Below are 54,489 nucleotides of genomic sequence, written 5' to 3'. Positions count from 1 at the left end.
TACGAGGAGGGCGCCCGATGAGTGCGCAGGCCACCGACGCCACCCCACGAGCGGGCGGCCTCCGGCACAAGCTGCCCGGATCCCTCGCCTGGCACATCGGGTCGCTGCTGGTCCTCGCGGTGATCCTCTATCCGGTGATCTGGGTCATCGGCGGTTCGCTCAAGAGGAGCGAGGACATCGTCGGCAGCCTGGACCTCCTGCCGGGCGACCCGGTCCTCGACAACTACAAGAGCCTCGCCGACGGCATCGCCGACATCTCGATCTCCACCTTCTTCTTCAACTCGCTCTTCCTCGCGGTCGGTTCGGTGATCGGGATCGTGGTGTCCTGCTCGCTGACGGCGTACGCCTTCGCGAGGATCAGGTTCGCGGGCCGCAATCTGCTGTTCACCCTGATGATCGGCACCCTCCTGTTGCCGTACCACGTGCTGCTGATCCCGCAGTACGTGCTGTTCCGCAACATGGAGATGATCAACACCTACACCCCGTTGCTGCTGGGGAAGTACCTGGCCACGGAGGCGTTCTTCGTCTTCCTGATGGTGCAGTTCATGCGCAACCTGCCCAAGGAACTCGACGAGGCGGCCCGTCTCGACGGCTGCGGGCACTTGCGCATCTACTGGTCGATCATGCTGCCGCTGTGCCGCCCGGCCCTGATCACCAGCGCCATCTTCACGTTCATCAACTCCTGGAACGACTTCATGGGCCCGCTGATCTACCTCAACGAGCCCGACAAGTACACCGTTTCCCTCGGCCTGAAGATGTTCGTGGACCAGGAGGGTGTGGCCAACTACGGCGGCATGATCGCCATGTCGCTGGTCGCGCTGCTGCCGGTGCTCGCCTTCTTCCTGGCCTTCCAGCGGTATCTGATCGACGGCATGGCCACATCCGGTCTGAAGGGCTGAGGTGAGCATGGCTGGGACCCGAGTGAAGGCACGGGGGGAGTCGGCCTTCGCCGAGCGGTTCGGTGTGTTCGCCGAGTGCCTGCTGACCGGTGTGTGGATCGCGGTGGCCTCGCTGGGTGTGGTGACGTACCCGGCGGCCTTCGCCGCCGGGGCGCGGCACCTGCGGCGCCGTACCGCGCACGAGGGCGGTGGCTGGCGGGAGTTCGTCGCCGACTTCCGTACGGCCGTGCGCGGCGGGTGGCTCGCCGGGCTCGCCGGGTGGGCGGCGGTGGCCGCGGTCTGGGTGGACGTCCAGGCGGTCCGGGCGGGGATTCCCGGCGGGCCGCTGGTCGGGGCCGTCGGGGTGTGCGCGCTGATCGGCCTGGCCGTGGCCGGGCTGCGCGCGGCGGCGGTCTGGGAGCCGGACGCACGCTGGCGGGCCCTGCTCGCGGCCGCCTGGCGCCGGACGGTCCTCGACCCGGTCGGGTCCTTCCTGATCATCGCCGGGCTGGCCGTGGTGGCCGTGTCCGGCTGGTTCACCGCGCCGCTGGCGGTCCCCGTCCTCGGGGCCGTCGCGGCGGCGGCCGTCGCCGTGGAGGAGCGGTACCGGCACCGCTGACCGCCGGTGCCCTCGTCCCGGGCCGGCGCACCGGGCGCCGCGCCTCTCTCTGTCATGCCCCTGACCAGCGCACGGATGTGCTTCCCGCACGGACAAGGAAAGGCAGCATCTCTATGTCTCCCATCCCCCGCAGGAACCTCCTCAAGGCGGCCGCCGTCGCCGGAGCCGCCGCCCAGTTCAGCTGGGCACTGGGAACGCAGGACGCGCAGGCCGTCCCCAGAGCCGAGCCCGCCGACGCCGACCCGGTGATCCTCGACTGGCTGGAGGACGGCGGCCTCGGCGCGGCCCCCGGCTCCACCGTAGGCGTCCCCTGGCCGAAGGGCGCCTACCAGAAGGACCAGACGTTCGCGCTGACGGACGCGGACGGCAAGGCCGTACCCGTGCAGTCGTGGCCGATCGCCTACTGGCCCGACGGCTCCCTCAAGTGGACCGCGCACGCGGTCGGTTCGGGCGACGGCAAACTCACCCTCACCGCCGGGACGCCCGCCGCACCGCAGAAGAAGGTCACCGTCGACAAGCGCGGCGGCACCATCGACATCTCCACCGGCGTCATCACCGCGAAGATCGGCAAGTCCGGCTCCACGATCGTCAAGTCGGTCACCCGGGGCTCGACGGAGATCGCCAGGAACGGCCGGCTCGTGCTGATCCGCCAGCCCGAGATCGAGGACGAGGACCAGGGCGCGGTCAAGACCGAGCGCTTCGACGGCGCCGTCGACAAGGTCACCGTCGAACAGGAGGGCCCGGTCCGCGCGGTCGTCCGCATCGACGGCAAGCACCGCAAGGGCGGCCGCAGCTGGCTGCCCTTCTCCATCAGGCTCTACTTCTACGCGGGCGCCGAGTCGTTCCGCATGGTCCACACCCTGACCTTCGACGGCAAGCAGGAGCCCGGGAAGGCCAGTGGCGACTTCATCCGCGGGCTCGGCGTGCGCTTCCAGGTGCCGATGCGGGACGCCGCGTACGACCGGCACATCCGCATCGGCGGCGACGGCACCGGCCTGCTCCGTGAGGCCGTCAAGGGCATCACCGGCCTGCGCCGCGACCCGGGAGCGGCCGTACGCACGGCCCAGTTCGAGGGCAAGAAGCTGCCCGATCCGGCCACCTGGGACCAGCGGGTCACCACCCGCCTGCAGTACATCCCCGAGTGGGGCGACTACACCCTCTCCCAGCTGTCCGCCGACGGCTTCACGGTCCGCAAGCGGACCAAGAAGGGCCACGGCTGGATCGGCGCGGGCGGCGGCAAGCGCGCCAGCGGCTTCGGGTACGTGGGCGGCGCGAGCGGCGGCTTCGCCTTCGGCCTGAGGGACTTCTGGGAGAAGTTCCCCGCCCAGCTCGACATCCGCGACGCCCAGACCGACACGGCCGAGGTCACCCTCTGGCTCTGGTCGCCCGAGGCGCAGCCCATGGACCTGCGCTTCTACCACGACGGCATGGGCCAGGACACCTACCCCGAACAGATCGAAGGCCTCAACATCACCTACGAGGACTACGAGCCCGGCTTCGGCACCCCGTACGGCATCGCCCGCACCAGCGAACTCCTCTTCTGGGCCCACGAGTCCACGCCCGGCGCCGGGGCCATGGCCCAGCAGGTCGAGGCCGTCAGGACGCCCCCGCAGCTCGCCGCCCCGCCCAAGCAGCTCATCAAGGCGGGCGTCTTCGGCAAGCTGTTCTCCCAGCCCGACCGTTCCACCAGCGCCAAGGAGAAGATCGAGGACCACCTCGACTTCCTCTTCACCTACTACAAGGACCAGGTGGAGATGCGCCGTTGGTACGGCTTCTGGGACTACGGCGACATCATGCACAGCTACGACCCGAGCCGGCACCAGTGGTGCTACGACGTCGGCGGCTACGCCTGGGACAACTCCGAGCTCTCGCCCGACCTGTGGCTCTGGTTCGCGTACATGCGCTCCGGCCGCGCCGACATCTTCCGCTTCGCCGAGGCCATGACCCGGCACACCGGCGAGGTCGACGTCTACCACCTCGGCAAGTGGGCGGGCCTCGGCACCCGGCACGGTGTCCAGCACTACGCGGACAGCGCCAAGCAGCAGCGCATCGCCAACACCACGTACCGGCGCTACTACTACTTCCTCACGGCGGACGAACGCGTCGGCGACCTCATGCACGCCAACGTCGACTCCGACGAGACGTTCCTCGCCCTCGACCCTCTCCGCAAGATCCGCACCGAGCCGTACACGCCCGACCGCAACGCCCTGTCCATCGGTTTCGGCACCGACTGGAGCGGTCTGGTCTCGGCCTGGCTCACCGAGTGGGAGCGGCGCGGCCCCAAGTGGGAGAAGGCCAGGGCGAGGGTCCTGTCCACCATGGAGACCATCGCCGCCCAGCCCAACGGCTTCGTCCAGGGCGACGCGCTGTACGACCTGGACACCGGGAAGTTCGCCGTGGCCAAGGACCCGAAGGTCAGCGTCTCGCACCTGTCGGCGATGTTCGGCCTGGTCGAGCTGTGCGCCGAGCTGATCGACCAGGTCGACATGCCGAAGTTCAAGGAGGCGTGGCTCGACTACTGCCGCTACTTCAACGCCACCAAGGCCGAGCAGAAGGCCCGTTACGGCTCCGACTTCGGCTCCCTGCTGCTGTTCCAGGGCCACTCGCGGCAGGACGCGTACGCCGCCGTCCAGACGGGCGACGACAAGCTGGCCGCACGCGCGTGGCAGCAGTTCTACAACAGCCGGGACACCTGGGACTACAAGGAGTCCACCGACTGGTCCACGAAGAAGATCGAGGGCCCGACGGCCCTGGTCCCCGGCAGCGAGGCGGCCTGGGTGTCCACCAACGCCACGGCTCTGTACGGCCTGGCGGCCATCCAGAACCTGGCGCTGGTCGGTGACAAGATGCCGTAGCCGTTCCACGACAGGCGGCTAGTTCATCCTCCCCAGGACCTCCCGCACCCGCCGGACGTCCCGGATCCGCTGCTCGTACGTCGCCCCGAGTGCGAGCAGCAGGAGTCCGGCGAGGGCGGGAGGAGCCCAGCGGGGGAGGGCCCCGGTCACCTGCACGACGTACGGGGCTAGTTCGTGCAGCGCGACCAGGGCCAGGACCGAGCCGCCGAGCACCAGCGGTGCCTGGAGGCGGTGCCGCGCACCCAGCAGGGTGACCAGCAGTGCCGCCGTGCCCAGCAGCAACGGCCGCGTCCAGTGCGGGTCGCCCCAGGCCGTGAGGAGACTGGGCACGAGTGTGGCGGCGAGTCCGGGGCCGTACGCCGTCCAGGACGAGACCTGTGGGTCGCGGTGCCGGCGCAGGGCGCCGACGAGCAGCGCCGGAACGGTCACCGGGAGCGTGTACGCCTCGGGCGTGCCGACTTCCCACGCGGCCAGGCGCACCCAGGCGGAAAGCAAGAACAGAGCCGTGGCCGCGTAGCCGACGGGACGGCGGTCCGGACGCAGTGCCGTGCCCGCGGTGATCACGCCGCACAACGCCAGCACCAGGGCGAGCAGCGGTGGATCGGTGACCGCGAGGCCCACGGCGAGCAGGCCGGCGGCGGCTCCCACGGCCTCGACCGGCACCGTCGCCCGGGACGCACCGAGGCGCGGCGCGAGCAGGGCGGCGGCCACGGGAACGGCCAGGACCAGCAGGGCGGTCCGGGCCGGCGGCCAGTCCGCGGCGGCACCCGTCGCCGAGGCCAGGGCAGCGGCGTACACGAGGGCGGCCGGAGCCGTCACGGAGGCGAGGCTCACCCGCCACGAGGCCGAGGCGAACAGGGCTGTGAGCACCGACAGCACCACGAGCGTCGCGGTCTGGGAGGCGAGGGAGGCCAGGGACAGGCTGACGGAGGTGGTGAGGGAGAGCAGGAGGGCGGTGAGCCGCGCGGCGGACACCGCGGCGCGGCCCGCGTGCGCGGCAGCCGCTGTCATGACCCCCAGGACCACCATCCCGGCGACGTACGGAATCCCGAAGACCGCCGGAAGTGTCAGTGCCGTGGCCCATACCAGGCCCAGCGCGCCGATACGGGCCCGCGAACGCCACTGCTCCGCACGGCTCACCAGGGCGAGAACGGCCGCGACGGCAAGCAGCACGACGGGAGCCGCCGCCGCGTCGGGCGGCCAGGGCGCCTCGACGGCCACGGCGGCCCGGGCGTCCGACGGCGCGCCGCTCCAGACCCGGCCGATCCAGCCGGCCGGCCCCAGCACCACCACGGCGACGACGGGCAGCGCCCACAGCACGGCCAGCGCCTGTACGGCCCCGGAGGCCCAGGCGAACCCAAGCCGCACCGCGTCCGGCAGCCGCCCGGCCCGCACCGCCGCCAGCAGGACGATCCCGCAGACCAGACAGGCCGGAACCGTCCAGATCTCCGGCAGCCAGGAGCGGGCCGTCCCGCCGAACGCACCGACGGCCAGGAGGCCCGAGACGACCGCGAGCCCGAGGGCGTGCTTCACGCCCGGGCCTTGCCAGGGCGCGTCCGTGCTTGAGGCCGAGCCGGGGCCCGTGCCCGAGCCGGAGCCAGTACCCGAGCTGGGGCCCGTGCCCGAGCCGGAGCCAGTACCCGAGCCGGAGCCGGAGCCCGAGCCCGAAAGTGAACCCGCCCCCCACCAAGCCGCACCCACCGCGATCGTCGCCGCGAGAAGGAGAAGTGCCCCGGCGCGGGCCGCGGCGCTCGGGGTGTCAGCCGTCAGGGACAGCCAGCCGGCGGTCAGGGTGCCCAAGGCGCCCGTGGAGTACGCCCCGGCCATGGCGGTGATCCGTACGGAACCGCTCCTCACCCGCAGCGCGGCCACCGCGTCCAGCCCGGCCGTCACCAATAGCGCGGCGCTGATCACGTACGGCCCCGCGTCGGCGGACAGGGCCCACAGCAGCAGCGGGAACTGGGCCGCCGTCAGTCCGCAGGGCAGGGGCAGTCGCAGCGCGGCCGTGACCGGCAGCAGACCGTACGCCGACCAGATCCCCGCCAGCACCGCCGTCGCGGCCGCCGCGTACCCCGTCCCGTCCGTCCCGGGGAGAGCGGCCTCGTGCAGGGCGTAGGCGTCCAGGACGGTCAGCGCGAGGCCCAGCCCCGCCACGGACTCGGCCGTCGAACGCAGCCCTCGCTTCAGCAGGAGCGCCGGCCCGGTGAGCGCGGCCAGCGTGACCGCGCCGAGCACCAGAGCCCGCCCGGTGATCCCCATGTGTCCCCAGCTGACCAGCGTGAACACCGCCGCCGCGAGCGTGAGCAGCACACCGCCGAGCACCAGCAGCACGTTCTGCACACTGGGCGCCGCGGTTTCCGGGCGGGGCGGTGCGGCGGGCGGCGGCTGCGTCCGCGCCTGAGCCCGCGCCTGCTGCTGTGTCTGTTGCAGGGTCGCGACCAGCCAGGCGCGACGGGCCAGCAACTGGGTGCGGCGGGAGTCCAGTTGCCAGAGTTCGGCATCGAGGAGCCGCAACTCCTCGGCCGGGGGCGGAAGGTGCGTCATGACCGGCAGTGTGGTCCGCGTCACCCCGCACGGCATGAGTGCGGATACTCAGGCGCGTACTCAGACTGCCCGCACCGCAAGTGGGCAGACTGCCGTCATGGACTGGAACCACTACCGTTTCCGCAGTCTGTGGACCCTGCCCGCGCCGCCCGCCCCCGTGTACGAGGCGCTGGAACGCGCCGAGGACTACCCTCGGTGGTGGCGCCAGGTCCGGGAGGTGACCCGGCTCGACGACACGACGAGGGTGGTCCGGATCCGCTCCGTCCTGCCGTACGACATGACCTTCACGGCGCGGGACGCGCGACGTGATCCCGGGGCCGGCGTGCTGGAGATCGCCCTGTCCGGTGACATGGAGGGCTGGGCACGCTGGACGGTCACCCCGGACGGGGCGGGGACTCTCGCGCGGTACGACCAGGTCGTCGACGTCCGCAAACCGCTGCTGCGGCGGCTCGCCGTGCCGTGCCGGCCCGCCTTCCGGGTCAATCACCGGCTGATGATGCGCATGGGAGCGCGCGGACTGGCCAGGCACCTCCGAACGGTTTGAAGGAAACGTGCCGGGACCTGTATTGTTCAGTGCGTTCCCGGGCGATTAGCTCAGTGGGAGAGCGCTTCGTTCACACCGAAGAGGTCACTGGTTCGAACCCAGTATCGCCCACCGGAAACAGCCGGTCCGTCGCAGACGGACCGGTTTTTTCATGCCCTGCGCAGGCGTCCTGCCCAAGTGCTCAGGCCGCCGCCGGCAGATCCGGACGCAGCGGCCAGGCCGGGTCGACCGCCTCCTCCACGCCGCTGCGCGCGAACCACGCCTGGAGCCCCCGGGCCTGCGCCGCGTGCCACACCGCCTGAAGCGTGTGCAGCTCACCGGGGGCGAGACGCTCCAGCCGCGACGCGAAACGGCGGCCCACCGCCCGGGTGACCTCCAGCGCCGCCACGGCGTCGGCCGCCGCGTCGTGCGCGCCCTCCAGGGCGACGCCGTAGTGCGCGCACAGATCGGTCAGCGTGCGGCGGCCCTTGCGATAGCGGTCCAGGTGCTTGTCCAGGACCCTCGGGTCCAGCACGTACAGCGGCGCCGACTCGAACCAGCGGCTCAGGGCCGAGGCGCGATGGCGGCGCAACTCCCGGTCGAACAGGGTCAGATCGAACGGCGCGTTCATCACCACGACCGGGCGGCCGACGTGCGCCTGCTCGGCGAGCGCCTCCGCTATCTCGAACATCACTGGCGCCGGCCACCGGCCGTTGCGCTGGAGGTGTTCCTCCGTCAGCCCGTGCACAGCCGTCGCCTCGGCGGGCACCGGCACGCCCGGGTTCACCAGCCAGCGGCTGACCCGCGGCCGGACGCCCGGGGCGTCCTGGACGACGACGGCGGCCGACACGATGCGGTCGGTCTCGACGTCCACGCCCGTCGTCTCCGTGTCGAAGGCGGCCAGCGGCCCTTCGTACCAGCACGTCGTCATAGCCACACAACCCCTCGTTCCCTTCGGCAGTTGACGCACCGTCCGCTGCCCGATTCGGTGATACCCGGGCTGTTTGCGCCGTACGCCGGAAGGAGACAACAGGAGTACGGGTCCGCGCAGTTCAGCGGCCCGCAGCGGGGACTCACTTGTTCTGGAAGGCTGTTGGCCATGGCCATAGCGCAGCCCGAACGGGGCGGGCTGCTGCCCGAGCGCACGGCTCCCTCTCGCGGCACTCTCGCCACCACCGCCTGCATGGAGACACTCCAGGTCGGCTATCTGCACGCCGTCGCGGCGGCCGCCGGCTGCTCGCTCTCCCAGCCGTTCCCCGACAACGGCATCGACTGGCACGTCAGCCACAGCGCCCCCGGGCACACGGTCGACGACGAGGTCACCATCAAGGTGCAGCTCAAAGCCACGTACCAGGTGCCGCCCAACCCACCGGGCCGCACCTTCGCCTTCACGCTCGACAACGACCACCTGGCGAAGCTCGCCCGCACCCCCGTGTCGGTGCACAAGATCCTGGTGGTGATGCTGGTGCCGCGCGCCCAGGACGACTGGCTGCGCGCCGGCCACGACCGGCTCGACCTCAGGCACTGCTGCTACTGGACCAACCTCGCCGGCCAGCCGATCACCGGCCGCCGCCGCACCACCGTGCGGATACCGACCTCACGCATCTTCGACGACCGGGCGCTGTGCGAGATCATGACGCGGGTCGGGACGGGAGGGAAACCGTGACGCACCGCCCGACCGAGGAGCCCGTCAGGCAGGTGCGGCCCCACCCCGTCGACACGACGGGCTGGAACGGCCGCCCGCCCGAGCTCGTGGACGTCGACCCGGCCGTGCTCGGCGCCCTGCTCCGGCGGCACGGCTGGCAGCGCCGCGGCGGCGCCCCGGGCCGCTACGGCCGCTGGACCCCGCCCGGCCCCGGCGGCAGCGGCACCAGTCTCCTCGTGCCCGAGAGCCGCGCCTTCCCTGACAGCGACGACCTGCTCGCCGAGGCCCTGCTCGCCCTGTCCCGCAGCGGCTCGCCCTCCGCCCGCGAGGTCCTCGTCTCCCTCACCGTCCCCAGCGACGAGATCCGCTGGTGGCACGACGTCCCCGCCGGGCCCGCCGGAACGGCGCCCTGGACCGTCGAGGACCGGCTGCGCACCGCCGCCCGCCGGATGCTGCTCGCGGCGGCCCTCGCCACCCGCGCCCGGGCCGGCTACCACGGCGCCCGCCACCGGCGCTCCGCCGCCGCGTCCCTGGACAACGTCCTCGTCGGCTCCGCGACGGACGGCCGGCTCACCGCCTTCGTGCCCGTCGCCGGCGGACGCCCCCTGGCCGTCCGCCTCCACCAGGCCCTGTACGCCACCCGTGAGGCCGTCGACTACCAGCGGGCCGCCGGTGGCATGGACGCCTTCGACGCCGCGGTCGAGGCGGGGGTGTGCCACGAGCTCACCGAGGCCCTCGTCGCCCTGGTCCGGGGCACGGAGGGCGCCCGGATCGCCGTCGAGTGGGCCCCGGCCGCCGGTGTGCCCGAGGGCTGTGCGTCCTCCGCCGAGCCCGTCGAGTTCTCACCCGGCGACCTGCCCGTGCTGCGCGAGGCCGGCGCCCGCTACCTGCGCGAGGAACCCTCCGTACCGGTCCGGATCACGGGAGCGGTGGTACGGATGCGCAGGTCGGGGCCGCGCGGCGACGGCACCGTACGGCTGCGGGTGCTGGCCGGGGCCGACGTACCCAATGTCCGGATCACCCTCGACGAGGAGGCCTACCGGATCGCCGGGCACGCCCACCTCGTCGGACTGCCGGTGCGGGTCCAGGGGCGGCTGGAGAGCCGGGGCGGCTTCCGGCGCCTCACCGGCGCCCACGGCGTCGTACCGGTGCAGGTCGACGACGCCGAGCGGGACCGCCTCATGAAGGCGCTCCAGGAGAACGCCGGGATGGCGGCCTTCCTCGAGGAGGCCTGCGGAGGGGACTGCGGGGACTGATTTCGCTCAGGGCGGTCCTGGGTCGGTACGATCCATACTCGTGCGCGCGCTCCGGTATGGCGCCGCGACCCCACCTTCAGTCAGGAGAGACCGGTGTCAGACGTCCGTGTGATCATCCAGCGCGATTCCGAGCGGGAAGAACGCGTGGTGACGACGGGCGCTACGGCCGCCGAGCTCTTCGCCGGCGAGCGCTCGATCATCGCCGCGCGCGTGGGCGGCGAGCTCAGGGACCTGTCGTACGCCCTGTCCGACGGCGACGAGGTCGAGGGCGTCGAGATCTCCTCCGAGGACGGCCTCAACATCCTGCGCCACTCCACGGCGCACGTCATGGCGCAGGCCGTGCAGGAGCTGTTCCCCGAGGCCAAGCTCGGCATCGGCCCGCCCGTCAAGGACGGTTTCTACTACGACTTCGACGTCGAGAAGCCGTTCACGCCCGAGGATCTCAAGGCCATCGAGAAGAAGATGCAGGAGATCCAGAAGCGGGGGCAGAAGTTCGCCCGCCGCGTGGTCACCGACGAGGCCGCCCGCGAGGAGCTGGCGAACGAGCCGTACAAGCTGGAGCTGATCGGGCTCAAGGGCTCCGCCTCCTCCGACGACGGCGCGGACGTCGAGGTCGGCGCCGGTGAGCTGACGATCTACGACAACCTGGACGCCAAGACCGGCGAGCTGTGCTGGAAGGACCTCTGCCGCGGTCCCCACCTGCCGTCGACCCGTGCGATCCCGGCGTTCAAGCTGATGCGCAACGCGGCCGCCTACTGGCGCGGCAGCGAGAAGAACCCCATGCTCCAGCGCATCTACGGCACCGCCTGGCCCACCAAGGACGAGCTGAAGGCGCACCTGGAGTTCCTCGCCGAGGCCGAGAAGCGCGACCACCGCAAGCTCGGCAGCGAGCTCGACCTGTTCTCCATCCCGGAGCAGATCGGCTCCGGCCTCGCCGTCTTCCACCCCAAGGGCGGCGTCATCCGCCGGGTCATGGAGGACTACTCGCGGCGCCGCCACGAGGAGGAGGGCTACGAGTTCGTCTACACCCCGCACGCGACGAAGGGGAAGCTCTTCGAGACCTCGGGCCACCTGGACTGGTACGCCGACGGCATGTACCCGCCCATGCAGCTCGACGAGGGCGTGGACTACTACCTCAAGCCCATGAACTGCCCGATGCACAACCTGGTCTTCGACGCGCGCGGGCGCTCCTACCGTGAGCTGCCGCTGCGCCTGTTCGAGTTCGGGACGGTGTACCGGTACGAGAAGTCCGGTGTCGTGCACGGCCTGACCCGCGCCCGCGGCTTCACCCAGGACGACGCGCACATCTACTGCACTCGCGAGCAGATGTCGGAGGAGCTCGACAAGACGCTCACCTTCGTCCTCGGCCTGCTGCGCGACTACGGCCTGACCGACTTCTACCTGGAGCTGTCCACCAAGGACCCGGAGAAGTTCGTCGGCTCGGACGAGGCCTGGGAGGAGGCCACGGAGACCCTGCGCCAGGTGGCGGAGAAGCAGGGCCTGCCCCTCGTTCCCGACCCGGGCGGCGCCGCCTTCTACGGCCCGAAGATCTCCGTCCAGACCAAGGACGCCATCGGCCGCACCTGGCAGATGTCGACCATCCAGCTCGACTTCAACCTGCCGGAGCGCTTCGACCTGGAGTACACCGGCCCGGACGGCGCCAAGCAGCGCCCGGTCATGATCCACCGCGCGCTGTTCGGCTCGATCGAACGCTTCTTCGCGGTGCTCCTGGAGCATTACGCGGGTGCCTTCCCGGCGTGGCTGGCCCCGGTCCAGGCGGTCGGCATCCCGATCGGCGACGCACACGTCGAGTACCTGGAGAAGTTCGCGGCGGCGGCCAGGAAGAAGGGCCTGCGCGTCGAGGTCGACTCCTCCTCGGACCGGATGCAGAAGAAGATCCGCAACGCCCAGAAGCAGAAGGTGCCCTTCATGGTCATCGCGGGCGACGAGGACATGTCCCACGGGTCCGTGTCCTTCCGCTACCGCGACGGCTCCCAGGAGAACGGCATCCCGTTCGACGAGGCCATCGCGAAGATCATGAAGGTCGTCGAGGAGCGGGCGCAGGTCTGACCGCACCGCGTGACCGCGGCCTGACCGGACCGCGTACGGGCCCCCGGGAGATCCCGGGGGCCTTTGCCGTACCCCCAGCTCCACGCCATATGCTGCACTGCATGACGAGTGAGCCGGAGCAGCAGCTGGGAGTGGGGACGCAGGACGCGTTCCAGCGTCTGTGGACGCCCCATCGGATGGCCTACATCCAGGGTGAGAACAAGCCGAGCGGCCCGGGCGCCGGCGACGGCTGCCCCTTCTGCTCCATCCCGGCCAAGTCCGACGAGGACGGGCTGGTCGTCAGGCGCGGCGAGCAGGTCTACGCGGTGCTCAATCTGTACCCGTACAACGGCGGGCACCTGATGACCGTGCCCTACCGGCATGTCGCCGACTACACCGACCTCACGGCGGGGGAGACCGCCGAGCTCGGCGAGCTGACCAAGCAGGCGATGACGGCCCTGCGCACGGCCTCCGGCGCCCACGGCTTCAACATCGGCATGAACCAGGGCTCTGTCGCCGGTGCGGGCATCGCGGCGCATCTGCACCAGCACATCGTGCCGAGGTGGGGTGGCGACACGAACTTCATGCCGGTGGTGGGGCATACGCGGGTGCTGCCGCAGCTTCTCGCCGACACCAGGAAGATGCTGGCGGAGGCCTGGCCGACGGCCTAGCCTGCGGGCAGTCGTGCCGCTGGGGCGGCCCGGGTGGGCGGGCGGCACCCCGCAGCGCCGTGTTGCGCTCCCACCCCGCCCCAGCCGCAACTCACGGCACCTCGACACCTAGGCGTCGTACACATCCGCCTTCTTGGGCGAAGCCTCCTGCACCGCCCCACTGAGCGCCGCCGACCTGGACCCGAACTTCTCCACGTCGACCCCGTTCTCCCTCAGCACCTTCAACGCCGCCGCGTGCACCACACGCAGCACAGGTGTAGCCGCCCGCAGCGCATCGTCCGCCATGAACCGATGCCGCCAAGGCTGGTCCGCCCACGCGTGCCGCAGACCGAACGGCTCCGGAAGCGTCAGACTGCCGCCGAGCCAGTTCAACAGCGGCGGATACCAGGTCAGCGGGGCGCGCGCGGCCAGCCGCACCACCTCGTCGGCGTCGATCAGGGGCATCTTCACGGTGCGGGTCTCCCAGAAGCGGAAGGCCTTCTGGACCGTCTTCTCCTTGGCCGCGGGCTTCTCGTTGAACAGGGAGTTGACCGGCCCCAGGGCGTGCCCGGTGACCTCGATGCGCAGGGTGTTGTGCAGCACCGTCACCGTGATCAGCATCGTGATGACCAGATGGCCGTCCCAGAGGGTCCACTGCACGCCGAGATAGTGCCGGTCACCGCTGCCGAACTGCTGCTTGTTGCAGATCTCCTGTATGGCGTGCGTGCGGACCGTGTACGCGTCGACGTCCGCGCCGCTCGGCCGGGAGACCTCCGTCGCCTTCTCGCCGATCGGTGTGACGATCCAGTGCGTGATGGACGGCTTGGTGAAGCCGCCGGTGTTGATGGACGTGCGCTCCAGCATGCCCAGGCCGCCCTGGATCGCCACGATGACGTCCCAGCTGCGGAAGGGGTGGAAGTCCTTGCCCGGCTCGGCGGACACCAGTTCCTCGGCCAGCTGCCAGCTGCCCCACCGCGTGCCCATGCCGAGTATGCCCTTGGGCCCGGCGTAGAAGACCGAGTTGGACCGCTGCTCGGCGCTCAGGCGCGCCAGCTCCTTGCGGACCTGCTCGGCCGCGTCGCCTGGGTTGCCCGGAACGGCCTCGGGGATCTTGGCGCCCACGCCACCGCCCGCCAGCATGCTCGACCAGCGCTCCCGCAGGTCGAGGGCCGTCCGCTCGCAGACATGCTTGGCCCAGAACCAGCCGACGACCGGCATGATGACCGCCGCGCGCCCGTACAAGGCCCAGAAGCCCGTGAACGGCATGCGGATCAGGAACAGCACGGCGAGCGCGCCCACCGCGACCAGCAGGGTCGTGGCGAGGGCGCCGGCGCGCTTGTCCTCGCGCTTGGTCATGGTGGTGCGCAGCGTGAACACCAGCAGCCATACGAGGAAGCCCGGCAGGAAGAGCACGCCGCAGATCACCGTGATCGCCGAGAGCCGGTTGTCGCGGTCGCGGCGGATGCGGTGGGCCGCCAGACAGTGCTCCACGACGACCTGGGGCTCGATGCCGAAGGACTGGATGACCGGCTTGCGCCCGGCGCCGAGCATGCGGTCGATGACGGCGCGGGAGAAGGCCTCGCCGAAGTTGGGGCGGAAGATCTTCGCCCAGGGGCGCGGTGGGGTCACCTTCGACTGATGCCACTCGTTGTCGGCGTTCAGGATCTTGGTGACCTCGTCGTCGCGGTACGCCGCCGCGGCCAGCGCGTAGGTCGCCGCCGTCTGGCCAGCCGAACCCGCCAGAGGCACCTGGGCCCCTGGGCTGAAGTCGAATCCGTCCGTCACTGCCGCCCCCATCGCTGCCGCTTCCGCATCAAGCGGCCTTCCCGACTTCCGCGCTTCGCACACCTGTTGATCAGGTCATCAGCGTATCCGCACGCACCGACATCCGTCGGCGGGCGGTCCTCGGAACCGCCCGCCTGTGCGGAGGGAGCCCTCACGAGGGCCACTCGGCCCCCTCAGGCCTCAACTAGGAGGCCTTGCGCTCCTCTTCACGGACCCGGTCCGCGACCTGTTGCGGCATCGGCTCGTGCCGTACGTACCGGCGGCTGAAGCGTGCCGTTCCGTGCGACATCGACCGCAGGTCGATCGCGTAGCGACCGATCTCGATCTCCGGCACCTCGGCCCGGATCAGGGTGCGCCCGCCGGGTGTCTGCTCGGTGCCGAGCACCCGGCCGCGCCGCCCCGACAGGTCGCTCATCACGGTGCCCACGAACTCGTCGCCGACCAGCACCGACACCTCGTCCACCGGCTCCAGCAGATGGATCTTCGCGTCGGTCGCGGCATCCCGCAGCGCGAGCGCACCGGCCGTCTGGAACGCGGCGTCGGAGGAGTCCACCGAGTGCGCCTTGCCGTCCAGGAGGGTCACGCGTACGTCGATGAGCGGATACCCGGCGGCGACTCCCTTGGCGGCCTGGGCCCGTACGCCCTTCTCCACCGACGGGATGAACTGCCGGGGCACCGCGCCGCCGACCACCTTGTCCACGAACTCGATGCCCGAGCCGCCCGGCAGCGGCTCCACCTCGATCTCGCAGATGGCGAACTGCCCGTGCCCCCCGGACTGTTTGACGTGCCGGCCGCGCCCGGCCGACTTGGCCGCGAACGTTTCGCGCAGCGACACCTTGTGCGGTACGACGTCGACCTGGACGCCGTAGCGGCTGCGCAGCCGCTCCAGGGCGACGTCCGCGTGCGCCTCGCCCAGGCACCACAGGACCACCTGGTGGGTGTCCTGGTTCTGTTCCAGCCGCATCGTCGGGTCCTCGGCGACCAGCCGGGCCAGGCCCTGCGAGAGCTTGTCCTCGTCCGGCTTGCTGTGCGCCTGGATGGCCAGCGGCAGCAGCGGGTCGGGCATCTGCCACGGCTCCATGAGCAGCGGGTCGTCCTTGGCGGACAGGGTGTCCCCGGTCTCGGCGCGGCTCAGTTTCGCCACGCACGCCAGGTCGCCCGCGATGACGTGCGACACCGGGCGCTGCTGTTTGCCGAAGGGGGTGGACAGGGCACCGATCCGCTCGTCGACGTCGTGGTCCTCGTGCCCGCGGTCGGCCAGGCCGTGCCCGGAGACGTGGACCGTCTGGTCGGCGCGCAGGGTGCCGGAGAACACGCGGATCAGCGACAGCCGGCCGACGTACGGGTCGGAGGAGGTCTTCACGACCTCCGCGACCAGCGGCGCGTCCGGGTCGCACGGCTTGAGCTCGCGCGGCTTGCCGTCGATCGTCGTCACCCGCACCGTCTCGTGCTCCAGCGGCGTGGGGAAGCCCCGGGTGATCAGCTCCAGCAACTCCACCGTGCCGAGTCCCTGCCGGGAGCCCTCGGCCGCGGGGGCGGCGGCCAGGACGGGGAAGAAGACCCCGCGCGCCACGGCCCGCTCCAGGTCGTCGATCAGCGTCTTGACGTCGACCGGTTCCCCGCCGAGGTAGCGGTCCATGAGGGTCTCGTCCTCGCTCTCCGAGATGATCCCCTCGATCAGCCGGTTGCGGGCCTCATCGATCAGCGGCAGCTGGTCCTCGCCCGGCTCCGACTCCTTGCGCTCGCCGGTCGAGTAGTCGAACAGTTTCTGCGACAGCAGCCCGATCAGGCCGGTCACGGGCGCGTGCCCGTCCGGCGCCTCGGGGCCGCGCAGCGGCAGGTAGAGCGGCAGGACCGCGTCGGGGTCGTCCGCGCCGAAGGCCTCCGCGCAGATCCGCGTCATCTCCTCGAAGTCGGCGCGCGCCGCCTCCAGGTGCGTGACGACGATGGCTCGCGGCATGCCCACGGCCGCGCACTCCTCCCACACCATGCGGGTCGAGCCGTCCACACCGTCCGAGGCCGAGACGACGAAGAGGGCCGCGTCCGCCGCTCGCAGACCGGCCCTGAGCTCACCGACGAAGTCGGCGTATCCGGGGGTGTCGAGGAGATTGACCTTGATGCCGTCCCACTCGACGGGTACCAGGGAGAGCTGCACCGAGCGCTGCTGCCGGTGCTCGATCTCGTCGTAGTCGGAGACGGTGCCGCCGTCCTCCACGCGGCCCGCCCGGTTCAGTGCCCCCGCCGTGAGCGCGAGGGCTTCCACCAACGTGGTCTTGCCCGATCCGGAGTGGCCGACCAGCACCACATTCCGTACGGACTGGGGGTGGTCGGCCGCCTGTGCCCTGCCGGCGGCCCCAGGGTGTGTCTGTGCCTTGTCGCCCATGATCCTGCCTCCCGTGCACGGTGAGGTCACTGTGGGCGCGGACACGCGGGATCCGCGTGCGGTGCGGCTCCGGCGACGCCCGCGGTTATTCGACCTTCCCACTCCCGTCACGGTGCGTCCATACGAAGGACGTGATCGCGCCCCGCCCCGCGCACCGGTGCGCCGTGACACGGGCCTCGGGTCCCGCCCGTCGCCCGCACGCGCGCGTGGCTACGATGGGCCAGCCGGTGGCCAGCAGGGGCCAGACGGCGACACCGACCCTCGGGAAGGCCATGCTGAACAAGTACGCGCGTGCATTCTTCACGCGTGTTCTCACACCGTTCGCCGCGTTTCTGATCCGGCGGGGCGTCAGCCCCGACACCGTCACGCTCATCGGCACCGCCGGTGTGGTCGCGGGCGCGTTGGTCTTCTACCCCGTGGGCGAGTTCTTCTGGGGCACGGTCGTGATCACGCTGTTCGTGTTCTCCGACCTGGTCGACGGCAACATGGCCCGGCAGCTCGGCCGCTCCAGCCGCTGGGGCGCCTTCCTGGACTCCACGCTGGACCGGGTCGCCGACGGGGCGATCTTCGGCGGCTTCATCCTCTGGTACGCCGGCGGGGGCGACGACCTCGTCCTGTGCGCCGTCTCGATCTTCTGCCTGGCGAGCGGCCAGGTGGTGTCGTACACCAAGGCCCGCGGCGAGTCGATCGGCCTGCCGGTCGCTGTCAACGGGCTGGTCGAGCGGGCCGAGCGGCTGGTGATCTCCCTGGTCGCGGCCGGTCTCGCGGGCCTGCACGCGTTCGGTGTCCCGGGCATCCAGTACCTGCTGCCGGTCGCCCTGTGGATCGTCGCCGTGGGCAGCCTCGTCACGCTCATCCAGCGGGTCGTCACGGTCCGCCGCGAGTCCGCGGAGGCCGAGGCCGCGGCCGCCGCGTCCGCGCAGGACGACAATGAGGGCGAGCAGGAAAACGCCTCTCACGGGAGCGAGGCATCCACGTGAGCGCACAGGACCGGCTGACGGACGCGCTGTACGGCCTCGGCTGGAGCACGGTCAAGAAGCTCCCCGAGCCGGTCGCCGTACGGCTGGGCAACACGATCGCCGACCTCACCTGGAAGCAGCGCGGCAAGGGCGTACAGCGCCTGGAGAGCAACTACGCGCGCGTGGTGCCCGGCGCGAGCCCCGAGCGCCTCGCCGAGCTCTCGCGCGCGGGCATGCGGTCGTACCTGCGTTACTGGATGGAGTCCTTCCGCCTCCCCGCCTGGAGCAGGCAGCGCATCGAGAGCGGCTTCGTCGGCAAGGACCTGCACTACCTGACCGAGGGCCTGGCCGCCGGCAAGGGCGTCATCCTCGCCCTGCCCCACCTGGCCAACTGGGACCTCGCCGGCGCCTGGGTCACCACCAAGCTGGGCATCCCCTTCACGACGGTCGCCGAGCGCCTGAAGCCCGAGTCGCTGTACGACCGGTTCGTCGCCTACCGCGAGGGCCTCGGCATGGAGGTCCTGCCGCACAGCGGCGGCACCGCCTTCGGCACCCTGGCCCGGCGGCTGCGCGACGGCGGCCTGGTCTGCCTGGTCGCCGACCGTGACCTGTCCGCCTCCGGCGTCGAGGTCGGCTTCTTCGGCGACACGGCCCGGATGCCGGCCGGACCGGCCCTGCTCGCCCAGCAGACGGGCGCCCTGCTGCTCCCCGTCACTCTCTGGTACGACGACTCGCCCGTGATGCGGGGCCGTGTCCACCCGCCCGTCGAGGTGCCCGAGTCGGGCACACGCGCCGAGAAGACGTCGGTCATGACACAGGCGCTGGCCGACGCCTTCGCCACGGGGATCGCCGACCATCCGGAGGACTGGCACATGCTGCAGCGCTTGTGGCTCGCGGACCTCGACCCCGCGAAGGGGACGTCGTGAGGATCGGCATCGTCTGCCCGTACTCCTGGGACGTACCGGGCGGGGTCCAGTTCCACATCCGCGACCTGGCCGAGTACTTCCTCCGCCTCGGCCACGAGGTGTCCGTCCTCGCCCCGGCCGACGACGACACCCCGCTCCCGCCCTACGTCGTCTCGGCAGGGCGCGCGGTGCCGGTGCCGTACAACGGCTCGGTGGCCCGGCTCAACTTCGGTTTCCTGAGCGCCGCCCGGGTGCGCCGCTGGCTGCACGACGGCGCGTTCGACGTGATCCACATCCACGAGCCGACCTCACCGTCGCTGGGGCTGCTGACCTGCTGGGCGGCCCAGGGACCGATCGTCGCCACGTTCCACACGTCCAACCCGCGCTCCCGCGCGATGATCGCCGCGTACGCGATCCTCCAGGCCGCCCTGGAGAAGATCAGCGCGCGGATCGCGGTGAGCGAGTACGCCCGCCGCACGCTGGTGGAGCACCTCGGCGGGGACGCGGTGGTGATCCCGAACGGCGTCGACGTCGACTTCTTCGCCAAGGCCGAGCCCAAGGCCGAGTGGCAGGGGGACACGATCGGCTTCATAGGGCGCATCGACGAGCCCCGCAAGGGCCTGCCGGTGCTGATGAAGGCGCTGCCGAAGATCCTCGCCGCCCGTCCGCAGACCCGGCTGCTGGTCGCCGGGCGCGGTGACGAGGAGGAGGCGGTGGAGTCACTGCCCGCCGAGCTGCGCTCCCGCGTCGAGTTCCTCGGTATGGTCAGCGACGAGGACAAGGCCCGCTTCCTGCGCAGCGTCGACCTGTACGTCGCGCCCAACACCGGCGGCGAGAGCTTCGGGATCATCCTGGTCGAGGCCATGTCCGCGGGAGCCCCCGTCCTCGCCTCCGACCTGGACGCCTTCGCCCAGGTCCTGGACCGGGGAGAGGCCGGCGAACTGTTCCCCAACGAGGACGCCGACGCCCTTGCCGACGCGGCCGTACGCCTGCTGGACGACCCGGCCCGGCGCGCGGAACTGCGCGAGCGGGGCAGCGCCCACGTGCGGCGCTTCGACTGGTCGACCGTCGGCGCGGACATCCTGTCCGTCTACGAGACGGTGACGGCGGGCGCGGCGGCGGTTGCGGAGGACGAGCGGGTGACCGGGTGGTGGGCCAGGCTGGGATTCGCCCGGGACTGACGTGATCCAGCAGGGCCGGGGTGAACCGGCGGTCCGGCCGGGCCGCTAGCCTTGCCGCCCGTGACCACCACTCTCATCTGGATCGCCGTGGCCCTGGTCGCGGTCGGGCTCTATCTGAGCTGGACCGCCGGCCGTCTCGACCGTCTCCACGCCCGGATCGACGCGGCCCGGGCCGCCCTGGACGCGCAGCTGCTGCGCCGGGCCTCGGTCGCGCAGGAACTGGCGACGTCGGGGGTCCTGGATCCGGCCGCCTCGATCGTCCTCTACGAGGCCGCGCACGCCGCCCGTCAGGCGGTGGAGGAGCAGCGGGAGGTCGCCGAGAGCGAGCTGAGCCAGGCCTTGCGGGCCGTCTTCGGGGAGATCCAGCAGGTGGAGGCGGTGCGGGAGGCGCCCGGAGGCGAGGAGGCCGCAGAGGAGCTCGCGCAGGCGGTGCGGCGCGTCCCGATGGCCCGCCGCTTCCACAACGACGCCGTACGCGCCGCCCGTGCCCTCCGCCGCCACCGCAAGGTCCGTTGGTTCCGTCTGGCGGGCCACGCCCCGTTCCCCATGGCCTTCGAAATGGACGACGAGCCTCCGGCGGCCCTGGCGGACCGGGCAGCCTGAGCCCCCGTTCACGCGCCGTTCCCCGGCCGCCCGCCGGAAAAGGATCCACAGCGTTCCCATTGGCCCTTGCTGTGGCCTGGTTCCCTCGCGTTTCCTCGGTGCTGCAGGATTCCCCTTTCCGTAGCGAGGTCACCCGTGTCCACCACGTCCCCCAACTCCCAGGCCCCCGAGACCGGCACCGCCCGCGTGAAGCGCGGCATGGCCGAGCAGCTCAAGGGCGGCGTCATCATGGATGTCGTCACGCCGGAGCAGGCGAAGATCGCCGAGGACGCGGGCGCCGTCGCCGTCATGGCCCTGGAGCGGGTCCCGGCCGACATCCGCAAGGACGGCGGCGTGGCCCGCATGTCCGACCCGGACATGATCGAGGGCATCATCGACGCCGTCTCGATCCCGGTCATGGCCAAGTCCCGCATCGGCCACTTCGTCGAGGCCCAGGTGCTGCAGTCCCTCGGCGTCGACTACATCGACGAGTCCGAGGTCCTCACCCCGGCCGACGAGGTCAACCACTCCGACAAGTGGGCCTTCACCACGCCGTTCGTCTGTGGCGCCACCAACCTGGGCGAGGCGCTGCGCCGCATCGCCGAGGGCGCCGCGATGATCCGCTCCAAGGGCGAGGCCGGCACCGGCAACGTCGTCGAGGCCGTCCGCCACCTGCGCCAGATCAAGAACGAGATCGCCAAGCTGCGCGGCTTCGACAACAACGAGCTGTACGCCGCCGCCAAGGAGCTGCGCGCCCCCTACGAGCTCGTCAAGGAGGTATCCGAGCTCGGCAAGCTGCCGGTCGTGCTGTTCTCCGCGGGCGGCGTGGCCACCCCGGCCGACGCGGCCCTGATGCGCCAGCTCGGCGCCGAGGGAGTCTTCGTCGGCTCCGGCATCTTCAAGTCCGGTGACCCGGCCAAGCGCGCCGCCGCCATCGTGAAGGCCACCACCTTCTACGACGACCCGAAGATCATCGCCGACGCGTCCCGCAACCTCGGCGAGGCCATGGTCGGCATCAACTGCGACACCCTGCCCGAGACCGAGCGCTACGCCAACCGCGGCTGGTAACACCCATGAGTGAAACACCTGTGATCGGCGTCCTGGCCCTCCAGGGCGACGTACGGGAGCACCTCGTCGCCCTGGCCGCGGCCGATGCCGTGGCCAGGCCGGTGCGGCGCCCCGAAGAACTCGCCGAGGTGGACGGCCTCGTCATCCCCGGCGGCGAGTCCACCACCATCTCCAAGCTGGCCGTCCTGTTCGGGGTGATGGACCCCCTCCGCGCGCGCGTGCGCGACGGCATGCCCGTCTACGGCACCTGCGCCGGCATGATCATGCTCGCCGACAAGATCCTCGACCCGCGCTCGGGCCAGGAGACCGTCGGCGGCATCGACATGATCGTGCGCCGCAACGCCTTCGGCCGGCAGAACGAGTCCTTCGAGGCGGCCGTCGACGTCAAGGGCGTCGAGGGCGACCCGGTGGAGGGCGTCTTCATCCGCGCCCCCTGGGTCGAGTCCGTCGGCGCCCGGGCCGAGGTGCTCGCCGAGCACGACGGCCACATCGTCGCGGTCCGCCAGGACAACGCTCTGGCCACGTCGTTCCACCCGGAACTGACCGGCGACCACCGCGTGCACGCCCTGTTCGTCGACATGGTGCGCGCCAACCGGACGGCCGAGTCCTTGTAGGATTCCTGCGTTCGTTGCTGAGATGGGTTACGCGAAGGAGACAGGCAGATGTCCGGCCACTCTAAATGGGCCACGACGAAGCACAAGAAGGCCGTCATCGATGCCAAGCGCGGCAAGCTCTTCGCGAAGCTGATCAAGAACATCGAGGTGGCGGCCCGGATGGGCGGCGCCGACCCCGAGGGCAACCCGACGCTCTACGACGCCATCCAGAAGGCGAAGAAGTCGTCCGTCCCCAACAAGAACATCGACTCCGCGGTCAAGCGCGGCGCGGGCCTGGAGGCCGGCGGCGCCGACTACGAGACGATCATGTACGAGGGTTACGGCCCGAACGGTGTCGCGGTGCTCATCGAGTGCCTCACCGACAACCGCAACCGCGCCGCCTCCGAGGTCCGCGTCGCCATGACCCGCAACGGCGGCTCCATGGCCGACCCCGGCTCGGTGTCGTACCTCTTCAACCGCAAGGGCGTCGTGATCGTCCCCAAGGGTGAGCTGACCGAGGACGACGTGCTGACCGCCGTGCTCGACGCGGGCGCCGAGGAGGTCAACGACCTCGGCGAGAGCTTCGAGGTTCTCAGCGAGGCCACCGACCTGGTCGCGGTCCGCACCGCCCTCCAGGACGCCGGCATCGACTACGACTCCGCCGACGCCAACTTCGTCCCGACCATGCAGGTCGCGCTGGACGAGGAGGGCGCCAAGAAGATCTTCAAGCTGATCGACGCGCTGGAGGACAGCGACGACGTGCAGAACGTCTTCGCCAACTTCGACGTCAGCGACGAGGTCATGGAGAAGGTCGGCGCGTAACGCCGCCGCGGGCTCCGCAGGACCAACGGGCCGACGGGACACACCCCGTCGGCCCGTCGCGTTGTCGGTGGCACCCGATAGCCTGCACAAACAGGTGAGCGATTGGGAGGGCGCGTGCGCGTTCTGGGGGTGGACCCGGGACTGACCCGGTGTGGTGTGGGCGTGGTCGAGGGCGTCGCCGGACGGCCGCTCACGATGATCGGCGTCGGCGTCGTCCGGACCCCCGCCGACGCGGACCTCGGCCATCGCCTCGTCGCCATCGAGCAGGGCATCGAGCAGTGGCTGGACGAGCACCGGCCCGAGCTCGTCGCGGTGGAGCGCGTCTTCAGCCAGCACAACGTCCGTACGGTGATGGGTACCGCCCAGGCCAGCGCCGTCGCCCTGCTGTGCGCCTCCCGTCGCGGCATCCCCGTGGCGCTGCACACCCCGAGCGAGGTCAAGGCCGCCGTCACCGGCAGCGGCCGGGCCGACAAGGCCCAGGTGAGCGCGATGGTGACCCGCCTGCTCCGGCTCGCCGCACCGCCCAGGCCCGCCGACGCGGCCGACGCCCTCGCCCTCGCCATCTGCCACATCTGGCGCGCCCCCGCGCAGAACCGACTCCAGCAGGCCGTCGCCCTGCACACATCGAAAGGCCGTACGGCATGATCGCCTTCGTCAGCGGCACGGTCGCCGCGCTCGCCCCCGACGCCGCGGTCGTCGAGGTCGGCGGCGTCGGCATGGCCGTCCAGTGCACGCCGAACACGCTGTCCACACTCCGCATGGGCCAGTCCGCCAAGCTGCACACGTCCCTGGTCGTACGGGAGGACTCGCTCACCCTGTACGGCTTCGCGGACGACGACGAACGGCAGGTCTTCGAACTGCTCCAGACGGCCAGCGGTGTCGGCCCCCGGCTGGCCCAGGCCATGCTCGCCGTGCACACCCCGGACGCCCTGCGCCGGGCCGTCGCGACCGCCGACGAGAAGGCTCTCACCGCCGTCCCCGGCATCGGCAAGAAGGGCGCCCAGAAGCTGCTCCTGGAACTGAAGGACCGCCTCGGCGCGCCGGTCGGCGCACCCGCCGTCGGCGCGCCGGTCAGCAGCGGCTGGCGCGACCAGCTGCACGCGGCCCTGATCGGCCTCGGGTACGCGACCCGGGAGGCCGACGAGGCGGTGGCCGCCGTGGCTCCGCAGGCCGAGGCCGCCGAGGGCACGCCCCAGGTGGGCCAGTTGCTGAAGGCGGCCCTGCAGACCCTGAACCGCGCCCGATAGCCCGTACCGAGATTCCGAGGCACACTCCATGAACTGGGACGACACGACCGACGCCGATGCCGCCGAGCGGCTCGTCGGTGCGTCCGCCGACCGTGAGGACCAGGCCGTCGAGGCCGCCCTGCGCCCCAAGGACCTGGGCGAGTTCATCGGCCAGGAGAAGGTCCGCGAGCAGCTCGACCTCGTCCTGCGCGCCGCACGCGCGCGGGGCGCCACCGCCGACCACGTGCTGCTCTCCGGCGCCCCCGGCCTCGGCAAGACCACCCTGTCGATGATCATCGCGGCCGAGATGGGCGCCCCCATCCGCATCACGTCAGGCCCCGCCATCCAGCACGCCGGCGACCTGGCCGCGATCCTGTCCTCCCTCCAGGAGGGCGAGGTCCTCTTCCTCGACGAGATCCACCGCATGTCCCGGCCCGCCGAGGAGATGCTGTACATGGCGATGGAGGACTTCCGCGTCGACGTCATCGTCGGCAAGGGCCCGGGCGCCACCGCCATCCCTCTGGAGCTGCCCCCGTTCACCCTGGTCGGCGCCACCACGCGCGCGGGCCTGCTGCCGCCCCCGCTGCGCGACCGCTTCGGCTTCACCGCCCACATGGAGTTCTACGAACCGGCCGAACTGGAGCGGGTCATCCACCGCTCCGCGGACCTCCTCGAGGTCGAGATCGAGCCGGACGGCGCCGCCGAGATCGCCGGCCGCTCCCGCGGCACGCCCCGCATCGCCAACCGTCTGCTGCGTCGCGTCCGGGACTACGCGCAGGTCAAGGCCGACGGACTGATCACCAAGGACATCGCCGAGGCCGCCCTCGCCGTCTACGAGGTGGACGCCCGCGGCCTCGACCGCCTCGACCGTGCCGTGCTGGAAGCCCTGCTCAAGCTGTTCGGCGGCGGCCCCGTCGGCCTGTCCACGCTCGCGGTCGCGGTGGGGGAGGAGCGTGAGACCGTGGAAGAGGTCGCCGAGCCCTTCCTGGTCCGGGAGGGACTGCTGGCCCGCACCCCGCGCGGCCGGGTCGCCACCCCCGCCGCATGGGCGCATCTCGGCCTCACCGCGCCCCGCTCGCAGACTGCCGGAAACGGACAACAGGACCTGTTCGGGGCGTGACGGCGCCGTCACGGCTCCGCGACGGCGAGGCCAGTGGCCGGAGCAGGAACCCCGGTGCCATGCTGAGCGTTGTTCCATGCGCGCGGACTCGCTTAGACTCCGCCGATGCCGCCTTTGTCGGCGGCGTACACACCCCCAACCATCTGGCCGCTCACAGCGCGGTCGTGTGAAGGAAGTACCGACCCGTGAGTCTCCTGACCCTCCTCCCGTTCATCGTGCTCATCGGGGCCATGTTCCTGATGACCCGGTCGGCCAAGAAGAAGCAGCAGCAGGCCGTGGAGATGCGGAACCAAATGCAGCCCGGCAGCGGTGTCCGCACCATCGGGGGCATGTACGCCACGGTCAAGGAGGTGAACGAGGACACCGTCCTCGTCGACGCCGGTCCGGGCGTCGAGCTCCTCTTCGCCAAGAACGCCATCGGTGCCGTCCTCACCGACGACGAGTACAACCGCATCGTCCACGGCGTCGAGCACGACCTGAAGTCCGACGCCGACATCGTCCCGGACGACGCCTCCTCCCTCACCGAGACCGGTGACCCCGCCGCCGACGCCACCGCTGACGACAAGCCCGTCGACTTCGGCAAGAAGGACGTGGCCGACGAGCCGGCCGACGACGCCCCGGCCGGCGAGGCGAAGACGGACGAAGAGCCGAAGAAGACCGACGGCGGCTCCGAGGCGAAGTAGTCGCGTCCCGGGGTGCACGGGCCCGGCCCGCGCATCCCGGGACACGACCGGCTCGCACGGAGTCCCGACACCATGTGATGGCCGCCCGTCCGCCGATCCGGAGCGAGGCGGCCCGAGAGGGAGTACGAGAAGGTGGCCACACCTAAAAAGGGCCGGAGCGCGAGCGCCCAGAGCAAACCGGGGCGCTCGCTGGCCCTGATCCTGATCGCCATCGCGGCGCTCACCGGTGGGATGTTCGCCTCGGGGCACACCACCCCGCGTCTCGGCATCGACCTGGCCGGCGGTACGAGCATCACGCTCCGCGCGGTCCCCGAGGCCGGCAACGAAGCGGCGATCAACAAGACCAACATGGACACGGCCGTCTCCATCATGGAGCGACGTGTCAACGGTCTGGGCGTCCAGGAGTCCGAGGTCCAGACGCAGGGCCGGGACAACATCATCGTCAACATCCCCAAGGGCACGAACTCCGAGCAGGCCCGCAAGCAGGTCGGCACCACCGCCAAGCTCTACTTCCGCCCGGTCGTCGCCACCGAGGTCTCCGGCGGCGGTGGCGCGGCGAGCCCCTCGCCGAGCCCCACGGGAAGCCCCTCGGACAAGCCGTCCGGCAAGGCCACCGACAAGCCCGAGGCCACCGACAAGGGCTCCGCCTCACCGTCCGCCTCTCCCAGCACCCAGGGCCGCGCGGTCACGGGCGCGCTGAAGGCCGACGCGACGCCGTCCGCGAGCGCCTCGGACAAGGCGAAGGCCAGCCCCTCCCCGTCCGCGTCCGGCGGCGCCGCGGGTGACGACCCGAGCAAGCTCCAGGAGCAGTACGCCAAGCTCGACTGCACCAACGAGAAGACCCGCTCCACCGTGGGCGACGGCGTCAAGGCCTCCCAGCCCACCCTGGCCTGCGGCAAGAACTCGCAGGGTCAGTGGCAGAAGTACATCCTCGGCCCCGCCGAGGTCGACGGCACCGACGTCGACAAGGCCCAGGCCGTCCTGAACACCCAGACCGGTGCGGGCTGGACGGTCACGATGGACTTCACCGACGGGGGCGCCAAGAAGTTCGCGGCCATCACCGGCAAGCTGGCGCAGAACCAGTCGCCGCAGAACCAGTTCGCGATCGTCCTCGACGGTGACGTGGTTTCCGACCCGTACGTGCGGCAGGCCCTGACCGGCGGCAATGCGGAGATCTCCGGCAACTTCACCCAGCAGTCCGCCCAGGAACTCGCCAACATGCTGTCGTACGGTGCGCTGCCGCTGACCTTCAAGGTGGACAGCATGACGACGGTGACCGCCGCGCTGGGCGGTGACCAGCTGAACGCCGGCCTGATCGCAGGTGCGATCGGTCTCGCGCTGGTCGTCATCTATCTGCTGGCCTACTACCGCGGCCTGTCGTTCATCGCGATCCTCTCGCTGCTGGTGTCCGCCGCGCTCACCTACACGCTCATGGCCCTGCTCGGCCCGGCCATCGGCTTCGCGCTGAACCTGCCGGCCGTGTGCGGTGCCATCGTCGCGATCGGCATCACCGCGGACTCGTTCATCGTGTACTTCGAACGCGTCCGCGACGAGATCCGGGAGGGCCGCTCGCTGCGCCCCGCCGTCGAGCGGGCCTGGCCGCGTGCCCGGCGCACCATCCTGGTCTCCGACTTCGTGTCGTTCCTCGCCGCCGCGGTGCTCTTCATCGTCACCGTCGGCAAGGTCCAGGGCTTCGCCTTCACGCTCGGCCTGACCACCCTGCTCGACGTGGTCGTCGTGTTCCTCTTCACCAAGCCGCTGCTGACGCTGATGGCCCGCCGCCCGTTCTTCGCGAACGGCCACAAGTGGTCCGGCCTCGACCCGAAGAGCCTGGGGGCGCAGCCACCGCTGCGCCGCACCCGACGTCCCGCCGTCCCCGTCGACCCCAAGGAGGCCTGAGATGTCGAAACTCGGCAACCTCGGCGCCCGGCTGCACCGTGGCGAGGTCGGCTACGACTTCGTCAAGAACCGCAAGATCTGGTACGGCCTGTCCATCCTGATCACCATCACGGCCATCGTCGGCCTGGCGGTCCGCGGCCTGAACATGGGCATCGAGTTCGAGGGCGGCGCCGTCTTCAACACCCCGAAGAACACCAGCGCTTCGGTGTCCCAGGCGGAGGAGTACGCGGAAGAGGCCTCCGGCCACGACGCGATCGTCCAGAAGCTGGGTGACGGCAGCCTGCGCATCCAGGTCGCCGGCATCGACACCGACGCGGCGAACAAGATCAAGAACACGCTCGCCGACGACCTCAAGGTCGACTCGGAGCAGATCAACGCCGAACTGGTCGGCCCCAGCTGGGGCGAGCAGATCGCGAACAAGGCCTGGCAGGGCCTCGGCATCTTCCTGGTCCTCGTGGTGATCTACCTGGCGATCGCCTTCGAGTGGCGCATGGCGCTCGCCGCGTTCGTCGCACTGATCCACGACATCACCATCACGGTCGGCATCTACGCCCTCGTCGGCTTCGAGGTCACACCGGGCACGGTGATCGGTCTGCTGACCATCCTCGGCTACTCGCTCTACGACACGGTCGTGGTCTTCGACAGCCTCAAGGAACAGACCAAGGACATCACCAAACAGACCCGCTGGACCTACAGCGACATCGCCAACCGCTCGATCAACAGCACCCTGGTCCGCTCCGTCAACACCACGGTGGTCGCGCTGCTGCCGGTGGCGGGCCTGCTGTTCATCGGCGGCGGTGTCCTCGGTGCCGGCATGCTGAACGACATCTCGCTGTCGCTGTTCGTCGGCCTGGCCGCCGGTGCGTACTCCTCGATCTTCATCGCCACGCCGCTCGTCGCCGACCTCAAGGAGCGCGAGCCGCAGCTGAAGGCCCTGAGGAAGCGCGTCGTGGCCAAGCGGGCCCAGTCCGCCGCCAAGGGCGACACCGAGGTCCACGGCGAGGACGAGTCCTACGACGGTGAGCCCGGGGACGCCGCACCCGCGGTCGTCGGCCCGCGCAACCAGCCCGCGTCCCGCACCCGGGGCCGTGGCCGTCCCTCGGGGAAGCGCCGATGACCGACATCAGGGAGCTGCTGCTCAGCCGCATCAGGGATGTGGCGGACTACCCGGAGCCGGGCGTGATGTTCAAGGACATCACCCCGCTCCTGGCGGACCCGGCGGCGTTCACCGCGCTCACCGACGCCCTCGCCGAGATCGCCGAGCGCACCGGTGCCACCAAGATCGTCGGCCTGGAGGCCCGGGGCTTCATCCTCGGCGCCCCGGTCGCCGTGCGCGCCGGCCTCGGCTTCATCCCCGTGCGCAAGGCGGGCAAGCTCCCCGGAGCCACCCTCGCCCAGGCCTACGACCTGGAGTACGGCTCGGCGGAGATCGAGGTGCACGCCGAGGACCTGTCCGCCGACGACCGCGTCCTGGTCATCGACGACGTCCTCGCCACCGGCGGCACCGCCGAGGCATCGGTCCAGCTCATCCGCCGGGCCGGCGCCGAGGTCGCGGGTCTCGCCGTCCTCATGGAGCTCGGCTTCCTGAGCGGCCGCGCCCGCCTGGAACCGGCTCTGAACGGTGCCCCGCTGGAAGCGCTGCTCACGGTCTAGAAAGCTCGCAGCGGCCCGGTGAACACCGGCACGACACCGCGGAGGCGGGCCCGGAGGAATCCGGCGCCCGCCTCTCGCGTTTCTCGGGTAGACGGTCCTCACATTGGCCTGAAGGCGATCCTGGGGTCCAGGATGGCTACCATGGGGTCTCCGGAGCCTGACCGGGGGACCCGGATCGCGCACGAGGAGCCCTCTTGCCAGACGAGGCCCAGCACCTGACCGCCGCCAAGCCCGAGTCCGCCTCGGCAGCCGCGGCGAAGCCCGCGCCGAACGCGCCCCACGCGAAGAACGACCCCCGCGGGCCGGTCGAGCGCGCCCAGTCCGCGCCCGTCGACAAGCCCGCCGAGCAGTCGCGTCCCAAGCCCGTCCCGCCCGCGGTGCGCCAGTCCGGCAACCAGCCCGCCCGCACCGGCTCCTCCAACCGCGTCCGCGCCCGTCTGGCCCGCCTCGGCGTCCAGCGGGCGAACCCGTACAACCCGGTGCTGGAGCCGTTGCTGCGGATAGTGCGCAGCAACGACCCGAAGATCGAGACGTCGACGCTCCGCCAGATCGAGCGCGCCTACCAGGTCGCCGAGCGCTGGCACCGCGGCCAGAAGCGCAAGAGCGGCGACCCGTACATCACGCACCCCCTCGCCGTGACGACCATCCTCGCCGAGCTGGGCATGGATCCGGCCACCCTGATGGCCGGTCTGCTGCACGACACGGTGGAGGACACCGAGTACGGCCTGGAGGACCTGCGCCGTGACTTCGGCGACGTGGTAGCGCTGCTCGTCGACGGTGTCACCAAGCTGGACAAGGTCAAGTTCGGCGAGGCCGCGCAGGCCGAGACCGTGCGCAAGATGGTCGTCGCCATGGCCAAGGACCCGCGTGTCCTGGTCATCAAGCTCGCCGACCGCCTGCACAACATGCGCACCATGCGCTACCTCAAGCGCGAGAAGCAGGAGAAGAAGGCGCGCGAGACCCTGGAGATCTACGCGCCGCTCGCCCACCGCCTGGGCATGAACACCATCAAGTGGGAACTGGAGGACCTCGCCTTCGCGATCCTCTACCCCAAGATGTACGACGAGATCGTACGGCTGGTGGCCGAGCGTGCCCCGAAGCGTGACGAGTACCTCGCCATCGTCACCGACGAGGTCCAGCAGGACCTGCGCGCGGCCCGCATCAAGGCGACCGTCACCGGCCGCCCCAAGCACTACTACAGCGTCTACCAGAAGATGATCGTCCGCGGCCGGGACTTCGCGGAGATCTACGACCTGGTGGGCATCCGCGTCCTCGTGGACACCGTCCGCGACTGCTACGCGGCCCTCGGCACGGTGCACGCGCGATGGAACCCGGTCCCCGGCCGGTTCAAGGACTACATCGCGATGCCCAAGTTCAACATGTACCAGTCGCTGCACACGACGGTCATCGGCCCCGGCGGCAAGCCGGTCGAGCTCCAGATCCGCACGTTCGACATGCACCGCCGCGCCGAGTACGGCATCGCCGCGCACTGGAAGTACAAGCAGGAGGCCGTCGCCGGCGCCTCCAAGGTGCGCACCGACGCGCCCAAGTCGTCCGGCAAGGACAAGGACGCCATCAACGACATGGCGTGGCTGCGGCAGCTCCTCGACTGGCAGAAGGAGACCGAGGACCCCGGCGAGTTCCTGGAGTCGCTGCGCTTCGACCTGTCCCGCAACGAGGTCTTCGTCTTCACCCCCAAGGGTGACGTCATAGCGCTCCCCGCCGGAGCCACCCCGGTGGACTTCGCCTACGCCGTCCACACCGAGGTCGGCCACCGCACCATAGGCGCCCGGGTCAACGGCCGGCTGGTCCCGCTGGAATCCACCCTCGACAACGGCGACCTGGTCGAGGTCTTCACCTCCAAGGCCCCCGGAGCCGGCCCCTCCCGCGACTGGCTCGGCTTCGTCAAGTCGCCGCGCGCCCGCAACAAGATCCGCGCCTGGTTCTCCAAGGAACGCCGCGACGAGGCGATCGAGCAGGGCAAGGACGCCATCGTCCGCGCGATGCGCAAGCAGAACCTGCCGATCCAGCGCATCCTGACCGGCGACTCCCTGGTGACCCTGGCGCACGAGATGCGCTACGCGGACATCTCCGCGCTGTACGCGGCGATCGGCGAGGGCCATGTCTCCGCGCAGAACATCGTGCAGAAACTCGTCCAGGCCCTCGGCGGCGAGGAGGCCGCCACCGAGGAGATCGACGAGTCGGTCCCGCCGGCCCGCGGACGCAGTCGCAAACGCCGTTCCAGCGCCGACCCTGGCGTCGTCGTGAAGGGCGTCGAGGACGTGTGGGTCAAACTGGCCCGCTGCTGTACGCCCGTCCCCGGCGACCCCATCATCGGCTTCGTCACGCGCGGCAGTGGCGTATCGGTGCACCGCAACGACTGCGTGAACGTCGATTCACTGTCCCGCGAGCCCGAGCGCATCCTCGAAGTCGAGTGGGCGCCCACCCAGTCCTCGGTCTTCCTAGTCGCCATCCAGGTCGAGGCCCTGGACCGCTCCCGGCTCCTCTCGGACGTCACCCGGGTGCTGTCCGACCAGCACGTCAACATCCTCTCCGCGGCCGTCCAGACCTCCCGCGACCGCGTCGCCACCTCCCGCTTCACCTTCGAGATGGGCGACCCGAAGCATCTCGGCCACGTTCTCAAGGCGGTCCGGGGCGTGGAGGGCGTCTACGACGTGTACCGGGTGACGTCGGCGCGCAACAGGTCGTGACAAGTCTTGACAGGTCGTCACAGTCGTAGCGACTACGCGAAAGGGGGCCCCGTACAGTGCGTACGGGGCCCCCTTTCGTCCGGCTGATCAGCCCCCGAACTCCTGGAGGCCCTTCAGCGCCTGGTCCAGCAGCGCCTGGCGGCCCTCGAGCTCACGCTCGAGCTTGTCGGCCTTGGCGTTGTTGCCCTGCGTCCGGGCCTGCTCGATCTGGCCCCTCAGCTTGTCCACGGCGGCCTGGAGCTGACCGGTCAGACCCTCGGCACGCGCGCGTGCCTCCGGGTTCGACCGGCGCCACTCGGCCTCCTCCGCCTCCTGGAGGGCCCGCTCGACCGCGTGCATACGGCCCTCGACCTTGGGCCGGGCGTCGCGTGGCACATGACCGATGGCCTCCCAGCGCTCGTTGATCGTCCGGAACGCGGCCCGGGACGCCTTCAGATCCGTGATCGGCAGGAGCTTCTCGGCCTCCTCGGCCAGCTCCTCCTTGAGCTTCAGGTTCTCCGCCTGCTCGGCGTCCCGCTCGGCGAAGACCGAGCTGCGCGCGGCGAAGAAGACGTCCTGGGCACCGCGGAAGCGGTTCCACAGGTCGTCCTCGTGCTCACGCTGGGCGCGGCCGGCGGCTTTCCACTCGGCCATCAGCTCGCGGTAGCGCGCGGCCGTCGCACCCCAGTCCGTCGAGTTCGACAGCGCCTCGGCCTCGGCGACCAGCCGCTCCTTGATCCGCCGCGCCTCCTCGCGCTGCGCGTCCAGCTGCGCGAAGTGCTGCTTGCGCCGCTTGGAGAACGCCGACCGCGCGTGCGAGAACCGGTGCCACAGCTCGTCGTCGGACTTGCGGTCCAGACGCGGCAGCCCCTTCCAGGTGTCCACCAGGGCCCGCAGCCGCTCACCGGCCGCCCGCCACTGGTCGGACTGCGACAGTTCCTCCGCCTCGGCGACCAGCGCCTCCTTGGCCTTGCGCGCCTCGTCGGACTGCTTCGCCCGCTGTGCCTTGCGCTCCTCGCGGCGCGCCTCCACCAGCTCGGTCAGCTTGTCCAGCCGGACGCGCAGGGCGTCCAGGTCGCCCACCGCGTGGTGCGCGTCGACCTGTTCCCGGATGTGGTCGATGGCAGCCTGGGCGTCCTTCGCCGACAGGTCGGTGGTCTTCACTCGCTTCTCGAGGAGGCCGATCTCGACAACCAGGCCCTCGTACTTGCGCTCGAAGTAGGCCAGCGCCTCGTCAGGGGAGCCGGCCTGCCAGGATCCGACGACCTGCTCGCCGTCGGCCGTACGCACGTACACGGTCCCCGTCTCGTCGACGCGGCCCCACGGGTCGCTGCTCACAGCGCCTCCTCCACATGATGCCAGCGAGGGGCCGCAGCACCCCCGGGCATCGTCCACAGTTTCGTCACGGCCAACATAGGCGACCGGCGGGGGGCCTGTCCGCATCCCGCGCGACCGAAATTACGCAGTTGAGGGTCAGGATTTGGTGACCGTGGCCTTGTTGATCACGACCGTCGCGTTGGGCGCCGTGTTGCCCGTCTGAGGGTCGGGGGCCTCCGCTCCGGCGTCGGCGATTTTCTTGAGGACCTTCATGCCCGCCTCGGACACCGTTCCGAACGGTGTGTAGTCGGGCGGCAGCTGACTGTCCTGGTAGACGAGGAAGAACTGGCTGCCGCCGGTGTTGCGGCCCTGCTTCGTCTGGGCGCTGTACTGGTTCGCCATCGCGACCGTGCCCGCCGGGTACACCCCGCCCTTGAGGCTCTTGTCCTTCAGATTCTCGTCCGGGATCGTGTAGCCGGGGCCGCCCATGCCGGTGCCCTGCGGGTCGCCGCACTGGAGGACGTAGATGTTCTGGCTGGTGAGCCGGTGGCACTTGCTGTGGTCGAAGTAGCCCTTGCCGGCGAGGAAGTTGAACGAGTTGACGGTGTGCGGCGCCGCCGACGCCTTCAGCGCGATGTCTATCTCGCCGCAGGTCGTGTCCAGCTTCATCGTGTACTTCGCCGACTCGTCGATCGTCATCGCCGGTTCCTTCTTCCAGGTCTCCGACTTGACCTTGCCCGCGGCGGGCTTCTCACACGGGTCCGGCGCCTTGCTGGGCGAGGCGCTCGGGGTGACCTCCGCGTTCGCCTTCTCCGTCTTGCCGTCGTCCTCGAACGGCTTGGTCAGGAAGACCGTCACGGAGAGCACCACGACCACGCCGAGGACCGAGGCGATCACGGAGTTGCGGATACGGGCCTTGCGCCGAGCGTCAGTGCGTCGCTGCTGCTGCCGCAAGTACTTCTCACGGGCGAGCTGACGCCGCCGCTGTTCCTGGCTGACCACCGGGTTCTCTCCTCATGCGTCTGATACGTCGACCGGTACGCGTGGGGCCTGTGCGCCGACCGCCTGCGTGTGCCCCGTACCGTATATGGGTTCGCTGAGGAATCGGCAGCGCCGGTAGGCTCTGACAGCAGCCGCAGCCGCCCGTATCGACACAACGAAGGACGATCGTGCTCATTGCCGGGTTCCCCGCCGGGGCCTGGGGGACGAACTGCTACCTCGTCGCCCCCGCCGCCGGTGAGGAGTGCGTGATCATCGACCCCGGCCATCAGGCCGCCGACGGCGTCGAGGAAGCGATCAGGAAGCATCGCCTCAAGCCCGTCGCGGTCGTCCTCACGCACGGCCACATCGACCATGTCGCCTCGGTCGTCCCGGTGTGCGGCGCGCACGACGTGCCGGCCTGGATCCACCCCGACGACCGGTACATGATGAGCGACCCGGAGAAGGCGCTCGGCCGCTCCATCGGGATGCCGCTCCTGGGCGAGCTGACCGTGGGGGAGCCCGACGACGTCAAGGAGCTGACCGACGGTGCGAAGCTGGAGCTGGCCGGCCTGGAGCTGTCCGTCGCGCACGCGCCCGGCCATACCAAGGGGTCGGTGACCTTCGGCATGCCCGAGGCGGCGGACATCCCGCCGATCCTGTTCTCGGGCGACCTGCTGTTCGCCGGCTCCATCGGACGCACCGATCTGCCCGGCGGTGACATGGCCGAGATGCTCGACTCGCTGGCCCGCGTGTGCCTGCCGCTCGACGACTCGACCGTGGTGCTGTCCGGCCACGGCCCCCAGACCACCATCGGCCAGGAGCGCGCCACCAACCCGTATCTGCGGCAGGTGGCGGCCGGCCAGGGAGCATCCCCGGCTCCCCGACGAGGAATGTGACGAGACCTTCCGTGAGTACCTTCAAGGCCCCCAAGGGCACGTACGACCTGATCCCGCCGGACTCCGCGAAGTACCTCGCGGTCCGCGAGGCGATCGCCGCGCCGCTGCGCAACTCCGGCTACGGCTACATCGAGACGCCGGGCTTCGAGAACATCGAACTCTTCGCACGCGGCGTCGGCGAGTCCACGGACATCGTGACGAAGGAGATGTACGCCTTCGAAACGAAGGGCGGCGACAGGCTCGCCCTGCGCCCCGAGGGCACGGCCTCCGTCCTGCGCGCCGCGCTGGAGGCCAACCTGCACAAGGCCGGCAACCTCCCGGTCAAGCTCTGGTACTCCGGCTCGTACTACCGCTACGAGCGCCCCCAGAAGGGCCGCTACCGCCACTTCTCCCAGGTCGGTGCCGAGGCGATCGGGGCCGAGGACCCGGCGCTGGACGCCGAGCTGATCATCCTGGCCGACCAGGCGTACCGCTCGCTGGGCCTCAGCGACTTCCGGATCCTGCTCAACAGCCTGGGCGACAAGGAGTGCCGCCCGGTGTACCGGACGGCGCTCCAGGACTTCCTGCGCGGCCTGGACCTGGACGAGGACACCCTGCGCCGGGCGGACATCAACCCGCTGCGCGTCCTGGACGACAAGCGTGAGTCGGTCCAGAAGCAGCTGGGGGACGCCCCGCTGCTGCGCGACTACCTCTGCGACGCCTGCAAGGCGTACCACGAGGAGGTGCGCGAGCTGATCACGGCGGCGGGCGTCGCCTTCGAGGACGACCCGAAGCTGGTGCGCGGCCTGGACTACTACACCCGCACGACGTTCGAGTTCGTCCACGACGGCCTGGGCTCGCAGTCCGCCGTCGGCGGCGGCGGACGCTACGACGGCCTGTCCGAGATGATCGGCGGCCCCGCGCTGCCGTCCGTCGGCTGGGCCCTCGGCGTCGACCGCACGGTCCTCGCGCTGGAGGCCGAGGGCGTCGAGCTCGAACTCCCCGCCACCACCAGCGTGTTCGCCGTCCCGCTCGGCGAGGAGGCCCGCCGGGTCCTGTTCACCAAGGTCACGGAGCTGCGCAAGAACGGCATCGCGACCGACTTCTCCTACGGCGGCAAGGGCCTCAAGGGCGCGATGAAGAACGCCAACCGCAGCGGCGCCCGCTACACGATCGTCGCCGGCGAACGCGACCTCGCCGAGGGCGTCGTCCAGCTCAAGGACATGGAGTCGGGCGAGCAGACGGCGGTGGGCGTGAACGAGATCGTGGCGGAACTGGAAGCGCGACTGGGCTGACGTGGCTTCGAGGGCGCCGGGGACTCCCGGCGCCTTCGTCACTCCTCCAGCAGCCCGTACCGCAGCGCGCTCGTCACCGCCGCCGTCCGGTCGTCCACCCCCAACTTGCCGAAGATCCGCAGCAGATACGTCTTCACCGTCGACTCCCCGATGAACAGACGACGCCCGATCTCGGCATTCGTGCAGCCCTCGGCGACCAGCCGCAACACCGCCGTCTCGCGTTCCGACAGCCGAGGCCGCTCCGGATTCGTGCGCAGCTGGTCCACCAGCCGGGCCGCGACGGACGGGGCCAGGACCGTCTCGCCGCGCGCCGCCGCCCGCACGGCCTCCGCGAGTTCCGCACGCGGCAGGTCCTTCAGCAGATAACCTGCCGCCCCGGCCTCCACCGCCCGCAGGATGTCCCGGTCCGTCTCGTACGTCGTCAGCACGACCACCCGGCACGGCAGCCCGGCCCGCGTCATCCGCACGATGGAGTCCACACCCCCGCCACCCGGCATCCGCAGATCCATCAGCACGATGTCGGGCCGCAACTGAGCCGCCAGCGCCTCCGCCTGCGGCCCGCTGGACGCGTCGGCGACGACCTCCAGATCGGACTCCGCACTGAGCATCGCCCGCAGCCCTTCCCGTACGACGGGATGGTCGTCGGCCAGGACGATCCGGATCACGGCGTCTCCCTCCTCATGACCGGCAGCCGGACGGTCACCACCGTGCCGGCGCCGGGGGCACTGCGCACCTCGGCGGTTCCGCCCACTTCGACGGCCCGGGCCCGCAGCCCCGCCAGACCGTACCCACCGTGAACGGCACCCGGGTCGAAGCCGGGCCCGTCGTCCCGTACGGACACGGTCAGCATGTCGTCGGCGTACGCCAGCGACACACCGACCGCCACCGAACTCCCCGCGTGCTTACGGGCGTTGGCCAGTGCCTCCTGGCAGGCGCGCAGGGCGACCACCTCGGGTCCGGCGGGCAACATGCGGACCGGGCCGGTCACCTCCAGCGCCGCGCCATGGCGCGCGGCGAGCCGGCCCAGCGCGTCCGGAAGGGAGGCGCCGTCCAGGTCGGCGGGCGCGCCCCCGGCGACCAGGGCCCGGGCCTCGGCCAGGTTCTGCCGGGCCGTCTCGTCCATCAGGCGCAGATGACGCCGCGCCTCGGGCAGGTCGTGGTCCAGCTCCGCCTCCACCGCCTGAATCAGCATCACCAGACTGGTGAACCCCTGCGCGAGCGTGTCGTGGATCTCCCGGGCCAGCCGCTCCCGCTCGGCCAGCGCCCCGTGCGCCGTCGACAGCCGCGCGACCTCGTGGCGGCTGGCGTCCAACTCGGTGATCAGCGCTGCCCGTTCCTGGCTCTGCTCGATGATCCGTATGACCCAGCCACCGACCGCCGCCGAGAAGACGAACGTGACCACGGCGAACAGCACGTTGAAGAAGACGTCCTGGTCGCTCGGCCACCACAGCAGCGCCCAGCCGATCACCGGGGCGAAGTTGATGACGGCCACCGCCACCAGCGCCCATCGCATCCGCAGCGTCATGAAGCACTGCGGGACGAGCGCGAACGTCATCAGCCGCGTCTCCCCGACCAGGACCGCCGACGGAAGGAACAGCGCCAGCGCCGCCGTGAGATAGGCGAGCGCCCGTCGCTCGTCGGACGGGTCCTGCCGCAGGAGCGGCCGACCCACCCCCACGAACAGCGGGATCAGCAGGGCGAGCAGCGCCGCCGCGACGACACGGGTCGCCCACCCGGGGCGCCCCGCGCCGAGCACGAACACGAGGGTGGCCACCCAGATGAGCGCGAAGTACGTGTCCCAGAGCCGGAACGAGCGCTCCCAGGTGTAGGCGCTGCCGGCATCCGCCGCACCGCTCATCCCTCGCGCCGGTCCTTCCAGCGGAACGTCAGCAGGCACAGCACCAATCCTCCGACGCACCACGCGGCGAGCACCAGGGCCACGCGTCCGAGTTCCCAGCTCCCCGCCTGTTCCAGCACCTGCGCCGACTCCGGCAGGAACACCCCGCGCAGCCCCTGGCACATCCACTTCAGCGGGAACAGCGCACCGATGGTCAGCATCCAGTCCGGGATGGTGCCGATGGCGATGTACACCCCGGAGATGAACTGGAGCACCAGGAAGGGCAGCACGACCACGGAACTCGCGCTGTTCGCGGACCTCGGCACCGAGCTGATCGCGATGCCGAGCAGGGCGCACGCAGTGATCCCGAGGACGAAGATCCACGCCAGGTCGAACCAGCGACCCGCGTCGGACGGCAGGGCCACGTCGTACACGGTCGTGCCGACGAGGAGCAGGATCACGGTCTCCAGCAGACCGGTGAACAGAACAAGCCAGATCTTGCCGAAGAAGTACGCCGTCGGCGGCATCGGCGTGCCACGCAGCCGGCGCAGCACCTTCTCCTCCCGCTCGACCGCGATCGAGATGCCGAGCGCCTGGAAACTCGTCGACATGATGCCGGCGGCCATCATCGCGGGAACGTAGAGCTGCGAGGCGGTGATGCCCGCGCCCGCCACGTCGTCCCGGAAGATCGACGCGAACAGGAACAGGAAGACGACCGGGAAGGCGAACGTGAACACCACCTGGTCGCGCTGCCGGAAGAACTGCCTGATCTCCAGGGCACCCCGCCGCAGCCCCAGCCTCCAGGCGCCGGGCAGCCCCTCGACGCCGACCGCACCGCGGTCCCGTACGGCGGTCGTGGTCATCGCGCGTCCTCCTGCCGCTGTCCGGTCAGCCGGAGGTAGACGTCCTCCAGCGTGGGCCGGCTCACCGCCAGCCCCGGGATCTCACCGTCGAAGCGGTGCATGAGCCCGGCGATCGTCCTGGTCGGTGTCCCCGTGCGCTCGCGGCGAGGGGTGCCGTCCCGCTCCGTCCACTCGACGAGGACCTCGGTGCCGAACCGCTCCCGCAACGCCCCGGGCTCGCCCTCGGCGACGATCCGGCCCTTCGCGACGACGGCCAGCCGGTGCGCGAGGGCCTCCGCCTCCTCCAGGTAGTGCGTGGTCAGCAGGATGGTCGTGCCGTCGTCGGCCAGGGCGCGGATCAGCGACCAGAACTGCCGCCGGGCCGCCGGATCGAACCCGGTCGTCGGCTCGTCCAGAAGCAGCAGGTCCGGGCCGCCGATCACGCCGAGCGCCACGTCCAGGCGCCGGCGCTGGCCCCCCGACAGCGCCTTGATCCGGCTGTCCGCCTTCGCCTCCAGACCGACCAGGCCTATGACCTCCTCCGGGTTGCGCGGCCGTGGGTAGTAGCCGGCGAAGTGCCGCACCGTCTCCCGGACCGTCAACTCCGCGGGCGCCGATTCGTCCTGCCAGACGATTCCGACGCGTGCGCGCCACGCGCGCGTGCCGGTCGCCGGGTCCGCCCCGAGCACGGACACCTCGCCCGCGTCCCGGTCCCGGTTGCCCTGGAGGATCTCCACCGTGGTGCTCTTGCCCGCGCCGTTGGGTCCGAGCAGGCCGAACACCTCGCCCTGGCGGATGCCCAGATCGATGCCGTCGACGGCGGTCACGTCCCCGTACCGCTTGCGCAGCCCCCGCACGTGAACGGCGAGGTCGTACCCGTGTGCTGTCATGCGACGAGCGTCGGCCCGAACGCAACCCTCAGGGACGACCGGGCGGACATCCTTATGTCCACTGAACGGTGGACAGACCTCCTGTGCGGCACAATGGCCCTGCCCGCAGTTGTCCAGGTCTCAGGTGACGGAATCGGCGTGATGAGCAAGACGACAGTCAAGGACGTCTCCACGGAGCCCGAGCCGGAGCGCGCCGAGTTCGCGCCCCGCGCCGAGGGCGGCAGCCGGGCCCTCGCCCTGCTGCTGGTGATCACCGGCGCGGCCGGACTGCTCGCCGCGTGGGTCATCACGATCGACAAGTTCAAGATCCTCGAGGCCAAGGTCGAGGGCAAGACGTTCACCCCCGGGTGCAGCTTCAACCCCGTCGTCTCCTGCGGCAGCGTCATGGAGAGCAAGCAGGCCGCCGTCTTCGGTTTCCCGAACCCGATGCTCGGCCTCGTCTGCTACGGCATCGTCATCGGCGTCGGCGTGAGCCTCCTCGCCCGTGCCCGCTTCCCGCGCTGGTACTGGCTCACCTTCAACGCCGGCTGCCTGTTCGGCGTCGGCTTCTGCGCCTGGCTGATGTTCCAGTCCCTGTACCGGATCAACGCACTGTGCCTGTGGTGCTGCCTGGCCTGGGTCGCGACGATCCTCATGTTCTGGTACGTGACGTCGTTCAACATCCGCAAGGGCTTCCTGCCCGCCCCGGCCTGGCTCAAGGGCTTCTTCGGCGAGTTCACCTGGGTCATGCCGGTGCTGCACATCGGCATCATCGGCATGCTGATCCTGACCCGCTGGTGGGACTTCTGGATCAGCTGAGCCGGGGGCACCAGGGCCCGGCGGGATTGTCGGTGCCGTGATTTAGGGTTTCTGACGTGGAGCCCGACCTGTTCACCGCCGCAGCCGAAGAACGCCAGGAGAAGGAGCCGTCCAGCAGCCCCCTGGCGGTGCGGATGCGCCCGCGCACCCTCGACGAGGTCGTGGGCCAGCAGCATCTGCTGAAGCCGGGCTCGCCCCTGCGCAGACTGGTCGGCGAGGCCTCCGGCCCGGCAGGCCCCTCCTCGGTGATCCTCTGGGGCCCGCCCGGCACCGGCAAGACCACCCTGGCGTACGTCGTCTCCAAGGCCACCAACGCCCGCTTCGTCGAACTGTCGGCGATCACCGCGGGCGTCAAGGAGGTCCGCTCGGTCATCGACGGCGCCCGCCGCGCCTCCGGCGGATACGGCAAGGAGACCGTCCTCTTCCTCGACGAGATCCACCGCTTCAGCAAGGCCCAGCAGGACTCCCTGCTCCCGGCCGTCGAGAACCGCTGGGTGACACTGATCGCGGCGACGACGGAGAACCCGTACTTCTCGGTGATCTCGCCCCTGCTGTCCCGCTCCCTGCTGCTCACCCTCGAACCGCTCACGGACGACGACATCACGAACCTCGTCCGGCGAGCCCTGACCGACGAGCGCGGCCTCAAGGGCGCCGTCACCCTCCCCGAGGAGACCGAGAGCCACCTGCTGCGCATCGCCGGCGGCGACGCCCGCCGCGCCCTGACCGCCCTGGAGGCGGCCGCCGGAGCCGCCCTCGACAAGGGCGAGAGCGAGATCGGCCTGACCACCCTGGAGGAGACGGTCGATCGGGCCGCCGTGAAGTACGACCGCGACGGCGACCAGCACTACGACGTGGCCAGCGCCCTGATCAAGTCCATCCGCGGCTCCGACGTCGACGCCGCCCTGCACTACCTGGCCCGGATGATCGAGGCCGGCGAGGACCCCCGCTTCATCGCCCGGCGCCTGATGATCTCCGCCAGCGAGGACATCGGCCTCGCCGACCCGACCGCCCTGCCGATCGCGGTCGCCGCCGCCCAGGCCGTCGCCATGATCGGCTTCCCGGAGGCCGCCCTCACCCTCAGCCACGCCACCATCGCCCTCGCCCTGGCCCCCAAGTCCAACGCCGCGACCACCGCGATCGGCGCCGCCCTGGAGGACGTACGCAAGGGACTGGCCGGCCCCGTGCCCGCGCACCTGCGCGACAGCCACTACAAGGGCGCCACCAAGCTCGGCCACGGCCAGGGCTACGTCTACCCGCACGACCTGCCCGAGGGCATCGCCGCCCAGCAGTACGCCCCGGACGCCCTCAAGGACCGCGAGTACTACGAGCCGACCCGGCACGGCGCGGAGGCCCGCTACGCGGACGCGGTCGAGTGGACCCGTAAGAACCTCGGTCGAAAGCGGTCCTGAGCACCCTGTAAACTCGTTCGGAGTGCCGCGTCCCGTGCAGTCAGAACGGGACAGTCGGCCGGAGCCAGCCAGGGGCACCGCCCCCGGACCGGCTCCAGGAGCGTCGCGCACCGTCGAACGGTGTCGCGGGCAGCCCACCACCACCCGTCGCACGACGGGCACGGTCGGTGGGCCACTCGCGTGCTGCACGTATGTGCCCAGACCAGGGGAGCGGCTGCCCGCCCCGTCCGCAGGGACGAGGAGGGTTTCCCCGGCTGCGGATGCGACCTCCCACAACCCTGACAAGCCGACACTAGGAAACGAGAAACAGTGGCGAACCAGTCCCGCCCCAAGGTCAAGAAGTCGCGTGCCCTCGGCATCGCGCTCACCCCGAAGGCCGTCAAGTACTTCGAGGCCCGTCCCTACCCGCCGGGTGAGCACGGCCGTGGCCGCAAGCAGAACTCGGACTACAAGGTCCGTCTGCTCGAGAAGCAGCGCCTGCGCGCGCAGTACGACGTGTCCGAGCGCCAGCTCGTCCGCGCCTACGAGCGTGCCTCCAAGGTCCAGGGCAAGACCGGCGAGGCCCTGATCATCGAGCTCGAGCGCCGTCTCGACGCCCTGGTCCTGCGTTCGGGTATCGCCCGCACGATCTACCAGGCCCGCCAGATGGTCGTCCACGGCCACATCGCGGTCAACGGCAAGAAGGTCGACAAGCCCTCCTTCCGTGTCCGTCCGGACGACGTCGTGCAGGTCCGCGAGCGGTCCAAGGAGAAGACCCTCTTCACGATCGCCCGTGAGGGTGGCTTCGCCCCCGACGGTGAGACCCCGCGCTACCTCCAGGTGAACCTCAAGGCCCTGGCGTTCCGCCTGGACCGCGAGCCGAACCGCAAGGAGATCCCGGTGATCTGCGACGAGCAGCTCGTCGTCGAGTACTACGCCCGCTGATCCCCGGCAGGCACGCGGTACTTCAGCCCGTCGTCTCCCCGCCCCTCCGGGCGGGCGAGGCGGCGGGCTTTCGCAAATCCGCCGTCGCCCGGCGGTAATCCGGTACGGAGCCGCAGCCCCGGCGCGATAGGCTCGTCGCACGACTTTTTCGATGTTCAGGCACGTTTTCAGGGAGCGGGTGCACACAGTGTCCGGTGGAGAGGTGGCCGGAATCCTGGTGGCTGTCTTCTGGGCGATCCTGGTCTCCTTCCTCGCCGTCGCGCTGGCGAGGCTGGCCCAGACGCTCAGGGCGACCACCAAGCTCGTGGCGGAAGTGACCGATCAGGCCGTCCCGCTGCTGGCCGACGCCTCCGCGGCGGTGCGCTCCGCGCAGACCCAGATCGACCGGGTCGACTCGATCGCCTCCGACGTCCAGGAGGTCACGTCGAACGCCTCCGCGCTGTCGACCACCGTCGCCTCGACCTTCGGCGGCCCCCTGGTCAAGGTCGCCGCCTTCGGCTACGGCGTGCGCCGGGCCCTCGGCGGCCGCAAGGAGGACGTGCCCGGCAAGGCGTCGAGGCGTACCGTGATCGTGGGCCGCACGGTCTCTCGGCGCAGCGCCCGAGGGAAGAGGGACTGAGAGCCAGCGATGTTCCGCCGTACGTTCTGGTTCACCACCGGCGTCGCCGCCGGAGTGTGGGCCACCACCAAGGTCAACCGGAAGCTGAAGCAGCTGACGCCCGAGAGCCTCGCCAGAACCGCGGGGAACAAGGCGATCGAGGCCGGCCACCGGCTCAAGGACCGCGCGGTCGACTTCGCGCTCGACGTCCGCGACAACATGGCCCAGCGGGAGGCCGAACTGGGCGACGCGCTCGGGCTGAACGCCCCCGTCGACCCCGAACTCCCCGGCCCCAGGCGGCACGCCGTCATCGAGAACAGCAAAGAGCCGAAGACGTACGTCATCGACAGCACGTCGTCCACGTACAAGAAGAATTCGTACAACCGGAATGAGGACCACTGATGGAGTCGGCTGAGATTCGCCGCCGCTGGTTGAGCTTCTTCGAGGAGCGCGGTCACACCGTCGTCCCTTCGGCGTCGCTCATCGCGGACGACCCGACTCTGCTCCTCGTCCCGGCCGGCATGGTGCCCTTCAAGCCCTACTTCCTGGGTGAGGTCAAGCCGCCCTTCAGCCGCGCCACGAGCGTGCAGAAGTGTGTGCGCACGCCCGACATCGAAGAGGTCGGCAAGACCACGCGCCACGGCACGTTCTTCCAGATGTGCGGCAACTTCTCCTTCGGCGACTACTTCAAGGAAGGCGCCATCAAGCTCGCCTGGGAGCTGCTCACCAGCCCCCAGGACAAGGGCGGTTACGGCCTCGACCCCGAGCGCCTGTGGATCACCGTCTACAAGGACGACGACGAGGCCGAGCGCATCTGGCACGAGGTCGTCGGCGTGCCGAAGGAGCGCATCCAGCGCCTCGGTATGAAGGACAACTACTGGTCCATGGGCGTCCCCGGCCCGTGCGGCCCCTGCTCCGAGATCAACTACGACCGCGGCCCCGAGTTCGGCGCCGAGGGCGGCCCCGCCGTCAACGACGAGCGGTACGTGGAGATCTGGAACCTCGTCTTCATGCAGTACGAGCGGGGCGAGGGCACCGGCAAGGACAACTTCGAGATCCTCGGCGACCTGCCCAGCAAGAACATCGACACCGGCCTCGGCCTGGAGCGTCTCGCCATGATTCTGCAGGGCGTGCAGAACATGTACGAGATCGACACCTCGATGGCCGTCATCGACAAGGCCACCGAGCTGACCGGCGTGCGCTACGGCGACGCCCACGCCTCGGACGTGTCCCTGCGCGTGGTCACCGACCACATGCGCACCTCCGTGATGCTCATCGGCGACGGCGTCACCCCCGGCAACGAGGGCCGCGGCTACGTGCTGCGCCGCATCATGCGCCGCGCCATCCGCAACATGCGCCTCCTCGGTGCCACCGGCCCGGTCGTCAAGGACCTGATCGACACCGTGATCGGCATGATGGGCCAGCAGTACCCCGAGCTCATCACCGACCGCGAGCGCATCGAGAAGGTCGCCGTCGCCGAGGAGAACGCCTTCCTCAAGACGCTGAAGGCCGGCACCAACATCCTCGACACCGCCGTCAGCGACACCAAGGCCGCCGGCTCCACGGTCCTGCCCGGCGACAAGGCCTTCCTGCTCCACGACACCTGGGGCTTCCCGATCGACCTCACCCTGGAGATGGCCGCCGAGCAAGGCCTCTCCGTGGACGAGGAGGGCTTCCGCCGCCTGATGAAGGAGCAGCGGGAGCGCGCCAAGGCCGACGCCCAGTCGAAGAAGACCGGCCACGCCGACCTCGGTGCCTACCGCGAGATCGCCGACCGGGCCGGTGCCACCGACTTCATCGGCTACACCGACACCGAGGGCGAGTCCACGGTCGTGGGCATCCTGGTCGACGGCGTCTCCTCCCCGGCCGCCACCGAGGGCGACGAGGTCGAGATCGTCCTCGACCGCACTCCGTTCTACGCCGAGGGCGGCGGCCAGATCGGCGACACCGGCAAGATCAAGACCGACTCCGGTGCCGTCATCGAGGTCCGCGACTGCCAGAAGCCGGTCCCGGGTGTCTACGTGCACAAGGGCGTCGTCCAGGTCGGCGAGGTCACCGTCGGCGCCAAGGCCCACTCCGCCATCGACGACCGCCGCCGCAAGGCCATCGCCCGTGCCCACTCGGCCACGCACCTGACGCACCAGGCCCTGCGCGACGCCCTCGGCCCGACGGCCGCCCAGGCCGGTTCCGAGAACCAGCCCGGCCGCTTCCGCTTCGACTTCGGCTCCCCGTCCGCCGTCCCGACGGCCGTGATGACCGACGTCGAGCAGAAGATCAACGAGGTGCTCGCCCGCGACCTGGACGTCCGCGCCGACGTCATGGGCATCGACGAGGCCAAGAAGCAGGGCGCCATCGCCGAGTTCGGTGAGAAGTACGGCGAGCGCGTCCGTGTGGTGACCATCGGCGACTTCTCCAAGGAGCTGTGCGGTGGCACGCACGTGCACAACACCGCCCAGCTGGGCCTGGTGAAGCTGCTCGGCGAGTCGTCCATCGGCTCGGGTGTCCGCCGGATCGAGGCCCTGGTCGGCGTGGACGCCTACAACTTCCTCGCCCGTGAGCACACGGTCGTCGCCCAGCTCCAGGAGCTGATCAAGGGCCGCCCGGAGGAGCTCCCGGAGAAGGTCTCCGCCATGCTCGGCAAGCTGAAGGACGCCGAGAAGGAGATCGAGAAGTTCCGCGCCGAGAAGGTTCTCCAGGCCGCCGCCGGTCTCGTGGAGTCCGCCAAGGACGTCCGGGGCGTTGCTGTCGTGACCGGTCAGGTCCCGGACGGCACGACCGCCGACGACCTGCGCAAGCTCGTGCTCGACGTGCGCGGACGCATCCAGGGTGGACGGGCCGCCGTGGTCGCCCTGTTCACGGTGGCGAACGGCAAGCCGCTGACGGTCATCGCCACCAACGAGGCCGCCCGAGAGCGGGGCCTGAAGGCCGGCGACCTGGTCCGCGCGGCCGCCAAGACCCTCGGCGGCGGCGGTGGCGGCAAGCCGGACGTCGCCCAGGGCGGCGGCCAGAACCCGGCCGCGATCGGCGACGCCGTGGACGCCGTGGAGCGTCTGGTCGCCGAGACGGCCAAGTAAGAAACGGATCTGGAAGATGCGCAGAGGACGTCGACTCGCGATCGACGTCGGGGACGCCCGGATCGGGGTCGCCTCGTGCGACCCCGACGGGATCCTCGCCACCCCGGTGGAGACGGTCCCCGGGCGTGACATCCCCGCAGCTCAGCGACGGTTGAAGCAACTCGTCGAGGAGTACGAGCCCATCGAGGTCGTGGTCGGCCTCCCGCGCTCCCTCAAGGGCGGCGAGGGCCCGGCCGCGGTCAAGGTGCGGGGCTTCACCCAGGAACTGGCGCGCATGATCTCCCCGGTTCCGGTGAGGCTCGTGGACGAACGCATGACGACGGTGACCGCCAGTCAGGGACTACGCGCTTCAGGCGTGAAGTCCAAGAAGGGAAGGTCCGTCATCGACCAGGCGGCTGCGGTGGTCATCCTGCAACAGGCCCTAGAATCCGAACGAGTGTCAGGTAAAGCACCCGGCGAAGGCGTCGAAGTGGTCATCTGATCGCGATACGGTAACGTTCCGCGCGATGTGGCGGCATTCGAACAGCCACCGCACAGCAAGAGGCGGGACGGGAGCCGAGCCGGAAGCCGCGTGACCGCCGCCTCGCGGCTCTAGGGGATCGATGACTGAGTATGGCCGGGGCCAAGGCTCCGAACCGTGGCATCCGGAGGACCCGTTGTACGGGGACGGCGGATGGGGAGGAGAGCAGGCCCATCAGGGCCAGCAGTCCCCCTACGGCGGCCAGCCACAGCACTATCCAGAGCAGCAGCCGCAGCAGCCGCAGTACGGCGACTGGGGCACCGGTGAGCAGGCCGGATACGGTCAGGCGCAGCAGCAGTACCAGTACGACCAGCAGCAGTACGCGGCACAGGCCCACGGGCATCAGCAGTACCCAGGGCAGGGCAACCAGGGCCACCAGGGGCAGCAGCAGGACCCTGGATACCACCAGCAGCAGTACGACAACGGCGGCTGGGCCGCCGACCCGCACCAGCAGGTCTCGTACCCCGGCGACCCCGCCGACCCGTACGGTCAGCAAACCGGCGCCTACGACGGCGGCCAGTCCGACTACTACGGCACGCCCGAGGCATACCCGCCACCGGAGCCGCCCGGCCGGCGTCAGGCCGAGCCGGAGCCGGAGCCGGAGACCGACTGGGACCCCGGCCCCGACCAGGGCGAACACGCCTTCTTCGCGGGCGGCGACGACGATGACGACGGCGACCAGCCGCGGGGCCGTCGCGGGCGCGACGACCAGCGGGGACGCGGCGGCAAACCCAAAAAGCGCCGCAACGGCACGGCCTGCCTGGTGGTCGTCCTGGTCCTCGGCGGCGGCCTGGCAGGCGTCAGCTACTTCGGCTACCAGTTCTTCCAGGAGCGTTTCGGCGACGCGCCGGACTACGCGGGCGACGGCAACGGGCAGGAGGTGACCGTCGAGATCCCCGAGGGAGCGCTCGGGTACAAGATCGGTCAAGTCCTGAAGAGCGCGGGAGTCGTCAAGAGCGTCGACGCGTTCGTCGCAGCCCAGCAGAGCAACCCAGAGGGCAAGACCATCCAGGACGGCGTGTACACGCTGCAGAAGCAAATGTCGGCCGACAGTGCGGTCGAACTGATGCTCAGCCCGGAGAGCCGCAACAACCTGATCATCGCCGAGGGTAAGCGCAACGCCGACATCTACCGGCTCATCGACAAGCGGCTGGGCGTCAAGGAGGGCACCACCGCCGCTGTCGCCGAGGAGGACTACAAGAAGCTCGGCCTGCCCGACTGGGCGCTGAACCACGAGAACGTCAAGGACCCGCTGGAAGGGTTCCTCTATCCCTCCAGTTACGGCGTCAGCAAGGGGCAGAAGCCCGAGGACGTCCTCAAGCAGATGGTCCAGCGGGCCACGCGGACGTACGAGAAGATCGGGGTGGAGAAGAAGGCCAAGAGCCTCGGACTCGAGGACCCCTGGCAGCTGATCACCGTCGCGAGCCTCGTCCAGGCCGAGGGCAAGACGCACGACGACTTCCGCAAGATGGCCGAGGTGGTCTACAACCGTCTCAAGCCCACCAACACGGAGACCAACCAGCTGCTCCAGTTCGACTCGTCCTTCAACTACCTGAAGAACGAGAGCAACATCCACATCAGCGAGTCCGAGATCAACAGCAACAAGGACCCGTACAACACGTACACCAACAAGGGTCTGCCGCCCGGTCCGATCGACAATCCGGGGGACGTGGCGCTGCGGGCGGCACTGAACCCGACGAAGGACGGCTGGATCTACTTCGTGGCGACCGATGGCGTCAGCAAGACCGAGTTCGCCAGGAATCGGACAGAGTTCGAGAAGCTCAAGGACAAGTTCAATGCCACCAGGGGCAACTGAAGCCCGCCGTGCCGCGGTGCTCGGCAGTCCCATCGCCCACTCCCTCTCCCCGGTGCTGCACCGCGCGGCCTATGCGGAGCTGGGACTGACCGGCTGGTCGTACGACCGCTTCGAGGTCGACGAAGCGACGCTGCCGGGCTTCATCGAGAAGCTCGGCCCGGAGTGGGCCGGCCTGTCGCTGACCATGCCGCTGAAGCGGGCCGTCATCCCGTTGCTGGACGAGGTCAGCGAGACGGCGGCCTCGGTGGAGGCGGTCAACACCGTCGTGTTCACCGAGGACGGGCGACGCGCCGGTGACAACACCGACATCCCCGGCATCGTCGCCGCGCTGCGCGAACGCGGCATCGAGCAGGTCGAGTCCGCCGCGATTCTCGGCGCCGGCGCCACCGCCTCGTCCGCGCTGGCCGCGCTCGCCCGGATCTGCACGGGTGAGGTGGTCGTCCATGTGCGCAGCGAGGCTCGCGCCGCCGAGATGCGGCAGTGGGGCGAGCGGCTGGACGTGGAGGTGCGCATCGCCGACTGGGCGCAGGCCGAGCAGGCGCTGAGGGCTCCGCTTGTGATCTCCACGACCCCCGCGGGTGCGACGGACGCGTTGGCTTCCTCCGTACCCGAGCGGCCGGCCACCCTTTTCGACGTGCTCTACGATCCCTGGCCGACAGTGCTGGCGGCGCGGTGGTCGGCGTCCGGAGGAGCGGTGGTGAGCGGGCTGGATCTGCTCGTGCACCAGGCCGTGTTCCAGGTGGAGCAGATGACCGGAATTTCACCGGCTCCGCTCACGGCGATGCGGGCCGCCGGAGAACATGCTCTCGCCGCTCGGTGAATAGTGGCCGAATGCCCTGAGCGGAAACGGAATTGGAACTTCCGAGTTTGATATCTCCTCTTTTGTCGTTACTTTGTGGCGACGAGTGTTGCTGTCCGGGAGGGGAATGGAAATGCGGAGACGTCTTTGTTCGGTCGGGCTGGCCGTGGGGCTGGCGGGAGCCGTGGGCCTGGTCGGCGCGACGCCCGCCGCGGCCGCGGCCTCGACGCCTGAAGCGGCCTGCGGTTCGGGGTACAAGGTCCTCGAATCCCACACGGTCGGATTCGACAAGAGCACCAACAAGCCCGCCGGCCGGGTTTCCCTGCTCTACAACGCGTCGAGCGGCTACAACTGCGTCGTGACGATGCACATCAACGGTTATGTCGGATTCGGTGCGCTGACCGAGGCCGGCATTCTCGTCCAGGGCGGAAGCTGGCAGCGCGACAAGAAAGAATACAGCTATTACGCCGGGCCTGTCTATGTCAAGGCCGCCAATAAGTGCGTGAAGTACACCGGCGGCATCGAGTACGTTGACAACGGAATTTTCTGGGACAGCTACACGAGCGGTTTCGGCCACTGCGGCTGATCTCGCCGGCGGGGACGCCTGCGGCACCCTCGACACTCCATGAGGGTGCCGCACGCGCATGTCCGCCCCGCCCGTCGTCCACCCTGTCCGTCACGCGGACCGATTCCGGCCCGGCGTCCTCGACGTGGGAGGATCGGAAGTGGCGGACCGGAGTCGCGCACCCGGTCGTGCCGTCGCCGTACGCGACGAGGCGCGTACGCAGGGCAGTACCAGAGCGCGAGCACTGAGGAGCACCGTTGAGCAGGTTGCGCTGGCTGACCGCGGGGGAGTCCCACGGTCCCGCACTCGTGGCGACGCTGGAGGGTCTTCCCGCCGGCGTGCCGATCACCACGGACATGGTGGCGGACCATCTCGCGAGGCGGCGCCTGGGTTATGGGCGCGGTGCCCGGATGAAGTTCGAGCGGGACGAGATCACCTTCCTCGGCGGCGTCCGGCACGGCCTCAGCCTCGGCTCACCGGTCGCGATCATGGTGGGCAACACCGAGTGGCCGAAGTGGGAGCAGGTCATGGCGGCCGACCCGGTCGACCCGGAGATCCTCGCCGGGCTCGCCCGCAACGCCCCGCTGACCCGCCCGCGGCCCGGCCACGCCGACCTCGCCGGTATGCAGAAGTACGGCTTCGACGAGGCCCGGCCGATTCTGGAGCGGGCCTCCGCTCGGGAGACCGCGGCCCGGGTGGCCCTCGGCGCGGTGGCCAGGTCGTACCTGAAGGAGACGACCGGCATCGAGATCGTCTCCCACGTGGTGGAGCTCGCGGCCGCGAAGGCGCCGTACGGCGTGTACCCGACGCCCGCGGACGTGGAGAAGCTGGACGCGGACCCGGTGCGCTGCCTGGACGCCGACGCGTCGAAGGCGATGGTCGCCGAGATCGACCAGGCCCACAAGGACGGCGACACCCTCGGCGGCGTGGTCGAGGTGCTGGCGTACGAGGTCCCGGTCGGCCTCGGTTCGCACGTGCACTGGGACCGCCGCCTGGACGCCCGCCTGGCCGCCGCCCTGATGGGCATCCAGGCGATCAAGGGAGTCGAGGTCGGCGACGGCTTCGACCTGGCACGCGTCCCCGGCTCCAAGGCGCACGACGAGATCGTCACGACCCCCGAGGGCATCCGGCGGACGTCCGGCCGCTCCGGCGGCACCGAGGGCGGGCTGTCCACGGGTGAGCTGCTGCGCGTGCGGGCCGCGATGAAGCCGATCGCGACCGTGCCGCGGGCGCTGAAGACGGTGGACGTCGTCACCGGCGAGGCCACCGCCGCCCACCACCAGCGTTCCGACGTGTGCGCGGTGCCGGCCGCCGGCATCGTCGCCGAGGCGATGGTCGCCCTCGTCCTCGCGGACGCGGTCGCGGAGAAGTTCGGCGGCGACAACGTGGCCGAGACCCGCCGCAACGTCCGGTCCTACCTCGACAACCTGGCCATCCGATGAACCCGCTGATCGTGCTGGTCGGCCCGATGGGAGTCGGCAAGTCCACCGTCGGGCAGCTGCTGGCCGAGCGGCTCGGGACCGGCTACCGGGACACCGACGACGACATCGTCGCCGCGCAGGGCCGGACGATCGCCGAGATCTTCGTCGAGGAGGGCGAGCCCGCCTTCCGCGCGATCGAGAAGCAGGCAGTGCGCGAGGCACTGGCCGGGCACGACGGTGTGCTGGCACTGGGCGGCGGCGCCGTCCTCGACCCGGACACGCGCGCGCTGCTCGCCGGGCAGCGCGTGGTGTACCTGTCGATGGACGTCGAAGAGGCGGTCAAGCGCACCGGCCTCAACGCGGCCCGGCCGCTGCTCGCCATCAATCCGCGCAAGCAGTGGCGCGAGCTGATGGACGCCCGTCGGCACGTCTACGAGGAGGTCGCCACGGTCGTGGTCGCCACCGACGGCCGCACCCCCGAAGAGGTCACCCGAGCCGCCCTGGACGCACTGGAGTTGAAGGAAGCATGAGTGAGGCAGTGACCCGGATCCAGGTCGGCGGCACGGCCGGTACCGACCCCTACGAGGTCCTCGTGGGCCGGCAACTCCTCGGCGAACTGCCCGGGTTGATCGGCGACAAGGCCAAGCGGGTCGCGATCGTCCACCCCGAGGCACTGGCCGAGACCGGTGACGCCCTGCGCGCCGACCTGGCCGGGCAGGGCTACGAGACGGTCGCCATCCAGGTGCCCAACGCCGAGGAGGCCAAGACCGCCGAGGTCGCCGCCTACTGCTGGAAGGCGCTGGGCCAGTCCGGGTTCACCCGGACGGACGTCATCGTCGGTGTCGGCGGCGGCGCGACCACGGACCTGGCCGGGTTCGTGGCCGCCACCTGGCTGCGCGGGGTGCGCTGGATCGCGATCCCGACCACCGTGCTCGCCATGGTCGACGCGGCCGTCGGCGGCAAGACCGGCATCAACACCGCCGAGGGCAAGAACCTGGTCGGTGCCTTCCACCCGCCCGCGGGTGTGCTCTGCGACCTGGCCGCGCTGGACTCCCTCCCGGCCAACGACTACGTCTCCGGGCTCGCGGAGGTCATCAAGGCCGGCTTCATCGCCGACCCGGTGATCCTCGACCTCATCGAGTCCGACCCCGAGGCGGCCCGCACCCCGGCCGGCCCGCACACCGCCGAGCTCATCGAGCGCTCCATCCGGGTCAAGGCCGACGTGGTGTCGTCCGACCTGAAGGAGTCGGGCCTGCGCGAGATCCTCAACTACGGCCACACGCTCGGCCACGCCATCGAGAAGAACGAGCGCTACAAGTGGCGGCACGGCGCGGCGGTCTCGGTGGGCATGCACTTCGCCGCCGAACTCGGCCGCCTGGCAGGCCGCTTGGACGACGCCACGGCCGATCGCCACCGCACCGTCCTCGAAGCCGTCGGGCTGCCGCTGTACTACCGGCACGACCAGTGGCCCAAGCTGCTGGAGACCATGAAGGTCGACAAGAAGTCCCGCGGCGACCTGCTGCGCTTCATCGTCCTCGACGGTCTGGCCAAGCCCACCGTCCTGGAGGGACCCGACCCGGCCGTGCTGCTCGCCGCGTACGGCGAAGTCGGACAGTAAGTACCCAGGCGCGCCTTCCGCCCGAAACGCCTTACGGGGCCGGGCACTTCGGACTGCCCCCGGCCGTTCACACAACACCGGCCGGGGGCGGTACCGTTCGGTAGCAGCGGGTTCCGCCCCGCTGTTCAGCGCCCATCGCCTGTACGAGACGGAGTGGCACCGGATGCAGCACGCAGTGGGTTCTCCGCTGCCGCCGCCCCACCAGCCGGGGCACGGACCGGCCGTCGGCTGGTCGCCGGCCGCACACCACCCGGGGCCGCACCACCCGGGTGCGCACCAGGGCTCCGTGCCCGTGCCCCCGCCGCCCCCGGCGCCCGGTTATCCCGTGCCCCCGCCCGGGCC

The 54,489-nt window shown here is 70.5% G+C and carries 49 protein-coding genes and 1 tRNA gene; 40 read left to right on the top strand and 10 right to left on the bottom strand.

All coding sequences use genetic code 11. The annotated features are described in order from the left end of the window. The first annotated feature begins 17 nt into the window (after window positions 1–17). The 3 genes from AOQ53_RS24295 (at window position 18) to AOQ53_RS24285 (ending at window position 4,352) form a co-directional block, all read left to right on the top strand. On the top strand, window positions 18–899 hold the full coding sequence (locus AOQ53_RS24295) for a carbohydrate ABC transporter permease (RefSeq protein ID WP_059420421.1): 882 nt from the start codon (window positions 18–20) through the stop codon (window positions 897–899). 7 nt (window positions 900–906) lie between these two features. Beyond that, a complete protein-coding gene (locus AOQ53_RS24290) occupies window positions 907–1,497 on the top strand; it encodes a hypothetical protein (protein ID WP_099054679.1) in 591 nt (196 codons plus the stop codon). 113 nt (window positions 1,498–1,610) lie between these two features. Next, window positions 1,611–4,352: an exo-rhamnogalacturonan lyase family protein gene (locus tag AOQ53_RS24285; protein ID WP_059420415.1), complete on the top strand. Its 2,742-nt coding sequence runs from the start codon at window positions 1,611–1,613 to the stop codon at window positions 4,350–4,352. An 18-nt stretch (window positions 4,353–4,370) separates the two neighbouring features. Here AOQ53_RS24285 and AOQ53_RS24280 read toward each other — a convergent pair whose 3' ends face one another. Next, window positions 4,371–6,896: an SCO7613 C-terminal domain-containing membrane protein gene (locus tag AOQ53_RS24280; protein WP_236711782.1), complete on the bottom strand. Its 2,526-nt coding sequence runs from the start codon at window positions 6,894–6,896 to the stop codon at window positions 4,371–4,373. A 97-nt stretch (window positions 6,897–6,993) separates the two neighbouring features. Between AOQ53_RS24280 and AOQ53_RS24275 the strand changes: the two genes are divergently transcribed. Together AOQ53_RS24275 and AOQ53_RS24270 are read left to right on the top strand one after the other, a co-directional pair. Next, entirely contained in the window at window positions 6,994–7,440 is a 447-nt protein-coding gene (locus tag AOQ53_RS24275) for an SRPBCC family protein (protein WP_059420411.1), read from the top strand. Window positions 7,441–7,479: 39 nt separating this feature from the next. Then, window positions 7,480–7,551: transfer RNA gene (locus AOQ53_RS24270), tRNA-Val, on the top strand. 70 nt (window positions 7,552–7,621) lie between these two features. Here AOQ53_RS24270 and AOQ53_RS24265 read toward each other — a convergent pair. Continuing rightward, the gene (locus tag AOQ53_RS24265) at window positions 7,622–8,350 is read right to left on the bottom strand and encodes a 3'-5' exonuclease (protein ID WP_059420409.1); all 729 of its coding nucleotides are present in this window, start codon (window positions 8,348–8,350) and stop codon (window positions 7,622–7,624) included. 168 nt (window positions 8,351–8,518) lie between these two features. Between AOQ53_RS24265 and AOQ53_RS24260 the strand changes: the two genes are divergently transcribed. From AOQ53_RS24260 to AOQ53_RS24245, 4 genes are all read left to right on the top strand, one after another. After that, entirely contained in the window at window positions 8,519–9,085 is a 567-nt protein-coding gene (locus tag AOQ53_RS24260; RefSeq protein WP_059420406.1) for a DUF4365 domain-containing protein, read from the top strand. Beyond that, on the top strand, window positions 9,082–10,320 hold the full coding sequence (locus tag AOQ53_RS24255; RefSeq protein ID WP_059420404.1) for a hypothetical protein: 1,239 nt from the start codon (window positions 9,082–9,084) through the stop codon (window positions 10,318–10,320). Before AOQ53_RS24260 ends, AOQ53_RS24255 begins: the two co-directional genes overlap by 4 nt. Window positions 10,321–10,413: 93 nt before the next feature. After that, the gene (thrS, locus tag AOQ53_RS24250) at window positions 10,414–12,390 is read left to right on the top strand and encodes a threonine--tRNA ligase (protein WP_059420403.1); all 1,977 of its coding nucleotides are present in this window, start codon (window positions 10,414–10,416) and stop codon (window positions 12,388–12,390) included. Between the two features lie 89 nt (window positions 12,391–12,479). After that, entirely contained in the window at window positions 12,480–13,040 is a 561-nt protein-coding gene (locus AOQ53_RS24245) for an HIT family protein (RefSeq protein ID WP_059420401.1), read from the top strand. A gap of 108 nt (window positions 13,041–13,148) precedes the next feature. Here the strand turns inward: AOQ53_RS24245 and AOQ53_RS24240 are convergent, their stop codons facing one another. Then, window positions 13,149–14,816, bottom strand: coding sequence for a hypothetical protein (locus AOQ53_RS24240; RefSeq protein WP_059420400.1), 1,668 nt, complete (start codon window positions 14,814–14,816; stop codon window positions 13,149–13,151). Between the two features lie 172 nt (window positions 14,817–14,988). Next, window positions 14,989–17,187, bottom strand: coding sequence for an elongation factor G-like protein EF-G2 (locus tag AOQ53_RS24235; RefSeq protein ID WP_059420399.1), 2,199 nt, complete (start codon window positions 17,185–17,187; stop codon window positions 14,989–14,991). A gap of 215 nt (window positions 17,188–17,402) precedes the next feature. On the opposite strand from AOQ53_RS24235, the gene pgsA reads away from it, so the two are divergent. From pgsA to relA, 15 genes are all read left to right on the top strand, one after another. Further along, a complete protein-coding gene (pgsA, locus tag AOQ53_RS24230; protein WP_078945473.1) occupies window positions 17,403–18,167 on the top strand; it encodes a phosphatidylinositol phosphate synthase in 765 nt (254 codons plus the stop codon). Further along, complete coding sequence (locus tag AOQ53_RS24225) at window positions 18,164–19,072, top strand: phosphatidylinositol mannoside acyltransferase (protein ID WP_059420396.1); 909 nt, start codon at window positions 18,164–18,166, stop codon at window positions 19,070–19,072. The genes pgsA and AOQ53_RS24225 overlap by 4 nt, the downstream gene beginning before the upstream one ends. Continuing rightward, complete coding sequence (locus AOQ53_RS24220) at window positions 19,069–20,232, top strand: glycosyltransferase family 4 protein (RefSeq protein WP_059420393.1); 1,164 nt, start codon at window positions 19,069–19,071, stop codon at window positions 20,230–20,232. Before AOQ53_RS24225 ends, AOQ53_RS24220 begins: the two co-directional genes overlap by 4 nt. Before the next feature lie 60 nt (window positions 20,233–20,292). Next, entirely contained in the window at window positions 20,293–20,835 is a 543-nt protein-coding gene (locus tag AOQ53_RS24215; protein ID WP_059420422.1) for a LemA family protein, read from the top strand. 135 nt (window positions 20,836–20,970) lie between these two features. Continuing rightward, window positions 20,971–21,882, top strand: coding sequence for a pyridoxal 5'-phosphate synthase lyase subunit PdxS (pdxS, locus tag AOQ53_RS24210; protein ID WP_020270015.1), 912 nt, complete (start codon window positions 20,971–20,973; stop codon window positions 21,880–21,882). Window positions 21,883–21,887: 5 nt separating this feature from the next. Continuing rightward, a complete protein-coding gene (pdxT, locus tag AOQ53_RS24205; RefSeq protein WP_059420391.1) occupies window positions 21,888–22,496 on the top strand; it encodes a pyridoxal 5'-phosphate synthase glutaminase subunit PdxT in 609 nt (202 codons plus the stop codon). Window positions 22,497–22,544: 48 nt separating this feature from the next. Next, a complete protein-coding gene (locus AOQ53_RS24200; RefSeq protein WP_059420389.1) occupies window positions 22,545–23,297 on the top strand; it encodes a YebC/PmpR family DNA-binding transcriptional regulator in 753 nt (250 codons plus the stop codon). Between the two features lie 114 nt (window positions 23,298–23,411). Then, complete coding sequence (ruvC, locus tag AOQ53_RS24195) at window positions 23,412–23,942, top strand: crossover junction endodeoxyribonuclease RuvC (RefSeq protein WP_059420387.1); 531 nt, start codon at window positions 23,412–23,414, stop codon at window positions 23,940–23,942. Next, entirely contained in the window at window positions 23,939–24,544 is a 606-nt protein-coding gene (gene ruvA, locus AOQ53_RS24190) for a Holliday junction branch migration protein RuvA (protein WP_059420385.1), read from the top strand. The genes ruvC and ruvA overlap by 4 nt, the downstream gene beginning before the upstream one ends. A gap of 28 nt (window positions 24,545–24,572) precedes the next feature. After that, window positions 24,573–25,643, top strand: a complete 1,071-nt coding sequence (gene ruvB, locus AOQ53_RS24185) for a Holliday junction branch migration DNA helicase RuvB (protein WP_059420382.1) — start codon at window positions 24,573–24,575, stop codon at window positions 25,641–25,643. Window positions 25,644–25,828: 185 nt separating this feature from the next. Next, entirely contained in the window at window positions 25,829–26,326 is a 498-nt protein-coding gene (gene yajC / locus AOQ53_RS24180) for a preprotein translocase subunit YajC (protein ID WP_059420380.1), read from the top strand. A gap of 132 nt (window positions 26,327–26,458) precedes the next feature. Next, the gene (gene secD, locus AOQ53_RS24175; protein WP_059420378.1) at window positions 26,459–28,225 is read left to right on the top strand and encodes a protein translocase subunit SecD; all 1,767 of its coding nucleotides are present in this window, start codon (window positions 26,459–26,461) and stop codon (window positions 28,223–28,225) included. A 1-nt stretch (window position 28,226) separates the two neighbouring features. Then, complete coding sequence (gene secF / locus AOQ53_RS24170) at window positions 28,227–29,342, top strand: protein translocase subunit SecF (protein ID WP_059420375.1); 1,116 nt, start codon at window positions 28,227–28,229, stop codon at window positions 29,340–29,342. Then, entirely contained in the window at window positions 29,339–29,878 is a 540-nt protein-coding gene (locus tag AOQ53_RS24165; protein WP_059420372.1) for an adenine phosphoribosyltransferase, read from the top strand. Before secF ends, AOQ53_RS24165 begins: the two co-directional genes overlap by 4 nt. Window positions 29,879–30,072: 194 nt before the next feature. Further along, window positions 30,073–32,589, top strand: a complete 2,517-nt coding sequence (relA, locus tag AOQ53_RS24160; RefSeq protein WP_059420370.1) for a GTP pyrophosphokinase — start codon at window positions 30,073–30,075, stop codon at window positions 32,587–32,589. Window positions 32,590–32,676: 87 nt separating this feature from the next. Here relA and AOQ53_RS24155 read toward each other — a convergent pair whose 3' ends face one another. Both AOQ53_RS24155 and AOQ53_RS24150 read right to left on the bottom strand, forming a co-directional pair. Then, complete coding sequence (locus AOQ53_RS24155; protein ID WP_059420369.1) at window positions 32,677–33,906, bottom strand: DUF349 domain-containing protein; 1,230 nt, start codon at window positions 33,904–33,906, stop codon at window positions 32,677–32,679. 135 nt (window positions 33,907–34,041) lie between these two features. After that, window positions 34,042–34,887, bottom strand: a complete 846-nt coding sequence (locus tag AOQ53_RS24150; RefSeq protein ID WP_059420368.1) for a peptidylprolyl isomerase — start codon at window positions 34,885–34,887, stop codon at window positions 34,042–34,044. A 167-nt stretch (window positions 34,888–35,054) separates the two neighbouring features. On the opposite strand from AOQ53_RS24150, the gene AOQ53_RS24145 reads away from it, so the two are divergent. Together AOQ53_RS24145 and hisS are read left to right on the top strand one after the other, a co-directional pair. Beyond that, window positions 35,055–35,762 carry an MBL fold metallo-hydrolase gene (locus AOQ53_RS24145; protein ID WP_059420367.1) on the top strand — a complete coding sequence of 236 codons (708 nt, stop codon included), beginning with the start codon at window positions 35,055–35,057 and terminating at the stop codon, window positions 35,760–35,762. 11 nt (window positions 35,763–35,773) lie between these two features. Then, window positions 35,774–37,036: a histidine--tRNA ligase gene (hisS, locus tag AOQ53_RS24140; RefSeq protein WP_059420365.1), complete on the top strand. Its 1,263-nt coding sequence runs from the start codon at window positions 35,774–35,776 to the stop codon at window positions 37,034–37,036. A gap of 38 nt (window positions 37,037–37,074) precedes the next feature. On the opposite strand, the gene AOQ53_RS24135 is transcribed toward hisS, so the two are convergent. From AOQ53_RS24135 to AOQ53_RS24120, 4 genes are read right to left on the bottom strand one after another with little or no spacing between them, the layout of a single operon-like run. After that, window positions 37,075–37,701, bottom strand: coding sequence for a response regulator (locus AOQ53_RS24135; protein ID WP_059420364.1), 627 nt, complete (start codon window positions 37,699–37,701; stop codon window positions 37,075–37,077). Beyond that, on the bottom strand, window positions 37,698–38,894 hold the full coding sequence (locus tag AOQ53_RS24130) for a sensor histidine kinase (protein ID WP_059420363.1): 1,197 nt from the start codon (window positions 38,892–38,894) through the stop codon (window positions 37,698–37,700). Before AOQ53_RS24130 ends, AOQ53_RS24135 begins: the two co-directional genes overlap by 4 nt. Further along, window positions 38,891–39,736, bottom strand: coding sequence for an ABC transporter permease (locus AOQ53_RS24125; protein ID WP_059420362.1), 846 nt, complete (start codon window positions 39,734–39,736; stop codon window positions 38,891–38,893). Before AOQ53_RS24125 ends, AOQ53_RS24130 begins: the two co-directional genes overlap by 4 nt. Continuing rightward, window positions 39,733–40,605, bottom strand: coding sequence for an ABC transporter ATP-binding protein (locus tag AOQ53_RS24120; RefSeq protein WP_059420360.1), 873 nt, complete (start codon window positions 40,603–40,605; stop codon window positions 39,733–39,735). The genes AOQ53_RS24125 and AOQ53_RS24120 overlap by 4 nt, the downstream gene beginning before the upstream one ends. 141 nt (window positions 40,606–40,746) lie before the next feature. Between AOQ53_RS24120 and AOQ53_RS24115 the strand changes: the two genes are divergently transcribed. The 14 genes from AOQ53_RS24115 to AOQ53_RS46495 all read left to right on the top strand — a co-directional run. Then, on the top strand, window positions 40,747–41,403 hold the full coding sequence (locus tag AOQ53_RS24115; RefSeq protein ID WP_059420358.1) for a vitamin K epoxide reductase family protein: 657 nt from the start codon (window positions 40,747–40,749) through the stop codon (window positions 41,401–41,403). 56 nt (window positions 41,404–41,459) lie between these two features. After that, window positions 41,460–42,812 carry a replication-associated recombination protein A gene (locus AOQ53_RS24110; protein ID WP_059420357.1) on the top strand — a complete coding sequence of 451 codons (1,353 nt, stop codon included), beginning with the start codon at window positions 41,460–41,462 and terminating at the stop codon, window positions 42,810–42,812. A 309-nt stretch (window positions 42,813–43,121) separates the two neighbouring features. Next, window positions 43,122–43,736: a 30S ribosomal protein S4 gene (gene rpsD, locus AOQ53_RS24105; RefSeq protein WP_010046470.1), complete on the top strand. Its 615-nt coding sequence runs from the start codon at window positions 43,122–43,124 to the stop codon at window positions 43,734–43,736. A 178-nt stretch (window positions 43,737–43,914) separates the two neighbouring features. Continuing rightward, window positions 43,915–44,355 (top strand): DUF948 domain-containing protein, encoded by a 441-nt coding sequence (locus AOQ53_RS24100; protein WP_078945471.1) that lies wholly within the window; start codon window positions 43,915–43,917, stop codon window positions 44,353–44,355. Between the two features lie 9 nt (window positions 44,356–44,364). Continuing rightward, window positions 44,365–44,736, top strand: coding sequence for a hypothetical protein (locus tag AOQ53_RS24095; protein ID WP_059420354.1), 372 nt, complete (start codon window positions 44,365–44,367; stop codon window positions 44,734–44,736). Beyond that, window positions 44,736–47,408: an alanine--tRNA ligase gene (gene alaS / locus AOQ53_RS24090; RefSeq protein ID WP_059420353.1), complete on the top strand. Its 2,673-nt coding sequence runs from the start codon at window positions 44,736–44,738 to the stop codon at window positions 47,406–47,408. Before AOQ53_RS24095 ends, alaS begins: the two co-directional genes overlap by 1 nt. A 16-nt stretch (window positions 47,409–47,424) precedes the next feature. Continuing rightward, window positions 47,425–47,889 (top strand): Holliday junction resolvase RuvX, encoded by a 465-nt coding sequence (ruvX, locus tag AOQ53_RS24085; protein ID WP_059420352.1) that lies wholly within the window; start codon window positions 47,425–47,427, stop codon window positions 47,887–47,889. A 121-nt stretch (window positions 47,890–48,010) separates the two neighbouring features. Continuing rightward, window positions 48,011–49,744, top strand: a complete 1,734-nt coding sequence (gene mltG / locus AOQ53_RS24080; RefSeq protein WP_059420351.1) for an endolytic transglycosylase MltG — start codon at window positions 48,011–48,013, stop codon at window positions 49,742–49,744. Further along, window positions 49,725–50,564, top strand: a complete 840-nt coding sequence (locus AOQ53_RS24075; protein WP_059420349.1) for a shikimate dehydrogenase — start codon at window positions 49,725–49,727, stop codon at window positions 50,562–50,564. Before mltG ends, AOQ53_RS24075 begins: the two co-directional genes overlap by 20 nt. A 112-nt stretch (window positions 50,565–50,676) precedes the next feature. Further along, window positions 50,677–51,129, top strand: coding sequence for a hypothetical protein (locus tag AOQ53_RS24070; protein WP_063888953.1), 453 nt, complete (start codon window positions 50,677–50,679; stop codon window positions 51,127–51,129). Window positions 51,130–51,365: 236 nt separating this feature from the next. Next, the gene (gene aroC, locus AOQ53_RS24065; protein ID WP_059420347.1) at window positions 51,366–52,550 is read left to right on the top strand and encodes a chorismate synthase; all 1,185 of its coding nucleotides are present in this window, start codon (window positions 51,366–51,368) and stop codon (window positions 52,548–52,550) included. Continuing rightward, on the top strand, window positions 52,547–53,059 hold the full coding sequence (locus tag AOQ53_RS24060) for a shikimate kinase (protein ID WP_059420345.1): 513 nt from the start codon (window positions 52,547–52,549) through the stop codon (window positions 53,057–53,059). The genes aroC and AOQ53_RS24060 overlap by 4 nt, the downstream gene beginning before the upstream one ends. Continuing rightward, window positions 53,056–54,147, top strand: coding sequence for a 3-dehydroquinate synthase (gene aroB / locus AOQ53_RS24055; protein ID WP_059420344.1), 1,092 nt, complete (start codon window positions 53,056–53,058; stop codon window positions 54,145–54,147). Before AOQ53_RS24060 ends, aroB begins: the two co-directional genes overlap by 4 nt. 163 nt (window positions 54,148–54,310) lie before the next feature. After that, a partial coding sequence (locus AOQ53_RS46495) for a Pro-rich N-terminal domain-containing protein (protein ID WP_236711786.1) occupies window positions 54,311–54,489 on the top strand: 179 nt, incomplete at its 3' end.

The organism is Streptomyces azureus (genome assembly GCF_001270025.1).
In the GTDB taxonomy this organism is placed as follows: Bacteria; Actinomycetota; Actinomycetes; order Streptomycetales; family Streptomycetaceae; genus Streptomyces; species Streptomyces azureus.
Note: the sequence above shows the minus strand (reverse complement) of the source record. Positions and strands in the feature narration are given on the sequence as shown.

Excerpts from the sequence above, each read along its gene's own strand:
- AOQ53_RS24295 (WP_059420421.1), top strand. The coding sequence starts at position 18 with ATGAGTGCGCAGGCCACCGACGCCACCCCACGAGCGGGCGGCCTCCGG.
- AOQ53_RS24290 (WP_099054679.1), top strand. The coding sequence starts at position 907 with ATGGCTGGGACCCGAGTGAAGGCACGGGGGGAGTCGGCCTTCGCCGAG.
- AOQ53_RS24285 (WP_059420415.1), top strand. The coding sequence starts at position 1,611 with ATGTCTCCCATCCCCCGCAGGAACCTCCTCAAGGCGGCCGCCGTCGCC.
- AOQ53_RS24280 (WP_236711782.1), bottom strand. The coding sequence starts at position 6,896 with ATGACGCACCTTCCGCCCCCGGCCGAGGAGTTGCGGCTCCTCGATGCC.
- AOQ53_RS24275 (WP_059420411.1), top strand. The coding sequence starts at position 6,994 with ATGGACTGGAACCACTACCGTTTCCGCAGTCTGTGGACCCTGCCCGCG.
- AOQ53_RS24265 (WP_059420409.1), bottom strand. The coding sequence starts at position 8,350 with ATGACGACGTGCTGGTACGAAGGGCCGCTGGCCGCCTTCGACACGGAG.
- AOQ53_RS24260 (WP_059420406.1), top strand. The coding sequence starts at position 8,519 with ATGGCCATAGCGCAGCCCGAACGGGGCGGGCTGCTGCCCGAGCGCACG.
- AOQ53_RS24245 (WP_059420401.1), top strand. The coding sequence starts at position 12,480 with ATGCTGCACTGCATGACGAGTGAGCCGGAGCAGCAGCTGGGAGTGGGG.
- AOQ53_RS24240 (WP_059420400.1), bottom strand. The coding sequence starts at position 14,816 with ATGGGGGCGGCAGTGACGGACGGATTCGACTTCAGCCCAGGGGCCCAG.
- AOQ53_RS24235 (WP_059420399.1), bottom strand. The coding sequence starts at position 17,187 with ATGGGCGACAAGGCACAGACACACCCTGGGGCCGCCGGCAGGGCACAG.
- pgsA (WP_078945473.1), top strand. The coding sequence starts at position 17,403 with ATGGGCCAGCCGGTGGCCAGCAGGGGCCAGACGGCGACACCGACCCTC.
- pdxT (WP_059420391.1), top strand. The coding sequence starts at position 21,888 with ATGAGTGAAACACCTGTGATCGGCGTCCTGGCCCTCCAGGGCGACGTA.
- AOQ53_RS24200 (WP_059420389.1), top strand. The coding sequence starts at position 22,545 with ATGTCCGGCCACTCTAAATGGGCCACGACGAAGCACAAGAAGGCCGTC.
- ruvA (WP_059420385.1), top strand. The coding sequence starts at position 23,939 with ATGATCGCCTTCGTCAGCGGCACGGTCGCCGCGCTCGCCCCCGACGCC.
- ruvB (WP_059420382.1), top strand. The coding sequence starts at position 24,573 with ATGAACTGGGACGACACGACCGACGCCGATGCCGCCGAGCGGCTCGTC.
- secF (WP_059420375.1), top strand. The coding sequence starts at position 28,227 with ATGTCGAAACTCGGCAACCTCGGCGCCCGGCTGCACCGTGGCGAGGTC.
- AOQ53_RS24165 (WP_059420372.1), top strand. The coding sequence starts at position 29,339 with ATGACCGACATCAGGGAGCTGCTGCTCAGCCGCATCAGGGATGTGGCG.
- AOQ53_RS24130 (WP_059420363.1), bottom strand. The coding sequence starts at position 38,894 with ATGAGCGGTGCGGCGGATGCCGGCAGCGCCTACACCTGGGAGCGCTCG.
- AOQ53_RS24125 (WP_059420362.1), bottom strand. The coding sequence starts at position 39,736 with ATGACCACGACCGCCGTACGGGACCGCGGTGCGGTCGGCGTCGAGGGG.
- AOQ53_RS24120 (WP_059420360.1), bottom strand. The coding sequence starts at position 40,605 with ATGACAGCACACGGGTACGACCTCGCCGTTCACGTGCGGGGGCTGCGC.
- AOQ53_RS24115 (WP_059420358.1), top strand. The coding sequence starts at position 40,747 with ATGAGCAAGACGACAGTCAAGGACGTCTCCACGGAGCCCGAGCCGGAG.
- AOQ53_RS24095 (WP_059420354.1), top strand. The coding sequence starts at position 44,365 with ATGTTCCGCCGTACGTTCTGGTTCACCACCGGCGTCGCCGCCGGAGTG.
- alaS (WP_059420353.1), top strand. The coding sequence starts at position 44,736 with ATGGAGTCGGCTGAGATTCGCCGCCGCTGGTTGAGCTTCTTCGAGGAG.
- ruvX (WP_059420352.1), top strand. The coding sequence starts at position 47,425 with ATGCGCAGAGGACGTCGACTCGCGATCGACGTCGGGGACGCCCGGATC.
- mltG (WP_059420351.1), top strand. The coding sequence starts at position 48,011 with ATGACTGAGTATGGCCGGGGCCAAGGCTCCGAACCGTGGCATCCGGAG.
- AOQ53_RS24075 (WP_059420349.1), top strand. The coding sequence starts at position 49,725 with ATGCCACCAGGGGCAACTGAAGCCCGCCGTGCCGCGGTGCTCGGCAGT.
- AOQ53_RS24070 (WP_063888953.1), top strand. The coding sequence starts at position 50,677 with ATGCGGAGACGTCTTTGTTCGGTCGGGCTGGCCGTGGGGCTGGCGGGA.
- AOQ53_RS24060 (WP_059420345.1), top strand. The coding sequence starts at position 52,547 with ATGAACCCGCTGATCGTGCTGGTCGGCCCGATGGGAGTCGGCAAGTCC.
- aroB (WP_059420344.1), top strand. The coding sequence starts at position 53,056 with ATGAGTGAGGCAGTGACCCGGATCCAGGTCGGCGGCACGGCCGGTACC.